51 protein-coding genes and 2 pseudogenes (1 of these 53 cut by a window edge) are annotated in these 56,239 nt (G+C 71.8%); 29 read left to right on the forward strand and 24 right to left on the reverse strand.

Annotated features, from left to right (window positions below; genetic code table 11):
• Positions 1–237: 237 nt before the first annotated feature.
• The 3 genes from ABVB68_RS31940 to ABVB68_RS31950 are packed head-to-tail and all read right to left on the reverse strand — an operon-like array spanning position 238 to position 3,840.
• Positions 238–2,520, reverse strand: coding sequence for an ABC transporter permease (locus ABVB68_RS31940; RefSeq protein ID WP_353604673.1), 2,283 nt, complete (start codon positions 2,518–2,520; stop codon positions 238–240).
• A gap of 55 nt (positions 2,521–2,575) precedes the next feature.
• The gene (locus tag ABVB68_RS31945; protein WP_353604674.1) at positions 2,576–3,328 is read right to left on the reverse strand and encodes an ABC transporter ATP-binding protein; all 753 of its coding nucleotides are present in this window, start codon (positions 3,326–3,328) and stop codon (positions 2,576–2,578) included.
• Positions 3,325–3,840 carry a PadR family transcriptional regulator gene (locus ABVB68_RS31950; RefSeq protein WP_353604675.1) on the reverse strand — a complete coding sequence of 172 codons (516 nt, stop codon included), beginning with the start codon at positions 3,838–3,840 and terminating at the stop codon, positions 3,325–3,327. The genes ABVB68_RS31945 and ABVB68_RS31950 overlap by 4 nt, the downstream gene beginning before the upstream one ends.
• Before the next feature lie 123 nt (positions 3,841–3,963).
• On the opposite strand from ABVB68_RS31950, the gene ABVB68_RS31955 reads away from it, so the two are divergent.
• From ABVB68_RS31955 to ABVB68_RS31975, 5 genes are all read left to right on the forward strand, one after another.
• Positions 3,964–5,235, forward strand: coding sequence for an ABC transporter substrate-binding protein (locus ABVB68_RS31955; protein ID WP_353604676.1), 1,272 nt, complete (start codon positions 3,964–3,966; stop codon positions 5,233–5,235).
• A gap of 211 nt (positions 5,236–5,446) precedes the next feature.
• Positions 5,447–7,108 (forward strand): glycoside hydrolase family 13 protein, encoded by a 1,662-nt coding sequence (locus ABVB68_RS31960; protein WP_353604677.1) that lies wholly within the window; start codon positions 5,447–5,449, stop codon positions 7,106–7,108.
• Positions 7,109–7,147: 39 nt separating this feature from the next.
• A complete protein-coding gene (locus tag ABVB68_RS31965; protein ID WP_353604678.1) occupies positions 7,148–8,473 on the forward strand; it encodes an ABC transporter substrate-binding protein in 1,326 nt (441 codons plus the stop codon).
• A gap of 11 nt (positions 8,474–8,484) precedes the next feature.
• Positions 8,485–9,834 carry an ABC transporter permease gene (locus ABVB68_RS31970; protein ID WP_353604679.1) on the forward strand — a complete coding sequence of 450 codons (1,350 nt, stop codon included), beginning with the start codon at positions 8,485–8,487 and terminating at the stop codon, positions 9,832–9,834.
• 22 nt (positions 9,835–9,856) lie between these two features.
• Entirely contained in the window at positions 9,857–10,696 is an 840-nt protein-coding gene (locus ABVB68_RS31975) for a carbohydrate ABC transporter permease (RefSeq protein ID WP_353604680.1), read from the forward strand.
• 18 nt (positions 10,697–10,714) lie between these two features.
• Here the strand turns inward: ABVB68_RS31975 and ABVB68_RS31980 are convergent, their stop codons facing one another.
• From ABVB68_RS31980 to tkt, 6 genes are all read right to left on the reverse strand, one after another.
• Positions 10,715–11,209 (reverse strand): lamin tail domain-containing protein, encoded by a 495-nt coding sequence (locus tag ABVB68_RS31980; protein ID WP_353604681.1) that lies wholly within the window; start codon positions 11,207–11,209, stop codon positions 10,715–10,717.
• A gap of 198 nt (positions 11,210–11,407) precedes the next feature.
• The gene (gene pgl / locus ABVB68_RS31985; RefSeq protein WP_353604682.1) at positions 11,408–12,190 is read right to left on the reverse strand and encodes a 6-phosphogluconolactonase; all 783 of its coding nucleotides are present in this window, start codon (positions 12,188–12,190) and stop codon (positions 11,408–11,410) included.
• Positions 12,187–13,299 carry a glucose-6-phosphate dehydrogenase assembly protein OpcA gene (gene opcA, locus ABVB68_RS31990; protein WP_353604683.1) on the reverse strand — a complete coding sequence of 371 codons (1,113 nt, stop codon included), beginning with the start codon at positions 13,297–13,299 and terminating at the stop codon, positions 12,187–12,189. Before opcA ends, pgl begins: the two co-directional genes overlap by 4 nt.
• Positions 13,296–14,834: a glucose-6-phosphate dehydrogenase gene (gene zwf / locus ABVB68_RS31995; RefSeq protein ID WP_353604684.1), complete on the reverse strand. Its 1,539-nt coding sequence runs from the start codon at positions 14,832–14,834 to the stop codon at positions 13,296–13,298. Before zwf ends, opcA begins: the two co-directional genes overlap by 4 nt.
• A gap of 1 nt (position 14,835) precedes the next feature.
• Positions 14,836–15,954, reverse strand: a complete 1,119-nt coding sequence (gene tal, locus ABVB68_RS32000; RefSeq protein ID WP_353604685.1) for a transaldolase — start codon at positions 15,952–15,954, stop codon at positions 14,836–14,838.
• 33 nt (positions 15,955–15,987) lie between these two features.
• Entirely contained in the window at positions 15,988–18,075 is a 2,088-nt protein-coding gene (gene tkt, locus ABVB68_RS32005; RefSeq protein ID WP_353604686.1) for a transketolase, read from the reverse strand.
• Between the two features lie 377 nt (positions 18,076–18,452).
• On the opposite strand from tkt, the gene ABVB68_RS32010 reads away from it, so the two are divergent.
• The 3 genes from ABVB68_RS32010 (at position 18,453) to ABVB68_RS32020 (ending at position 21,165) form a co-directional block, all read left to right on the forward strand.
• On the forward strand, positions 18,453–19,442 hold the full coding sequence (locus tag ABVB68_RS32010) for a heme o synthase (protein WP_503006418.1): 990 nt from the start codon (positions 18,453–18,455) through the stop codon (positions 19,440–19,442).
• Positions 19,443–19,557: 115 nt separating this feature from the next.
• A complete protein-coding gene (locus ABVB68_RS32015; protein ID WP_353604688.1) occupies positions 19,558–19,890 on the forward strand; it encodes a hypothetical protein in 333 nt (110 codons plus the stop codon).
• 135 nt (positions 19,891–20,025) lie between these two features.
• Complete coding sequence (locus tag ABVB68_RS32020) at positions 20,026–21,165, forward strand: amidohydrolase family protein (RefSeq protein ID WP_353604689.1); 1,140 nt, start codon at positions 20,026–20,028, stop codon at positions 21,163–21,165.
• 1 nt (position 21,166) lies between these two features.
• Here the strand turns inward: ABVB68_RS32020 and ABVB68_RS32025 are convergent, their stop codons facing one another.
• From ABVB68_RS32025 to ABVB68_RS32040, 4 genes are all read right to left on the reverse strand, one after another.
• Entirely contained in the window at positions 21,167–22,177 is a 1,011-nt protein-coding gene (locus ABVB68_RS32025; protein ID WP_353604690.1) for a COX15/CtaA family protein, read from the reverse strand.
• 185 nt (positions 22,178–22,362) lie between these two features.
• Positions 22,363–23,136, reverse strand: a complete 774-nt coding sequence (locus ABVB68_RS32030) for an ABC transporter permease (protein ID WP_353604691.1) — start codon at positions 23,134–23,136, stop codon at positions 22,363–22,365.
• Complete coding sequence (locus tag ABVB68_RS32035) at positions 23,133–24,110, reverse strand: ABC transporter ATP-binding protein (RefSeq protein ID WP_353604692.1); 978 nt, start codon at positions 24,108–24,110, stop codon at positions 23,133–23,135. Before ABVB68_RS32035 ends, ABVB68_RS32030 begins: the two co-directional genes overlap by 4 nt.
• A gap of 31 nt (positions 24,111–24,141) precedes the next feature.
• A complete protein-coding gene (locus ABVB68_RS32040; protein ID WP_353604693.1) occupies positions 24,142–24,957 on the reverse strand; it encodes an AAC(3) family N-acetyltransferase in 816 nt (271 codons plus the stop codon).
• A gap of 183 nt (positions 24,958–25,140) precedes the next feature.
• On the opposite strand from ABVB68_RS32040, the gene ABVB68_RS32045 reads away from it, so the two are divergent.
• The 8 genes from ABVB68_RS32045 to ABVB68_RS32080 are packed head-to-tail and all read left to right on the forward strand — an operon-like array spanning position 25,141 to position 31,736.
• A complete protein-coding gene (locus ABVB68_RS32045; RefSeq protein ID WP_353604694.1) occupies positions 25,141–25,884 on the forward strand; it encodes a helix-turn-helix transcriptional regulator in 744 nt (247 codons plus the stop codon).
• Positions 25,881–27,302 carry a Fe-S cluster assembly protein SufB gene (gene sufB / locus ABVB68_RS32050; protein ID WP_353604695.1) on the forward strand — a complete coding sequence of 474 codons (1,422 nt, stop codon included), beginning with the start codon at positions 25,881–25,883 and terminating at the stop codon, positions 27,300–27,302. The genes ABVB68_RS32045 and sufB overlap by 4 nt, the downstream gene beginning before the upstream one ends.
• A 59-nt stretch (positions 27,303–27,361) precedes the next feature.
• On the forward strand, positions 27,362–28,582 hold the full coding sequence (gene sufD, locus ABVB68_RS32055) for a Fe-S cluster assembly protein SufD (RefSeq protein WP_503006413.1): 1,221 nt from the start codon (positions 27,362–27,364) through the stop codon (positions 28,580–28,582).
• A complete protein-coding gene (locus ABVB68_RS32060) occupies positions 28,579–28,896 on the forward strand; it encodes a non-heme iron oxygenase ferredoxin subunit (protein WP_353604697.1) in 318 nt (105 codons plus the stop codon). Before sufD ends, ABVB68_RS32060 begins: the two co-directional genes overlap by 4 nt.
• Before the next feature lie 7 nt (positions 28,897–28,903).
• On the forward strand, positions 28,904–29,668 hold the full coding sequence (sufC, locus tag ABVB68_RS32065) for a Fe-S cluster assembly ATPase SufC (protein ID WP_353604698.1): 765 nt from the start codon (positions 28,904–28,906) through the stop codon (positions 29,666–29,668).
• Complete coding sequence (locus tag ABVB68_RS32070; protein ID WP_353604699.1) at positions 29,665–30,921, forward strand: cysteine desulfurase; 1,257 nt, start codon at positions 29,665–29,667, stop codon at positions 30,919–30,921. The genes sufC and ABVB68_RS32070 overlap by 4 nt, the downstream gene beginning before the upstream one ends.
• Positions 30,922–30,939: 18 nt before the next feature.
• Positions 30,940–31,407, forward strand: a complete 468-nt coding sequence (gene sufU / locus ABVB68_RS32075) for a Fe-S cluster assembly sulfur transfer protein SufU (protein ID WP_353604700.1) — start codon at positions 30,940–30,942, stop codon at positions 31,405–31,407.
• Positions 31,404–31,736, forward strand: a complete 333-nt coding sequence (locus ABVB68_RS32080; protein ID WP_353604701.1) for a metal-sulfur cluster assembly factor — start codon at positions 31,404–31,406, stop codon at positions 31,734–31,736. The genes sufU and ABVB68_RS32080 overlap by 4 nt, the downstream gene beginning before the upstream one ends.
• A 109-nt stretch (positions 31,737–31,845) precedes the next feature.
• Here ABVB68_RS32080 and ABVB68_RS32085 read toward each other — a convergent pair whose 3' ends face one another.
• Positions 31,846–32,604: an AbfB domain-containing protein gene (locus tag ABVB68_RS32085; RefSeq protein WP_353604702.1), complete on the reverse strand. Its 759-nt coding sequence runs from the start codon at positions 32,602–32,604 to the stop codon at positions 31,846–31,848.
• A gap of 200 nt (positions 32,605–32,804) precedes the next feature.
• Between ABVB68_RS32085 and ABVB68_RS32090 the strand changes: the two genes are divergently transcribed.
• The 3 genes from ABVB68_RS32090 to dapD all read left to right on the forward strand — a co-directional run bounded on the left by ABVB68_RS32090 (position 32,805) and on the right by dapD (position 34,725).
• Positions 32,805–33,128, forward strand: coding sequence for a DMT family transporter (locus ABVB68_RS32090; RefSeq protein WP_353604703.1), 324 nt, complete (start codon positions 32,805–32,807; stop codon positions 33,126–33,128).
• The gene (locus tag ABVB68_RS32095; protein ID WP_353604704.1) at positions 33,128–33,664 is read left to right on the forward strand and encodes a TetR/AcrR family transcriptional regulator; all 537 of its coding nucleotides are present in this window, start codon (positions 33,128–33,130) and stop codon (positions 33,662–33,664) included. The genes ABVB68_RS32090 and ABVB68_RS32095 overlap by 1 nt, the downstream gene beginning before the upstream one ends.
• Before the next feature lie 74 nt (positions 33,665–33,738).
• Positions 33,739–34,725, forward strand: coding sequence for a 2,3,4,5-tetrahydropyridine-2,6-dicarboxylate N-succinyltransferase (dapD, locus tag ABVB68_RS32100; protein ID WP_353604705.1), 987 nt, complete (start codon positions 33,739–33,741; stop codon positions 34,723–34,725).
• 247 nt (positions 34,726–34,972) lie between these two features.
• Here dapD and ABVB68_RS32105 read toward each other — a convergent pair whose 3' ends face one another.
• On the reverse strand, positions 34,973–35,266 hold the full coding sequence (locus ABVB68_RS32105; RefSeq protein WP_353604706.1) for a hypothetical protein: 294 nt from the start codon (positions 35,264–35,266) through the stop codon (positions 34,973–34,975).
• A gap of 166 nt (positions 35,267–35,432) precedes the next feature.
• Positions 35,433–36,350, reverse strand: a complete 918-nt coding sequence (gene dapA / locus ABVB68_RS32110) for a 4-hydroxy-tetrahydrodipicolinate synthase (RefSeq protein ID WP_353604707.1) — start codon at positions 36,348–36,350, stop codon at positions 35,433–35,435.
• 769 nt (positions 36,351–37,119) lie between these two features.
• Here dapA and ABVB68_RS32115 point away from each other — a divergent pair.
• Positions 37,120–37,680, forward strand: coding sequence for a DUF3618 domain-containing protein (locus ABVB68_RS32115; RefSeq protein WP_353604708.1), 561 nt, complete (start codon positions 37,120–37,122; stop codon positions 37,678–37,680).
• A 186-nt stretch (positions 37,681–37,866) separates the two neighbouring features.
• Positions 37,867–38,013, forward strand: a pseudogene (locus ABVB68_RS32120) (SRPBCC family protein); the annotation flags it as partial.
• A 103-nt stretch (positions 38,014–38,116) separates the two neighbouring features.
• Here the strand turns inward: ABVB68_RS32120 and ABVB68_RS32125 are convergent.
• Positions 38,117–39,943, reverse strand: coding sequence for a DUF8508 domain-containing protein (locus tag ABVB68_RS32125; RefSeq protein WP_353604709.1), 1,827 nt, complete (start codon positions 39,941–39,943; stop codon positions 38,117–38,119).
• 265 nt (positions 39,944–40,208) lie between these two features.
• On the opposite strand from ABVB68_RS32125, the gene ABVB68_RS32130 reads away from it, so the two are divergent.
• The 7 genes and pseudogenes from ABVB68_RS32130 to ABVB68_RS32160 all read left to right on the forward strand — a co-directional run bounded on the left by ABVB68_RS32130 (position 40,209) and on the right by ABVB68_RS32160 (position 48,066).
• Positions 40,209–41,633 carry a hypothetical protein gene (locus tag ABVB68_RS32130; protein ID WP_353604710.1) on the forward strand — a complete coding sequence of 475 codons (1,425 nt, stop codon included), beginning with the start codon at positions 40,209–40,211 and terminating at the stop codon, positions 41,631–41,633.
• 179 nt (positions 41,634–41,812) lie between these two features.
• Positions 41,813–43,264, forward strand: a complete 1,452-nt coding sequence (locus ABVB68_RS32135) for an alkaline phosphatase PhoX (RefSeq protein WP_353604711.1) — start codon at positions 41,813–41,815, stop codon at positions 43,262–43,264.
• Between the two features lie 158 nt (positions 43,265–43,422).
• Positions 43,423–44,157, forward strand: coding sequence for a Crp/Fnr family transcriptional regulator (locus ABVB68_RS32140; RefSeq protein ID WP_353604712.1), 735 nt, complete (start codon positions 43,423–43,425; stop codon positions 44,155–44,157).
• 147 nt (positions 44,158–44,304) lie between these two features.
• Complete coding sequence (locus ABVB68_RS32145; RefSeq protein WP_353604713.1) at positions 44,305–45,555, forward strand: hypothetical protein; 1,251 nt, start codon at positions 44,305–44,307, stop codon at positions 45,553–45,555.
• A 271-nt stretch (positions 45,556–45,826) separates the two neighbouring features.
• Positions 45,827–47,101: a hypothetical protein gene (locus ABVB68_RS32150; RefSeq protein ID WP_353604714.1), complete on the forward strand. Its 1,275-nt coding sequence runs from the start codon at positions 45,827–45,829 to the stop codon at positions 47,099–47,101.
• A 76-nt stretch (positions 47,102–47,177) separates the two neighbouring features.
• Positions 47,178–47,399 (forward strand): annotated as a pseudogene (locus tag ABVB68_RS32155) (TROVE domain-containing protein); the annotation flags it as partial.
• A 100-nt stretch (positions 47,400–47,499) separates the two neighbouring features.
• Positions 47,500–48,066, forward strand: coding sequence for a TetR/AcrR family transcriptional regulator (locus tag ABVB68_RS32160; RefSeq protein ID WP_353604715.1), 567 nt, complete (start codon positions 47,500–47,502; stop codon positions 48,064–48,066).
• 196 nt (positions 48,067–48,262) lie between these two features.
• On the opposite strand, the gene ABVB68_RS32165 is transcribed toward ABVB68_RS32160, so the two are convergent.
• From ABVB68_RS32165 to ABVB68_RS32195, 7 genes are all read right to left on the reverse strand, one after another.
• Positions 48,263–49,459, reverse strand: coding sequence for a TerD family protein (locus ABVB68_RS32165; protein WP_353604716.1), 1,197 nt, complete (start codon positions 49,457–49,459; stop codon positions 48,263–48,265).
• A gap of 60 nt (positions 49,460–49,519) precedes the next feature.
• Entirely contained in the window at positions 49,520–50,509 is a 990-nt protein-coding gene (locus tag ABVB68_RS32170; RefSeq protein WP_353604717.1) for a zinc-dependent alcohol dehydrogenase family protein, read from the reverse strand.
• Positions 50,506–51,330, reverse strand: coding sequence for a carbohydrate ABC transporter permease (locus tag ABVB68_RS32175; RefSeq protein ID WP_353604718.1), 825 nt, complete (start codon positions 51,328–51,330; stop codon positions 50,506–50,508). The genes ABVB68_RS32170 and ABVB68_RS32175 overlap by 4 nt, the downstream gene beginning before the upstream one ends.
• Positions 51,327–52,262: a carbohydrate ABC transporter permease gene (locus ABVB68_RS32180; RefSeq protein WP_353604719.1), complete on the reverse strand. Its 936-nt coding sequence runs from the start codon at positions 52,260–52,262 to the stop codon at positions 51,327–51,329. Before ABVB68_RS32180 ends, ABVB68_RS32175 begins: the two co-directional genes overlap by 4 nt.
• Entirely contained in the window at positions 52,259–53,629 is a 1,371-nt protein-coding gene (locus ABVB68_RS32185) for an ABC transporter substrate-binding protein (RefSeq protein WP_353604720.1), read from the reverse strand. The genes ABVB68_RS32180 and ABVB68_RS32185 overlap by 4 nt, the downstream gene beginning before the upstream one ends.
• A gap of 75 nt (positions 53,630–53,704) precedes the next feature.
• Positions 53,705–54,475 (reverse strand): DeoR/GlpR family DNA-binding transcription regulator, encoded by a 771-nt coding sequence (locus ABVB68_RS32190; protein WP_353604724.1) that lies wholly within the window; start codon positions 54,473–54,475, stop codon positions 53,705–53,707.
• A 438-nt stretch (positions 54,476–54,913) separates the two neighbouring features.
• On the reverse strand, positions 54,914–55,723 hold the full coding sequence (locus tag ABVB68_RS32195) for an NAD-dependent epimerase/dehydratase family protein (protein ID WP_353604721.1): 810 nt from the start codon (positions 55,721–55,723) through the stop codon (positions 54,914–54,916).
• 223 nt (positions 55,724–55,946) lie between these two features.
• Between ABVB68_RS32195 and ABVB68_RS32200 the strand changes: the two genes are divergently transcribed.
• Positions 55,947–56,239: the 5' portion of a 5-dehydro-4-deoxyglucarate dehydratase gene (locus ABVB68_RS32200; RefSeq protein WP_353604722.1), read on the forward strand. It continues 649 nt past the right edge of the window; 293 of the gene's 942 nt are visible here — the first part of the coding sequence; its start codon is at positions 55,947–55,949; its stop codon lies off the right edge, out of view.

A 56,239-nucleotide genomic window follows, 5' to 3' on the forward strand; every position in this document is an offset into this window, starting at 1 on the left:
ACTCGGCAAGGTCCTCGCCAAGCGCGTCGAACCGGCCCTCACCGAGGGCACCGACGTACCCGGCCTCGACCCGTCGACCAAGGCCCTCGTCGCCGAGTACCGGAAGCTGCGCGGCCGGGACTGACCGCCGGCACGCCCACGGCTGCGGCAACGGCCACGGCTGCGGCATCGGCCACCGCCGCGGCCGCAGCCGTGGGGCGCGAGCCGGGGGCTGTGGACCGGGGGTCGGCGGCCGGCTCAGGCCACCGCGCTCAGCGTGTCCGCGAGGCGCTTGCGGGCCGCGCGGGCCGCGGGCAGCGCGGCCAGTCCCGCCGCCCCCAGCACGGCGGCCGCACCCACCAGGAGCAGCAGCCCGGGGGAGGGGGACCGGGCGATCCCGGCCCCGATGCCGCTCGAGCTGCCCTCCGCGTCGATCAGCCGGTGGGCCAGCGGCAGGCCCAGCGCCGTACCGGCGACGGCGGCGCACAGGGCCGTGCAGCTCATCGCCGTGACGGTGATCGCGGTGATCTGCCGCGGGGACATGCCGATCGCCCGCAGCGCCAGCACGTCCCGCTCGCCCTCGCGCACGGTGCCGCCGATGGCGGTGAGCAGCTCGACCAGCCCGATGAGGGCCAGCACGGCGATCAGCCCGGCGACGACCGCGCGCAGCGGAGACAGCCCGTCGGCCGGGTTCGTGACGGGATGCACGTCCAGGTGACCCCGGCCGGCCGCGGTGAGCGCGCCGGCCACGCGGGAGGGGTCGGCACCGGGTCGCAGACGCAGTTCGTAGAAGGCCGGGGCCAGCCCGGGGTCGTTCTCGCGCAGGGTGTCCAGGGAGGTCGTCACCACCCGGCCGGCGTTCCGCGGTTCGAGACTGCGGCCGACGATGTGCAGGATCTGCGGCCGGTCGCCGACCGTCATCCGCACCCAGTCGCCGACCCGCACCCCCAGCAGGTCGAGCAGGCCCTGGCCGGCCACCGCCTCGTCCGGCCCGCGTGCGGCGCGGCCGTCGGCGAGCGCACAGGGGTAGGGCTCGCCGCGGGTGCCGACGCCGCGCAGTGCGATGGTGCCGGTCTGGCCGGGCACCAGCGCGGCCAGCTCGACACCGGGGTAGGCGGCGGCGACCCGGGAGTCACGGGTCAGCAGGCCGCGTACCCCGGCCGGGTCCGCGGAGCCGTCCGCGCGGACCGTGAGCGCGGCGGGCAGGCCCACCCGTTCGGGACTGCCGTGGAACCGGTCGATCGTGGTCCAGGCGCTCAGCGCCACCACGATCAGCAGCAGCGGCAGCGCCAGCCGGGCCACGGTCGCCAGTGACCGGCCGCGTCCGGTGAACGCCCGGTGGCAGCCGAGGACGAGCGCGGCCGGCAACCGCACGCCCAGAGCCCGCCGGGCCAGGCCGGTCAGCCGTCCGCCTGCGGGAGCGGACGGGCGCGGGACCGGAACCGGTGGCACCCGGCCCGCCCGCCAGGCCGCGAGTCCCGTGGTCAGGCCGATGAGCAGCACCGCGCCGACGGGCACCAGGCACAGCGCCAGGCTGTGTCCGGGCAGGCCCTGCCACACACCCACGGCGTCCCCGAGCCGCCCCGGTATCCGGCGGCCCAGGGCCTCGGTGAGCGCCGCGGCGGACACGGAGCCGAGCACGGCGTACGCGAGGTGCTGGAGCAGGAAGACCCGCACCACCTGGCCCGGCGTGAAACCGATCGCCTTGAGCACCGACAGGTCCCGCAGATGGCCGCGGATACGGGTGGCGATCGCGCCGTGCACCGCGAACCCGGCGGCGATCAGGGCGCCGAGACCGAACAGCCCCAGCACCTGCCCGAGCAGCCGGTTGTCGCCCTGGGCCGCGGAACGCGCCTGCTGCCAGGTGGAGACGTCGTCGACGGCGCCCGCGCCCAGTACGGTGACGGCGCGCTGCACGGCGTAGTCGGTGTCGGCCGGGTCGCTCAGCCGCAGCCCGGTCACCTGGCCGCCGGGGGCCCGTACGGCGGACGGCAGGGCCCACACCAGGCCCGGCCGCTCACCCGGGCCGTAGCGGGGCTCGGCACTGTCGGCGATGCCCTCGACCGTGAGGGTGCGGGCGGTGCCGGGCAGGGTGAGGGTGTCCCCGGGCTCGGCCAGCAGGGCGCGGGCCAAGCCGCTCTCCAGCACCACACCGTCCGGCTCGGCCGGGTCCAGCCAGTGTCCGGCGGTGAGCAGCGGGCGGCCCACGGAGGGCGGCCGCGCAAGTCCGCGCAGTTCCACGGAGGCGCGGACGCCACGCGAGGAGACCGTGGCGGCCTCGGTGCGGTAGGGACCGGCGACGGAGTCGACGCCGGGCAGCCGGGCGAGCCGGCGGGCGTCGGCGGACGCGGCGGTGTGGATCCACACGTGCGCCCCCCGGGCCTGGGTGAAGACGCGCTGCCAGGGGTTCGTGGCGTAGCCGAACAGGGCGGTGGCCAGCAGCAGCGAGGCCACGATGCCGGCGGTGGCCAGCACGAGGAAGAGCGCCTCGCCGCGATGCGTGCGCAGGTCGGAGTGCGCCCAGCGCAGGGTGGCCCGCACGCGCCTCAGCCCCTCGCCCCGCGCGGCACCGTCACGCGCGTCGCCGGCCGCTCCATCAGTCCCTCAGCTCCAGCACACCGGAGATGCCGCCGCGGCGCGGCGGCCCGCCGTCCAGGGCGGCGTCGTCGGCTATCCGGCCGTCGAAGAAGCTGATCACGCGGTCGGCGGCGCTCGCCAGCCGGGCGTCGTGGGTGACGAGGACGATGCTCTGCCCGCGCCCGTGGAAGCGGGACAGCAGCCGCATCACCTCGCGGGTGCCCTTGCTGTCGAGGCTGCCGGCGGGCTCGTCGGCCAGGAGCAGCGGCGGATGGTTGACCAGGGCACGGGCGAGCGCGACCCGCTGCTGCTCGCCACCGGACAGCTCGCCGGGCATGCTGCGCTCCTTGCCCTGCAGGCCCAGCTCGGCGAGCAGGCCCTCGCGCTCGGCGCGGGCCTTTCTCGGCGGGACGCCGGCCAGCAGGGCGGGCAGCTCGACGTTGTCGGCGACCGACAGGTTGGACACCAGGTTGAAGAACTGGAAGACGATGCCGATGGCCCTGCGGCGCTCCACCGCCCAGCGCCCCTCGCCGAAGGAGTCCGTGCACCGGCCGTCGAGCCAGATGCTGCCCTCGTCCGGCCGCTGCAGGCCGCCCAGCAGGTGCAGCAGCGTCGACTTGCCCGCACCGGACGGGCCGGTGATCGCCACGAACTCGCCGCGCGCCACGGCGAGGTCGACCCCGCGCACGGCGCGTACGGGCGCGCCCTCGCCGTGGTGGGTCTTCACCAGCCCGGCGGCACGCAGCAGGGGACCGGCAGAGCCGTCGCTCATTCCAGCTCCTCCAGTTCCTCCTGGCACCGCTCCAGCCAGTCGAGGTCGGCCTGCAGATGCAGCATCGCGCCCTCGATGAGCAGATGGGAGATGCGGTTGTCCCGGTTCTCGGCCGCGGCCAGCTTCGACAGATTGCGCATGGTGTTGAGGTACTGGCGCCGTTGTCTGTTGATGAGGGCGATCTGGTCGGCGAGACCGGTCTGCGGGGCGAGGGCGAGCTTCATGAAGAACTCGTCCCGTACCCGAGGCTCGTCCTCGGTCTCCTCGAACCAGGCGTGCAGCGCCTCGCGCCCGGCGTCGGTGAGGTGGTAGACCTTCTTGTTGGGCCGGCTGGACTGCTCGATGTCCTCGCCCTCGATCAGTCCCGACTTCTCGAGGCGGCCGAGGGTGACGTAGATCTGGCCGACGTTCGGCTGAGGGTACGCGGCGCCCAGCAGTTGCTCAAGGTCCTGCTTCAGCTCATAGCCGTGGGCCGGGCCGCGGGCGAGGAGTGCCAGGAGGGGCAGGCGCACTCGTGCTGTCCTCCTGTCTGCTCAATGTGCTCCAGGCCCTAGTATCGCTCATACCTAACAGGTATACATGGCCTCTGATCCCGGGCGAGGACGCCCGCGATGCCGGTGTACAGGGAGGAACCTATGCGGTGGATCCACGCCGCCGGTAGGGGCCTTCTCGTTCTCGTCGTGATCATGGCAGGGTACGCGGCTTCCGGTGCCCGTGCCGACGAGGGCGGCGCCCGGGGCCGCGGGCCGCTCACCCTGGCCACCGCCGGCGACCTCACCGGCTATCTCGGCCCGCTCCTGCGGGGCTGGAACCGCGCGCATCCCGGCGAGAAGGTCACGCTCGTCGAGCTGCCGGACTCCGCCGACGAGACCCACGCGCAGATGACCACCGACCTGCGCGGCGGCGACCGCGGCCGCTTCGACGTCCTGAACATCGACGTCGACTGGACCTCGGAGTTCGCGGCGGCCGGCTGGATCCGCCCGCTGCCCCGCGCCCGCTTCCCGCTGCGGACCTTCCTGCCCCCGGTCGTGGACACGGCCACCTACGACGGACGCCTGTACGCCGTGCCGTACGTCACCAACGCCGGGCTGCTGCTGTACCGCAAGGACGTCCTCGCCGAGGAGGGCGTGAGCCCGCCGCGCACCTGGGCCGAGCTGGAGCACGACGCGAAGACGATCGCGCCGAGGCACGGACTGGGGGGCTACGCGGGCCAGTTCCTGCCCTACGAGGGCCTCACCGTCAACGCGGCCGAGGCCGTCTACTCGGCGGGCGGCACGATCCTCGGCGCCGAGGGCACCCGCGTCACCGTCGACTCGGCCGCCGCCCGCGAGGGCATCGGCTTCCTCGCGCGGGGCGTCCGGGAGGGCTGGATCCCGAAACAGGCGCTGACGTACAAGGAGGAGGAGTCCAAACAGGCCTTCCAGGACGGCCACCTGCTCTTCCTGCGCAACTGGCCCTACGCCTACGCCGTCGCCTCCGCCAAGGGATCCAGGGTCGCCGGGAGGATCGGCGCCGTACCGCTGCCCGGGCCCGACGGGCCGGGGACGAGCGTCCTCGGCGGTTCCAACCTCGCGGTCAACGCGCACACCCGCCACCCCGACTCCGCCGCGCGGCTGATCGCCTATCTCACCAGCGCGCCCGTCCAGCGCCAGGTGCTCACCCGCGGCGCGCTGCCCCCGGTGCGCGCCGCGCTGTACGAGGATCCCGCGCTGGTGCGCCGGTTCCCCTACCTGCCGACCCTGCGCACCGCCGTCCTCACCGCCGCCCCGCGCCCCAAGAGCGCGCACTACGACCAGGTCAGCCTGGCGGTGCAGGCGGTCGTCCAGGACGCGCTCACCGGGCGCCAGACGCCGGGGCAGGCCGTGCGCAGGCTGGCGCGCGAACTCGACGCCATCGCGCGGCGCTAGCCGTCCATCGCGCGCGCCGCAAGGCACCCCTCGCGCGCCGCTGGCCGCCTGTCGCCGGTCACCCGCCATCCGACCGCTAGTTACCTGTTAAGTAACGCTGTCATCACAACTGTGGTCACTTTGCTGTGAAATGCCCTGTTTTTTAAGGCGTTCCAGACAACGGGTTCCGTTCATTTCATTGACACCTGTGCGCGACGCCTACCTAACATGCATGCACTACGGCCCCCCTTCCAGAGACAGGTCCACAGGGTTGAACAGGCAACAGTGGTGGCGCGACGCGGTGATCTACCAGGTGTACGTCCGCAGCTTCCTGGACAGCACCGGCGACGGCATCGGCGACCTGGCCGGCGTCCGGGCCGGCCTGCCGTACCTGAAGAAGCTCGGCGTCGACGGCATCTGGCTGAGCCCGTTCTACCCCTCGCCGCAGCACGACCACGGCTACGACGTGGCCGACTACCGCGGCGTCGACCCGGTCTTCGGCGATCTCGACGAGTTCGACCTGCTCATGGCCGCCGCCCGGCGGCTCGGCATCAAGGTGCTCCTCGACATCGTCCCCAACCACTGCTCCAGCGAACACCCGTGGTTCCGCGAGGCCCTGGCCGACGCGCCCGGCGGCCCGGCCCGCGCCCGCTTCCACTTCGCCGACGGCCGCGGCCCCGGCGGCGCGGAGCCGCCCAACAACTGGCACGCCATGTTCGGCGGCCCGGCCTGGACCCGTATCACGGAGCCCGACGGCCGCCCGGGCCAGTGGTACCTGCACATGTTCACGCCCCAGCAGCCCGACTGGAACTGGCGGGAACCGGGGATACCCGCGGAGTTCGACCGCGTCCTGCGGTTCTGGCTCGACCGGGGCGTGGACGGCTTCCGGATCGATGTGGCGGCCGGGCTGTACAAGCACCCCCTGCTGCCCGACTCCGACGACCCCGAGGCCGACGCCCGCACCCGCGACTCGGTCAACCCGCTCGCCTGGAACCGGCCCGAGGTGCACGACGTGTGGCGGCAGTGGCGTGCCACCTGCGAGGAGTACACCGCGCGGGACGGCCGGGAACGCCTCCTCGTCGGCGAGGTCTCCGTCCCCACCGCCCGCGAGCACGCCCGCTACGTCCGCCCCGACGAACTCCACCAGGCCTTCTTCTTCGACCTGCTCGGCGCACCCTGGGACGCCGAGGCCTTCCGCAAGGTCATCTCCGAGGCCATGCAGGACATCGCCGGCACCGGCTCGACCGTCACCTGGGTCCTCAACAACCACGACCAGGTCCGCACCGTCACCCGGTACGGCGAACCCGCCGTCGAGGGCAGCGGCCTCGGCCCCGCCCGTGCCCGGGCCGCCGCCCTGCTGATGCTGGCGCTGCCCGGCGCCGCGTACATCTACCAGGGCGAGGAACTGGGGCTGCCCGAGGTCGTCGACCTGCCCGACGACGTGCTCACCGACCCGATCTTCCACCGCACCGGCAGCCGCGCCCGTATCCGCGACGGCTGCCGGGTGCCGCTGCCCTGGTCCGGGCAGGCCTCCCCGTTCGGCTTCACCTCCGGCGCCGAGGGCGCCAGGCCGTGGCTGCCGCAGCCCGAGTACTTCGCCGAGTACGCCACCGACCGCGCCCTCGCCGACACCCGCTCCTTCTGGCACCTGTACCGCGACGGACTCCAGCTGCGGCACTCCCTGCCCCAGCTGGGCGAGGGCACGCTGCGCTGGCTGGACACCCAGCCCGGCGTCCTCGGCTTCGTCCGCGGCGACGGCCTCGTCTGCGCCGTCAACTTCGGCACCGCCCCGACCCCCGCGCCGGTCCCCGGCACCCCCCTGCTCTCCAGCGGCCCCTGCCCGCCCGGCGTCCTGCCCGGCTCCACGGCCGCCTGGTGGCTGAACGACCTCTGATCCGCGCCCAACACCCCATCTCCGAAAAGGACATCGACGATGATGCGACGACGTACGACCTGGCTCACCGGCTGCACCGCGCTCACCCTGACCCTCTGTGCCACCGCCTGCGGCGGCGGTTCGGTCTCCGCGGGCGGCGGTGACAAGGCGCTCAGCGGCCAGACCGTCACCGTGGCCGGCGTCTGGACCGGCAGCGAGCTGAAGAACTTCCAGAAAGTGCTGGACGCGTTCACCGAGAAGACCGGCGCCCGGACCCGGTTCGTCTCCACCGGCGACAACGTCTCCACGGTCGTCGGCAGCAAGATCGAGGGCGGCAACGCCCCCGACGTCGTGATGGTCCCGCAGGTCGGCGTGTTGCAGCAGTTCGCGAAGAAGGGCTGGCTGAAGCCGCTGTCCACCGCCACCGAGAAGGCCGTGGACGCCGGGTACGCGCCCGTCTGGAAGAAGTACGGCAGCGTCGGCGGCACCCTCTACGGCCTCTACTTCAAGGCCGCCCACAAGTCCACCGTCTGGTACAGCCCCGCCGCGCTCGCCCAGGCCGGGGTCCAGCCGCCGAAGACCTACGACGAGCTGATCAAGGCCGGGCACACCGTCTCCGACTCCGGCCTCGCCGCCTTCTCGGTGGCCGGAGAGGACGGCTGGACCCTCACCGACTGGTTCGAGAACGTCTACCTCTCCCAGGCCGGCCCCGGGAAGTACGACGCCCTCGCCGCGCACAAGCTGCCGTGGACCGACCCCAGCGTGGTGAAGGCGCTCACCACCCTCGGCAAGCTCTTCAAGGACAAGCAGCTCGTCGCAGGCGGCCCGAAGGGCGCCCTGAACACCGACTTCCCGGGCTCGGTGGAGAAGGTCTTCGGCCCCCAGCCCAAGGCCGGCATGGTCTACGAGGGCGACTTCGTCGCCGGCGTCGCCCACGACCAGTACGGCAAGTCGATCGGCAAGGACGCGAACTTCTTCCCCTTCCCCGCGGTCGACGGCGGCAGCGCACCGGTCGTCAGCGGCGGTGACGCGGCGGTCGTCCTGAAGGACGCCAAGAACGCCAAGGCAGGCATGAAGCTCCTGGAGTACCTGGCCACCCCGGAGGCGGCCGGCGTCTGGGCGAAGGCGGGCGGCTTCCTCTCCCCGAACAAGAAGCTCGGCCTCGACCAGTACGGCGACGACGTCACCCGCGCCACCGCCAAGTCCCTCGTCGGAGCCGGTGACTCGGTCCGCTTCGACATGTCCGACCAGGCGCCCGCGGCCTTCGGCGGCACCAAGGGCGCCGGCGAGTGGAAGCTGCTGCAGGACTTCCTGCGCGACCCGTCGGACCCGAAGGGGACCGCGGCGAAGCTCGAAGCCGCGGCGGCCAAGTCCTACCAGAACTGAGCGACAGCACCATGACCGCCACACTCGCGAAACAGCGGACGGGCCCGCAGGCCGCCGGTACGGCGCGCGGGCCCCGCCGCCGGCGGCGCACCCGGCTCGGCGCCCTGCTCTTCGTCTTCCCCGCGCTGCTCCTGCTCGGCGCCCTCGTCGTCTACCCGGTGCTGTTCTCCGTCGGCCGCAGCTTCTTCGACGCCTCCGGCACCCGGTTCGTCGGCGGCGGCAACTACGCCGAGATGTTCCGGGACCCGGCCACGCTGAAGGCCATCCGCAACACCACCGTCTGGGTGGTCGTGGCACCGGCCCTGCTCACCGGCCTCGGCCTGATCCTGGCCGTCCTGGTGGAGAAGGTGCGCTGGGCCACGGCGTTCAAGCTGCTCCTCTTCATGCCGATGGCGGTGTCCTTCCTCGCCGCCGGCATCATCTTCCGCCTCGCCTACGACCAGGACCCGGACAAGGGCGTACTGAACGCGGCCGCCGTCTCCGTCCACGACGCCTTCACGGGCACGCCGGCGTACCCGACGGCCCGCGGACGCCAGGGCCTGATGACCCAGGACCGGGACGGCTCCTACCGCACGACCGCCGCGACGGGCCGCCCGGTGACGCTTCCCATGGTCGGCGTCCTGCCCGGGGACCTCCCCCGGGACGCGTCGCCCGCGTACCCGGCGGCCGGCGCGAAGGCCGCCCCGGACGAGCTGCGCGGTGTCGTCTACCTGGACTTCACGCCCGGCGGCGGAGGCAGGCAGGGCAAGGTCGACCGGCGGGAGAGCGGGCTGCCCGGGATGAAGGTCGAGGCGGTGCGGGACGGCAGGACGGTCGCGAGCACGACGACCGCGGCCGACGGCTCCTTCCGCCTCTCCGGGCTCGACCGGGGCTCCTACGCGGTGAAGCTGCCCGCCGCCGACTTCGCCGCGCCCTACCAGGGGGTCTCCTGGCTCGGACCGGCCCTCGTCACCCCGGCGATCATCGGCGCGTACCTGTGGATCTGGACGGGATTCGCGATGGTGCTGATCGGCGCCGGCCTCTCCACGCTGCCCCGGGACACGCTGGAGGCGGCCCGGATGGACGGCGCCAACGAGTGGCAGGTCTTCCGCCGCATCACGGTCCCGCTCCTCGCGCCCGTGCTCACGGTGGTCTTCGTGACCCTCGTGATCAACGTGATGAAGGTCTTCGACCTCGTCTACATCATCGCGCCCGGCCCGGTGCAGGAGGACGCCACCGTCCTCGCCACCCAGATGTGGCTCGTGTCCTTCGGCGGCGGCAACAACCAGGGACTCGGCAGCGCCCTCGGCGTGCTCCTGTTGCTCCTGGTGATCCCCGCGATGGTCTTCAACGTCCGCCGTTTCCGACAGAGTCAGCGATGAGGTCAGCGATGAGGAGTCAGCGATGAACGCGGTGCGGCGAGGCCTGGGCAACGCCCTGGTGCAGGCCTTCCTGGTGGTGATCGGCCTGGTCTGGCTGACCCCGCTGGCCGGACTGTTCCTGTCCTCCCTGCGGTCGGCGCAGGACACCGCGAAGGGCGGCTGGTGGACCTCCCTGGCCGCGCCGGGGCAGCTGTCCTTCGCCAACTACTCGGCGCTGCTGAAGAACTCGGGCATCACCCAGGCCTTCTGGAACACCGTGCTGATCTCGGTGCCGGCCACCACCCTGGTCGTCGTGATCGCGGCCCTGGCCGGATACGCCTTCGCCTGGCTGGACTTCCCCCTGCGGGAACCCCTGTTCCTGCTCGTGGTGGCCCTGCTGGTGGTGCCGGTGCAGATCGGTCTGCTGCCGGTGGCCAAACTGTTCGGCCAGCTCGGCCTGTTCGGCACCATACCCGGCGTCGTGCTGTTCCACGTGGCCTACGGGCTGCCGTTCGCGGTGTTCCTGCTGCGCAACTACTTCGCGGAGATGCCGAAGGAGATGCTGGAGGCGGCGCGGATGGACGGCGGCAGCGAGTGGCGCATCTTCACCCGGCTCGTGCTGCCGGTCGGCCGCCCGGCCATCGCCTCCCTCGCCATCTTCCAGTTCCTGTGGGTCTGGAACGACATGCTGGTCGCGCTGCTCTTCGCCGACAGCTCCTCGCAGCCGCTGACCGTGGAACTCCAGTCCCAGATCCGCCAGTTCGGCAGCAACATCGACGTCCTGGCGCCCGGCGCCTTCCTGTCCCTGATCGTCCCGGTGGTGGTGTTCTTCGCCTTCCAGCGGCACTTCGTCCAGGGCGTGATGGCGGGCTCGGTCAAGTGACCGAGCCCGGCCGCGGCGTCAGCCGTGATAGCCGATGTAGCCGTTGCCGTCCCGGTCGTCGCGGGACTTGGTGTAGGCGTGGGTGTCGGCGTGCGCGCCGGACGGCTTGTACAGGTACGCGGTGTCCTTGTCGTTGTTCCAGAGGAAGTTGCAGTTCTGGCGGTAGACGACGTTCTTGGCGTCCGAGTCCGTGCCGTGGCCCCCGCGCAGCTGGACGTAGTCGCCGGGCTGGAGGTAGTGGTCGGCGGGGAACGTGAACCTGTTGCCGGTGGCGTCCTTGACGACGTAGCCCTTGAGATTGACCGTCGCGGTGCGCGAGTAGTTCTTGACCGTCAGGTACTCGCTCTTGCTGTTGCCCGTACGGCAGTTGTTGGAGTCCCGGCCCGGCGCGTCGTACTGGATGCCCTTGATCTTCAGGGACGACGAGTACTCGGTGGCCTGGGCCGGGGTCGCGACGACGACGGCGAGCGTTGCGGCGGTGACGGCGCCGGCCAGGACGAAGCGTATGTGCATGAGGTCCCCCCTCAATGGTGCGGATGGAGCGCCAGGAGCCTACCCAAAAGATGGACGGCGCGTGGCCGTCCGGTGAGGAAAGCGTGAACTGCCTGCCGGGGAGGGGGATCTGCCTGCCGGGGAGGGGGAACTGCGGAGAGTTCGCGGGAACGACGAAGCGGCGGGGAGCGACTCCCCGCCGCCCGCGTCATCTGTTCCTCAGGGCGAAGCCGGCGGATACAGCGAGCGCGGCAGCTGCGAGGCCGCCGCCGCGTCCAGCAGCCACAGGGTGCGCTGCCGGCCGTACGCGCCCGCCGCCGGGGCCTGGATCTCGCCCGCCCCGGACAGGGCGATGGCCACCGCCTCGGCCTTGTCCTCACCGGCCGCGAGCAGCCACACCTCGCGGGCCGCGCGGATCGCCGGCAGGGTGAGGGTGATACGGGTGGGCGGCGGCTTCGGCGCGCCGTGGACGCCGACCACCGTGCGCTCGGTCTCCCGCACGGCCGGCATCTCCGGGAAGAGCGAGGCCACATGGGTGTCCGGCCCGACGCCCAGCATCAGGACGTCGAACGTCGGGACCGAGCCGTGGTTCTCCGGCCCGGAGGCCTTCGCCAGTTCCGCCGCGTAGGCTTCCGCGGCGGCCTCGACGTCCGAGCCGTACGGGCCGTCGGAGGCGGGCATGGCGTGCACGCGCTCCGGGTCCAGCGGCACGTGGTCCAGCAGGATCTCGCGGGCCTGCGTGACATTGCGCTCGGGGTCGCCCTCGGGCAGGAAACGCTCGTCGCCCCACCACACGTCGAGGCGGCCCCAGTCGATGGCGTCCCGGGCGGGGGCCGCCGCCAGCGCGGACAGCAGGCCGTTGCCGTTGCGGCCGCCCGTGAGGACCACGGACGCGGTGCCCCGGGAGGCCTGCGCGTCCACGATCTTCGTGATCAGGCGGGCCGCGGCGGCCTGCGCCATCAGCTCCTTGTCGCGGTGGACGACCAACTGGGGAGTGCTCACTTCGCCGCCGCCTTCCTCGCCGGTGCCTTCTTCGCGGTCTTGGCCGCGGCCTTCTTCGCGGGTGCCTTCGCGGCCTCCTCGACCGGCTCGGGCTCGGCGACGGGCTCCGCCTCGGCGACCGGATCAGCGGCCTCGCCCCCCGGGACCGGCTCGGCCCCGGCGCCCCCGGACTGCTGTTCGGGGACGGTGTGCAGCCGTTCCACGCCGTAACGCAGCACCGACGCGTAGATGTCGTCCGGGTCGAGCCGGCGCAGTTCCTCCGCGATCAGCTCGGCGGTGTCCCGCCGGTTGAGCGCCACCGCGCGCGGCGGCTGCCCCTCGATGGACAGCGTCGCCAGCGATCCGTCCGCACGGTCCAGGGCGACCGGGCCGCAGGTGGTGTCCATCCGGACGGCCGTGAGACCCGGTCCGGACGACAGCGACCGCCGCACCGGCACGTCCAGCCGGTCCGCCAGCCACATCGCCAGCAGCTCGCAGCTCGGGTTGAACTCCTCGCCCTCCACCTCGACGGCCTTCACCTCGCAGGTGATCTGGTCCAGGGCCGCCGCGAGCATCGAACGCCACGGCGTGATCCGGGTCCAGGACAGGTCGGTGTCGCCGGGCGTGTAGGCCTCGGCGCGGGCGGACAGCTCGCGCACCGGCTGCTCGGCGGTGTAGGTGTCGGTGACCCGGCGCTGGGCGAGCGCGCCCAGCGGGTCCTTCGCCGGGTCCTGCGGAGAGTTCACCGGCCACCACACGACCACCGGGGCGTCCGGCAGCAGCAGCGGCAGGACGACCGAGTCGGCGTGCTCGACGACCTCGCCGTACAGCCGGAGGACGACCGTCTCGCCCGTGCCCGCGTCCGCGCCCACCCGCACCTCGGCGTCGAGACGCGAGGACGTACGGTCGCGCGGGCCGCGGGAGACCCGCTTGATGACCACGAGCGTGCGCGAGGGGTGCTCGCGCGAGGCGTCGTTGGCGGCCTTCAGGGAGTCGTAGGCGTTCTCCTCGTCGGTGACGATGACGAGGGTCAGGACCATGCCGACGGCGGGTGTGCCGATGGCCCGGCGGCCCTTGACGAGCGCCTTGTTGATCTCGCCGGCGGTGGTGTCGGTCAGGTCTATCTTCATGGCCGGCGCCAGCTCCGTCCGTCTCGTGCGAGCATCTCGTCCGCCTCGGCGGGACCCCAGGTGCCCGACTTGTACTGGGCCGGCCTGCCGTGCTTGTCCCAGTACTCCTCGATCGGGTCGAGGATCTTCCAGGACAGCTCGACCTCCTCCGTGCGCGGGAAGAGGTTGGCGTCGCCCAGCAGCACGTCCAGGATCAGGCGCTCGTAGGCCTCCGGGCTGGACTCCGTGAACGACTCGCCGTAGGCGAAGTCCATGGAGACGTCCCGGATCTCCATCGAGGTGCCCGGCACCTTGGAGCCGAAGCGGACCGTGATGCCCTCGTCCGGCTGGACGCGGATGACGATCGCGTTCTGCCCGAGCTCCTCGGTCGCCGTCTGGTCGAAGGGGGAGTGCGGGGCCCGCTGGAAGACGACCGCGATCTCGGTCACGCGCCGGCCGAGCCGCTTGCCGGTGCGCAGATAGAAGGGGACGCCCGCCCAGCGGCGGTTGTCGATCTCGACCTTGACCGCGGCGTAGGTGTCGGTCTTCGAGTTGGGGTCGATGCCCTCCTCCTCGAGGTAGCCGACGACCTTCTGGCCGCCCTGCCAGCCGGCCGCGTACTGGCCGCGCACGCTGTGCCGGCCGAGGTCGTCGGGCAGCCGCACCGCGCCGAGCACCTTCTCCTTCTCGGCGGCCAGCGCGTCCGCGGAGAACGAGGCGGGCTCCTCCATGGCGGTGAGGGCCATGAGCTGCAGCAGGTGGTTCTGGATGACGTCACGGGCGGCGCCGATGCCGTCGTAGTAGCCGGCCCGGCCGCCGATGCCGATGTCCTCGGCCATGGTGATCTGCACGTGGTCCACGAAGGACCGGTTCCAGATCGGCTCGAACATCGTGTTCGCGAAGCGCAGGGCCAGTATGTTCTGGACGGTCTCCTTGCCGAGGTAGTGGTCGATCCGGAAGACCTGCTCCGGCTCGAACACCTCGTGCACGACCTTGTTCAGCTCCTCGGCCGACTTCAGGTCGTGGCCGAACGGCTTCTCGATGACCGCGCGGCGCCAGGAACCGCCCGACTGGTCGGCCAGGCCGTGCTTCTTCAGCTGCTGGATGACCACCGGGAAGGAGCGCGGGGGCACCGACAGGTAGAAGGCGAAGTTGCCGCCCGTGCCCTGTGCCTTGTCCAGCTCCTCGATGGTGGCGCGCAGCCGCTCGAAGGCGTCGTCGTCGTCGAAGGTGCCCTGGACGAAGCGCATCCCCTGGATGAGCTGCTGCCAGACCTCCTCGCGGAACGGCGTGCGCGAGTGCTCCTTGACGGCGTCGTGCACCACTTGGGCGAAGTCCTCGTGCTCCCAGTCGCGGCGGGCGAAGCCCACCAGCGAGAAGCCCGGCGGCAGGAGGCCGCGGTTGGCGAGGTCGTACACCGCGGGCATCAGCTTCTTGCGGGACAGATCGCCCGTGACGCCGAAGATGACCAGACCCGACGGCCCCGCGATGCGCGGGAGCCGTCGGTCGGCCGGGTCACGAAGCGGGTTCGCTCCGGGGCCGGAAACGGGTGACAAATCAGCCCTCCGAGGGGGCGAGGCGCTCGAGCTCCGCCTGGGTCGACTTCAGCAGGTCGTTCCAGGAGGCCTCGAACTTCTCGACGCCCTCCTCCTCCAGCACCCGGACCACGTCGTCGTACGAGATCCCGAGCTTCTCCAGCGCGTCGAGGACGGCGCGGGACTGCTCGTACGTACCGGCGATCGTGTTGCCGGTGATCTCGCCGTGGTCCTCGACGGCCTGCAGCGTGGCCTCGGGCATGGTGTTGACCGTGTTCGGCGCGACCAGCTCGGTGACGTACATGGTGTCCGGGTACGCCGGGTCCTTCACGCCGGTCGACGCCCACAGCGGACGCTGCTTGTTGGCGCCCTCCTTCTCCAGCGCGTTCCAGCGGTCGGAGGAGAAGACCTCCTCGAACGCCTGGTAGGCGAGGCGGGCGTTGGCCACGGCGGCCTTGCCGCGCAGCGCCTTGGCCTCCTCGGTGCCGATCTCGTCCAGGCGCTTGTCGACCTCGCTGTCCACACGGGACACGAAGAAGGACGCCACCGAATGGATCTTCGACAGGTCCAGGCCGCGCTCCTTGGCCTTCTCCAGGCCGGAGAGGTAGGCGTCCATGACGGCCCGGTACCGCTGCAGCGAGAAGATCAGCGTGACGTTGACGCTGATGCCGAGACCGATCGTCGAGGTGATCGCCGGCAGACCCGCCATGGTGGCCGGGATCTTGATGAGGGTGTTCGGGCGGTCGACGAGCCAGGCCAGCTGCTTGGCCTCGGCGACGGTCGCCTTCTCGTTGTGCGCGAGGCGCGGGTCGACCTCGATGGAGACCCGCCCGTCCTTGCCGCCGGTGGCGTCGAAGACGGGGTGCAGGATGTCGGCGGCGTCGCGGACGTCCGCCGTGGTGATCATGCGGATGGCCTCTTCGACGGTGACCTTGCGGGCGGCGAGGTCGGACAGCTGCTCGTCGTAGCCGTCGCCCTGCGAGATCGCCTTCTGGAAGATCGTGGGGTTGGTGGTGACGCCCACGACGTGCTGCTGGTCGATCAGCTCGGCGAGGTTGCCGGACGTGATCCGCTTGCGCGACAGGTCGTCCAGCCAGATCGCGACGCCTTCTTCGGAGAGGCGCTTGAGTGCGTCTGTCATGGAATTACATCTCCTACGTGTCGTATGTGAGCGTCAGCGCTGGGCGGCGGCGATGGATTCCCGGGCCTTGGCGGCCACGTTCTCGGCGGTGAAGCCGAACTCGCGGAAGAGCACCTTGGCGTCGGCGGAAGCACCGAAGTGCTCCAGGGAAACGATGCGGCCGGCGTCCCCCACGTACTTGTGCCAGGTCAGCCCGACGCCCGCCTCCACGGCGACACGGGCCCTCAGGGACGGCGGCAGCACGGAGTCCCGGTACCCCTGGTCCTGCTGCTCGAACCACTCCACGCACGGCATCGACACAACCCGGGTGGGCACGCCGTCGGCCTGGAGCTGCTCACGGGCCTCGACGGCCACATGGACCTCGGAACCGGTGGCGATCAGCACGACCTGCGCCTCGCCGCCCTCGGCCTCGAAGAGGACGTAGCCACCGCGGGCGGCGTCCTCGTTCGGCTCGTAGGTGGGCACGCCCTGCCGGGTCAGGGCGAAGCCGTGCGGCTGGCCCTTGCCGAACTCCTTGGTGTACCGCTTGAGGGTCTCCCGCCAGGCGATCGCGGTCTCGTTGGCGTCCGCCGGGCGGACGATGTTCAGACCGGGGATGGCGCGCAGCGAGGCCAGGTGCTCGACCGGCTGGTGGGTGGGGCCGTCCTCGCCGAGACCGATGGAGTCGTGCGTCCACACGAACGTCACCGGCAGGTGCATCAGGGCCGACAGGCGCACCGCGTTGCGCATGTAGTCGGAGAAGACGAGGAACGTGCCGCCGTACACCCGGGTGTTGCCGTGCAGCGTGATGCCGTTCAGCTCCGCGCCCATGGAGTGCTCGCGGATACCGAAGTGGATCGTGCGGCCGTACGGGTCGGCCTCCGGCAGCGGGTTGCCCTCGGGGAGGAAGGAGCTGTCCTTGTCGATCGTGGTGTTGTTCGACCCGGCGAGGTCGGCGGAGCCGCCCCACAGCTCGGGGATGACCGCGCCGAGCGCCTGCAGCACCTTGCCGGAGGCGGCCCGCGTGGCGACCGCCTTGCCCGGCTCGAAGACCGGGAGCTTCTCCTCCCAGCCGGTGGGCAGCTCGCCCTTGCTGATGCGGTCGTACTCGGCGGCGCGCTCGGGGTTGGCGTCCCGCCACTTCTGGAAGGGCTTCTCCCACTCGGCCTTGGCCGCGCGGCCCCGGTCGAGCGCCCGGCGGGTGTGGGCGATCACCTCGTCGTCGACCTGGAAGGACTTCTCGGGGTCGAAGCCGAGGATTCGCTTGGTGGCCGCGACCTCCTCCTCGCCCAGCGCGGAGCCGTGCGCGGCCTCGGTGTTCTGGGCGTTCGGGGCCGGCCAGGCGATGATCGAGCGCATCGCGATGAAGGACGGCCGGTCGGTGACCCGCTTGGCCTCCTGGATCGCGGCGAAGATCGCCTCCGGGTCCAGGTCGCCGTCCGACCTCGGCGCCACGCGCTGGACGTGCCAGCCGTAGGCCTCGTACCGCTTGACGGTGTCCTCGGAGACGGCCGTCTCGGTGTCGCCCTCGATCGAGATGTGGTTGTCGTCCCACAGCAGGACCAGGTTGCCCAGCTTCTGGTGGCCGGCCAGCGAGGACGCCTCGGCGGAGATGCCCTCCTGCAGACAGCCGTCGCCGGCGATGCAGTAGATGAAGTGGTCGAAGGGGGACTCGCCCTGCGGGGCCTCCGGGTCGAACAGACCGCGCTCGTAGCGGGCGGCCATCGCCATGCCCACCGCGTTGGCCACACCCTGGCCCAGCGGGCCGGTGGTGGTCTCGACACCCCGGGTGTGCCCGTACTCCGGGTGGCCCGGGGTCTTCGAGCCCCAGGTCCGGAAGGACTCCAGGTCCTCCAGCTCCAGGCCGAACCCGGCCAGGTAGAGCTGCGTGTAGAGGGTCAGGGACGAGTGACCGGCGGACAGCACGAAGCGGTCGCGGCCCACCCACTCCGGGTCGGCCGGATCGTGCCGCATCACCTTCTGGAAGAGGGTGTAGGCGGCGGGTGCCAGGCTCATCGCCGTACCGGGATGGCCGTTGCCGACCTTCTGTACGGCGTCGGCGGCCAGGACGCGGGCGGTGTCCACGGCCCGCTGGTCCAGGTCGGTCCACTCAAGGTCTGTGGTGGTCGGCTTGGTGCTCACCCTGGGTCAGGGCTCCTCTCCACATGTCGGTCGCCGGTCTGCGGGGCATGCGCCCACCCGGCCGCCGGCGTGCTTCTGCCCGCCGGCCGCTGTCGAGCCTACCCCCGTAAGGACGTGCGTTTTTTCGACTGTTTCCAGACTGCCGGGACTCCATGCGATCCGCCTCCCGACTGGCCGACAAGGCATTTGGCACATGAATACGGAGCCGCTCATCTGACTGCTCAATCGAGCTTTGTGACCCCTCTTCTGTGCCGCCCGTCAACACGAGCCCACCCCCGCGAAGGGCGGGGTATGGGCAACGTCTAAAGTGGCGTGGTACGCGCGAGCCTTTACCGGGACTTCACACGGGGAGGCTTGCTGGGATGTCTCTGTCAGGGGTGTGCGTGACGGCCGTCGAATCCCGTCCTGGGGGCACCTCCCAGGCCTTCAAGGCCCTGGGGGAGGGTGCGCCCGGCGATGCGAGCCAGGGCCCGGCTCATCGGCCGTTCGGGGCCCGTGCCAAGGCGTTCGTGGCGCTGACCAAGCCGCGGATCATCGAGCTGCTGCTCATCACCACCGTTCCGGTGATGTTCCTGGCGCAGCAGGGTGTGCCCGACCTGAAGCTGGTCCTGCTCACCTGCATCGGCGGCTATCTCTCCGCGGGCGGCGCCAACGCCCTGAACATGTACATCGACCGGGACATCGACGCCCTCATGGACCGCACCTCGCAGCGGCCGCTGGTCACCGGCATGGTCAGCCCGCGCGAGTGCCTGGCCTTCGGCGTCACCCTCGCCGTCGTCTCGACGCTGCTGTTCGGCCTCACCGTCAACTGGCTGAGCGCCTGGCTGTCACTCGGGGCGCTCCTCTTCTACGTCGTCGTCTACACGATGCTCCTCAAGCGGCGTACCTCGCAGAACATCGTCTGGGGCGGCATCGCCGGCTGCCTGCCGGTGCTGATCGGCTGGTCCTCGGTCACGAACTCGATGTCCTGGGCGCCGGTCGTGCTCTTCCTCGTCATGTTCTTCTGGACCCCGCCGCACTACTGGCCGCTGTCCATGAAGGTCAGGGAGGACTACGCGCGCGTGGGCGTGCCGATGCTGCCGGTCATCGCCTCCAACAAGGTGGTCGCCAAGCAGATCGTGATCTACAGCTGGGTGATGGTCGCCGTCTCCCTGCTGCTGACCCCGCTCGGCTACACCGGCTGGTTCTACACCGTGGTCGCCCTCGCGGCCGGCGGCTTCTGGCTCTGGGAGGCGCACGGGCTGCAGAACCGCGCGAAGGCCGAGGCGACCGGGGTCAAGCTGAAGGAGATGCGGCTCTTCCACTGGTCGATCACCTACGTGTCGATCCTCTTCGTCGCCGTCGCGGTGGACCCCTTCCTGCGCTAGTTCCCGCGCCGGCGGGCTCCGGCGGCACGCTTCCGCACCGACGGGAGGGGTGCGTGGCCAAGGCCACGCACCCCTCCCGTCGCCGTTCGATCTACTCGTCGGTAGCATCCTGGCCATGGCAGACACGCAGCAGGTTGACCCGAAGGCCGACGCCAGGTCCGAGCGCGAGGTGGCGAGGCTCGTCCGGCGGATCGGCGCCTTCTCCAAGGCCCACGGCGGCGCCGAGGGCCACGTGGCACACATCGGCGAACGCGGTGCCCGGATCGTGCTCGTCGGCGAGGACGGCGGCTGGGGCGACCAGGTGGCCCGCAGCACGGCGATCGCCCACGAGGCGGTGAACCGGGCCGGCATCACCGTCCACGAGTCCTTCGACGGCGAGTTCGCGGCGAAGATGAAGACGGGCCCGTACGAGTGGAAGCGGATGGCGGGCATGCAGATCGGCGGCTGACCCGCTCGCCCGGTCCCGCGCACCCTTCAGGGCGCGGTTTCCCGCGCCCCGTGCGCCCCGGCAGCCGCCACCTGAACCCCGATTCACCCGTTAGGACGGGTAAGGCAGCTCAGCTCGTCCTCACGGGGAGCCGGAATGATCGAAACGCCGTCCCTCGTGGACCAGTACTGCCACGGAGTCCTGCGCACCGAGCTGGGCCTCGGCACCTTCGAGGCCCAACTGGCCCGCACCGAGGGACCGCCGGCCCCGGGCACCACCCTCTTCGACACCCAGACCGGCTTCGCGGTACGGCGCTGGTGCCCGCCCCTGCTCGGCCTGGAACCGCACTGCGCGCCCGCCCGCTATCTGGCCCGGCGCCGGGAACTGGGCGTCCTGGAGGCGGGCCGCCGGCTGCTGCGGGGCAGCGGCATCACCACCTACCTCGTCGACACGGGCCTGCCCGGCGACCTCACCGGTCCCGCCGAGATGGCCTGCGACGGCGGCGCCGAAGCGCGCGAGGTGGTCCGTCTCGAACTGCTGGCCGAGCAGGTCGCCGACACCTCCGGCACCGTCGGGTCCTTCCTCGCCAACCTCGCCGAGTCCGTGCACGGCGCCGCCGCGAACGCGGTCGCCTTCACCTCGGTGGCCGGTCTCCGGCACGGCCCGGCCCTCGCCCCCGAGCCACCGGGACCGGGAGACGTGCGGGGCGCGGCGGGCCGCTGGCTGGCCGGCCGCCGGGTCGGCGGCCCGCTGACCGATCCGGTGCTGCTCGGGCATCTGCTGTGGATCGCGGTCGCCTCCGGGCTGCCGCTGCAACTGCACGCGGGACTGGGCGAGGCCGGCGCCCGTGCCGACCGCGCGCATCCGGCGCCGCTCACCGACTTCGTGCGGGCCACGGCCGGCCTCGGCACCGACCTGATCCTGCTGCACGGCTTCCCGTACCACCGCCACGCCGCCCACCTGGCCGGTGTGTTCCCGCACGTCTACGCCGACGCGGGTGCCGCGCTCGTCCGCACCGGCGCCCGCGCGGCCACGGTGCTCGCGGAGATCCTGGAGCTGGCGCCTTTCGGCAAGATCCTCTTCTCCACCGGCGCCCACGGCCTGCCCGAACTGCACGTCGTCGGCGCCCGCCTGTTCCGCGAGGCCCTGGGCCGCGTCCTGGGCGGCTGGGTCGCCGAGGGCGCCTGGTCCCCGGAGGACGCCCAGCGGGTCGCCCGGATGCTCGCGGCGGACAACGCGTGCCGGGTGTACGGGCTGGACCGGCAGGTCCCCTCGCCGGTCACCCCGTACGGGTGACTCAGGCGCGCGTGCCGACCGTCACCTCGGTGGCGGGCCCGGGCACGTCCAGGGCGAGGGCCGGGCGCTCGCGCAGCGACAGCAGGACCCGCAGGACGCCGATCCAGATCAGACACGAGCCGAGCATGTGGAGGCCGACCAGGAGCTCCGGCAGATGCGTGAAGTACTGCACGTAGCCGATCACGCCCTGGGCGAGCAGGATCACGAACAGCTCCCGGGTCCGTGCCGGCGGTGTCCTGGGCGAGTCCACCGCCTTCAGCACGAACCACAGCGCGAAGGTCAGGGTCACGACGATCCAGGCGAGCACCGCGTGCAGCTTGGCCACCGTCTCCCAGTCGATGTTGATGCGGTCCACCTCGCTGGAGTCACCCGCGTGCGGTCCGGCACCGGTCACCACCGTGCCCACCGCGATGAGCAGCGCGGTCGCGGTCACCAGGGACCACACCAGCTGCTGCACCGCCTTGCCGACCAGCGGACGCGGCGGGGCGTCGCCCTCGCGGGTGCGCTGCCACATCACCGTCGCGACGGTGATCAGGGCCGTGGAGAGCAGGAAGTGCGCGGCGACCGTGTACGGGTTGAGGCCGACCAGCACCACGATGCCGCCGAGCACCGCGTTGCCCATGACCACCCAGAACTGGGCCCAGCCCAGCCGGGTCAGGCCGCGCCGCCACGGCTTCTCGGAGCGGGCCGCGACGATGGCCCAGCCGACGGCCGCGCACAGCACGTACGTCAGCATGCGGTTGCCGAACTCGATGACCCCGTGGAAGCCCATCTCCCGGGTGGTGGTCAGCGAGTCCTCGGTGCAGGTGGGCCAGGTCGGGCAGCCGAGGCCGGAGCCGGTCAGGCGCACGGCGCCGCCGGTGACGACGATGACCACCGACATGACGAGCGCGGCGAGCGCCGCCCGCCGGACGGTCCGCGGGTCCGGGGTCCAGCGGTCGGCGATGAAGGCGAGCGGGTTGCGCAGGGCCGCCAGGGCGTCGGCGAGGGTCAGCTTTGGCACGCCCACCATCGTAGGCCGCCGCTTGTGCACGCGTTCACGAGGGTCACCCCCGGCGCGGCCGCGAAGCCCCGCCCACCGGGGTCGCGAAGACAGCCGCCGGCGCGTCCACGAGGGCCGCCGCCGGCACGGCCACGGAGGTCACGAGGGTCGCCGCGGGGCCCTGACGGGCGTCGCTCCCGGCGCGTGGGGGACCGTCACTCCCAGCGGAAGAACCTCCCCGCGGCCGCCAGCCCGAGCACCGCCCACACCGCGAGGACGGCCAGGTCGCCCCACGGCGTGCCGGCGCCGTGCTGCAGCACGTCGCGCAGGCCGTCCGAGAGCGCCGAGATCGGCAGCAGCCCGAGGACGTGCTGTCCGGCCGGACCGAACTTCTCCAGCGGGACGATCACCCCGCCGCCCACGAGCAGCAGCAGGAACACCAGGTTGGCGGCGGCCAGCGTGGCCTCGGCCTTCAGGGTGCCCGCCATCAGCAGGCCGAGCCCGGAGAAGGCGGCCGTGCCGAGGACCAGCAGAAGCAGCACGGTGGCGGGGTCGCCGTGCGGGGACCAGCCCAGCGCGAACGCGATCGCCGTCAGCAGGATCACCTGGAGGACCTCGGTGACCAGTACGGACGCCGTCTTCGCGGCCATCAGGGCCCAGCGGGGCAGCGGGGAGGACGCGAGCCGCTTCAGGACACCGTAGCGGCGCTCGAAGCCGGTCGCGATGGCCTGCCCGGTGAACGCCGTCGACATCACGGCCAGGGCCAGGATGCCCGGCGTGAGGAAGTCCACGGCCTTGCCCTTGCCGGTGTCGACGACGTCCACGGAACTGAACAGCACCAGCAGCAGGGCCGGGATGACGACCGTCAGCAGCAGCTGCTCGCCGTTGCGCAGCAGCATCCTCGTCTCCAGCGCGGCCTGCGCCCTGATCATGCGGGGCAGGGGCGCGGCGCCCGGCTTCGGGGAGTAGGTGCCCGAGGCGGTGGTCATGAGCGCAGCTCCTTGCCGGTCAGTTCGAGGAAGACGTCCTCGAGGGTGTGCCGCTCCACCGAGATCCGGTCCGGCATCACACCGTGCTGGGCACACCACGAGGTCACCGTGGCGAGCAGTTGCGGGTCGACCTTGCCGGTCACGCGGTAGGCGCCCGGGGTCAGCTCGGCGGCCGTGCAGTCGGCCGGGAGCGCCTTGAGCAGGGAGTGCACGTCGAGGCCGGGGCGGCCGGTGAAGCGCAGGGTGTTCTCGGCGCCGCCCTTGCACAGCCGCTCGGGGGAGCCCTGGGCGATGACCCGGCCGCCGTCGATGATCGCCACGTCGTCGGCCAGCTGCTCGGCCTCGTCCATGTGGTGCGTGGTGAGGATCACCGAGACGCCGTCGGCGCGCAGGTCCCGCACCAGGTCCCAGGTGGCCCGGCGGGCCTGCGGGTCGAGGCCGGCGGTCGGCTCGTCCAGGAACACCAGCTCCGGGCGGCCCACGACGGCCATGGCGAGCGCCAGCCGCTGCTGCTGGCCGCCGGACAGCCGCCGGTAGCCGGTCCGGCCGCAGGAGCCGAGGCCGAGCCGTTCGATCAGCGTGTCCACGTCCAGCGGGTGCGCGTGCAGCCGGGCGACGTGGTGCAGCATCTCGTCCGCCCTGGCGCCCGAGTACACGCCGCCGGACTGGAGCATCACGCCGATGCGGGGCCGCAGCTCGGCGGAGTGCCGCACCGGGTCGAGCCCCAGGACGCGCACCGTGCCGGAGTCCGGCCGGAGGTACCCCTCGCAGGTCTCGACCGTGGTCGTCTTCCCCGCCCCGTTGGGGCCGAGGACGGCGGTCACTCCGGCCTGGGCCACCAGGTCGAGGCCGTCCACCGCGGTCTTCGTGCCGTACCGCTTCACCAGGGCCCGGATCTCGACGACCGGGTGTGGCGCGAAGCGTCCCCCTGGGGGGTGGTGGTCGGCAGACGGGTGGGCGGGCTCACTTCGCATGGGTCCAGAGTCTAGGGAGACCGCTTGCCGTTCAGGCGCGGGGGTGGCGGAACTCCTGCGCACGGGGCCGGTGCAGCGGCAGCCACCGTTCGGCGTAGGCCACCGCGTCCGCCACCGGGAACAGCCGTGCCGCGGCCGCGCCCACCTTCCCGCGCAGCACGGGCCGGTCCCGTTCGAAGTCGTGTCCCAGCTCGTCGAAGCGGTCGGAGGTGATGGAGACCTCGACGACCGTCTCCCAGCCGCCGCCGGGAGCGGGCCGGCCGACCTCGACGCGGGGCGCCGGTATCCGGTACTCGGCGAGGTGGAAGCTGGTGCAGGCGTCGTAGCCCGCGCCGAGGAGCAGCACCCGGGCGCCGCGTTCCTCCAGCCGGGCCAGCGGGCTGCGCTCGCCGAGCCGGCAGTCGGGCGCGTGGCCCTCGGTGATCTCCAGCGCCTGCGGGCCGACGGCGGCGAAGGAGGTCTGCGGATGGGCGCTGCGCAGCGCGCCGGGCCAGGTCCGCAGCGTCTCGGGGACGACCCCCACCCCGCGGGTGGGGGTGATCAGCGGGTCGTACGGCGGCATGGTGGCCCGGATGTGCCCCCACCACTCCTCGGGCACCGGCGGGTTCGCCCATACGGCCGGGTCGGACTGGTCACCGGTCTGGGTGGGGACCACGAGCGTGCCGCGGGGCCCGAGCGCGTCCAGGACGCCCTGGACGACGGCGACGGCGCCGCCGTTGACCCAGCCGAGGGAACTGAGCGAGGAATGTGCGAGGAGGATCTCCCCGCTCTCCACACCGAGCAGCCGCAGCTGTGCCGCGACGGTGTCCCGGGTGACAAGAGGGCCGGTCGCAGGGGGTGTGGGCATGGTTCGGGAGTCTTCCCCACGGATCCTCGCCGCGCCAGTGGATTCCCCTCGCGGACCTGCGGGAAGAAGCGATCGGTGATCGTTTCCGCAGGTCGCATTAGGTGTGCCTAAGTGACGCAGGGCACCGGTCGATGATCCGGACGCCGCTTGTCAGGCTCCGAGGAATTACGCAACAATGGCGTTGTGAAAAACGTCGGCGAGGCTCGGGAGACCCCGGTGGGGACCCCGCAGGAGGAGCTCGCGGCCGGATCGCGCTCGGACCACTCGACGCGCAACCGGGTCGCGCGGTCCATCCTGGACCACGGCCCGTCGACCGTCGCCGACCTCGCGGGCCGGCTCGGGCTCACCCAGGCGGCCGTACGGCGTCATCTGGACGCGCTGGTCGCCGACGACGTCGTGCAGGCCCGCGAGCAGCGGGTGTACGGCACGCGCACCCGAGGCCGCCCCGCGAAGGTGTTCGCGCTCACCGACTGCGGCCGCGACGCCTTCGACCAGTCGTACGACAAGCTGGCCGCGGACGCCCTGCGCTGGATCGCCGAACGCGAGGGCGGGCCGGAGGCGGTCGCCGCCTTCGCCCGTGCCCGGATCGCCGCCCAGGCGGGCGCGTACCGCGAGGCGATCGAGAGCGTGAGTCCCGACAAACGCGCCGAAGCGCTGGCCAGGGCCCTGACCGCCGACGGGTACGCTGCTACGGCGCGGAGCGCACCGGTCGGCGAGCAGCTGTGCCAGCACCACTGCCCGGTCGCCCACGTCGCGGAACAGTTCCCGCAGCTGTGCGAGGCGGAGACCGAGATCTTCGCCGAGCTGCTGGGTACCCACGTCCAGAGACTGGCGACCATCGCGCACGGCGACGGCGTCTGCACGACGTTCATCCCCAAGATTTCCACTGACGCACCTGCAAGTACGGCCGGGAGGAACCCCGCATGACTCTCCCCACGGAGACTGCTCACCCCGAACTCGAGGGCCTGGGCAAGTACGAATACGGCTGGGCCGACTCCGATGTGGCCGGTGCGTCCGCGCGCCGCGGCCTGAACGAGGACGTCGTCCGCGACATCTCGCTCAAGAAGTCCGAGCCGGAGTGGATGACGAAGCTCCGCCTGAAGGGCCTGCGGCTCTTCGACAAGAAGCCCATGCCGAACTGGGGCTCGGACCTCTCGGGCATCGACTTCGACAACATCAAGTACTTCGTGCGCTCCACGGAGAAGCAGGCGGAGTCCTGGGAGGACCTGCCCGAGGACATCAAGAACACCTACGACAAGCTGGGCATCCCGGAGGCCGAGAAGCAGCGCCTGGTCGCCGGTGTCGCCGCCCAGTACGAGTCGGAGGTCGTCTACCACCAGATCCGCGAGGACCTGGAGGAGCAGGGCGTCATCTTCCTGGACACCGACACCGCCCTGAAGGAGCACCCGGAGCTCTTCAAGGAGTACTTCGGGACCGTCATCCCGGTCGGTGACAACAAGTTCGCGTCGCTGAACACGGCCGTGTGGTCCGGCGGCTCCTTCATCTACGTCCCGAAGGGCGTGCACGTCGAGATCCCGCTCCAGGCCTACTTCCGTATCAACACGGAGAACATGGGCCAGTTCGAGCGGACCCTGATCATCGTCGACGAGGGTGCCTACGTGCACTACGTCGAGGGCTGCACCGCCCCGATCTACAAGTCGGACTCGCTGCACTCCGCGGTCGTCGAGATCATCGTCAAGAAGAACGCCCGCTGCCGCTACACGACCATCCAGAACTGGTCGAACAACGTCTACAACCTGGTCACCAAGCGCGCCGTGGCGTACGAGGGCGCGACCATGGAGTGGATCGACGGCAACATCGGCTCCAAGGTGACGATGAAGTACCCGGCCGTCTACCTGATGGGCGAGCACGCCAAGGGCGAGACCCTCTCCATCGCCTTCGCGGGCGAGGGCCAGCACCAGGACGCCGGCTCCAAGATGGTCCACATGGCGCCGAACACCTCCTCCAACATCGTCTCCAAGTCGGTGGCGCGCGGTGGTGGCCGTACCTCCTACCGCGGCCTGGTCGAGATCGGCGAGGGCGCGGCCGGATCGAAGTCGAACGTGCTGTGCGACGCGCTGCTCGTCGACACCATCTCCCGCTCCGACACGTACCCCTACGTGGACGTCCGCGAGGACGACGTGTCCATGGGCCACGAGGCGACCGTCTCCAAGGTCTCCGAGGACCAGCTCTTCTACCTGATGAGCCGCGGTCTGAGCGAGTTCGAGGCGATGGCGATGATCGTGCGCGGCTTTGTCGAGCCCATCGCCAAGGAGCTGCCCATGGAGTACGCCCTCGAACTCAACCGGCTGATCGAGCTGCAGATGGAAGGCGCGGTCGGCTGAGGCCCGCCCCCGACAGCAGCCAGCAATTTCTCACGCAGGAAGAGAGCAGACCGACAGCCATGGCTGAGGCTCAGAACTCCCCCACTCTCGACTCCGCTCGAGCGGGGGGACCCCCACCGATGGGATCCACCACCGCCGGCCAGATCGCGGTGGCCGCCGAGTCGACCGTCGCCACGCGCATGAGCGCGCCCCCGTCCTTCGACGTGGCGGACTTCCCCGTCCCCCACGGCCGCGAGGAGGAGTGGCGGTTCACGCCGCTGGAGCGGCTGCGCGGGCTGCACGACGGCACCGCGGTCGCCACCGGCGACGGCGTGAAGGTGGACGTCCAGGCGCCCGAGGGCGTGACCGTCGAGACCGTCGGCCGCGACGACGCCCGCATCGGCAGGGCCGGCACCCCCGTGGACCGCGTCGCCGCCCAGGCGTACTCGGCCTTCGAGAAGGCCGGCGTGGTCACCGTCCCCAAGGAGACGGTGCTCACCGAGCCGATCCGCATCGCCGTGCACGGCGAGGGCGGGGTCGCCTACGGCCACCAGGTCGTGGAGCTGGAGGCCTTCGCCGAGGCCGTCGTCGTCATCGACCACACCGGTGACGCCGTGCTCGCCGCCAACGTCGACTACATCCTGGGCGACGGAGCCAAGCTGACCGTCATCTCCGTCCAGGACTGGGACGACAAGGCCGTCCACGTGGGCCAGCACAACGCGCTGGTCGGCCGGGACGCCACCTTCAAGTCGTTCGTGGTCACCTTCGGCGGCGACCTGGTGCGCCTGCACCCGCGCGTCGCCTACGCCGGCACCGGTGGCGAGGCCGAGCTGTTCGGTCTGTACTTCACCGACTCCGGCCAGCACCAGGAGCACCGCCTCCTCGTCGACCACAACACCCCGCACTGCAAGTCGAACGTCGCCTACAAGGGCGCGCTGCAGGGCGAGAGCGCACACGCGGTGTGGATCGGCGACGTGCTGATCGAGGCGAAGGCCGAGGGCACCGACACCTACGAGATGAACCGCAACCTCGTCCTCACGGACGGCGCGCGCGTCGACTCGGTGCCGAACCTGGAGATCGAGACCGGTGAGATCGTCGGCGCCGGCCACGCCTCCGCCACCGGCCGCTTCGACGACGAGCAGCTCTTCTACCTGATGGCCCGCGGCATCCCGGAGCACGAGGCGCGCCGCCTGGTGGTCCGCGGCTTCTTCGCCGAGCTGGTCCAGCAGATCGGTGTCGCCGACATCGAGGAGCGCCTGCTCGCCAAGATCGCGGAGGAGCTGGAGGCTTCGGTCGCATGACCTTCGTACGCGCCTGCGGGCTGAGTGAGCTGGAGGAGAACACCCCGAAGCGGGTGGAACTCGACGGCACGCCGGTCTCCGTCGTGCGGACCGAGGGCGGGGTGTTCGCGATCAACGACATCTGCTCGCACGCGAACGTCTCGCTCTCCGAGGGCGAGGTGGAGGACTGCCAGATCGAGTGCTGGCTGCACGGTTCCTCCTTCGACCTGCGCACCGGAAAGCCCTCCGGCCTCCCCGCGACGCGCCCCGTCCCCGTATACCCCGTAAAGATCGAAGGGGACGACGTTCTCGTCTCCCTCTCCCAGGAGTCCTGAGGCACCCATGGCAACGCTTGAAATCCGAGACCTGCACGTCACCGTCGAGGCCGACAACGCCACGAAGGAGATCCTCAAGGGCGTCGACCTCACCGTGAAGCAGGGCGAGACGCACGCCATCATGGGCCCCAACGGCTCGGGCAAGTCGACCCTCGCCTACTCCCTCGCGGGTCACCCGAAGTACACGATCACCGGCGGCACCGTCACCCTCGACGGCGAGGACGTCCTGGCGATGTCCGTCGACGAGCGTGCCCGCGCGGGCCTGTTCCTGGCGATGCAGTACCCGGTCGAGGTCCCCGGCGTCTCCGTCTCCAACTTCCTGCGCACGTCCGCCACCGCGATCCGCGGCGAGGCCCCCAAGCTGCGCACCTGGGTGAAGGAGGTCAAGGAGACCATGGAGCGGCTCTCCATGGACCCGTCCTTCGCCGAGCGCAACGTGAACGAGGGCTTCTCCGGCGGTGAGAAGAAGCGGCACGAGATCCTCCAGTTCGAGCTGCTCAAGCCGAAGATCGCGATCCTCGACGAGACCGACTCCGGCCTGGACGTCGACGCGCTCCGCATCGTCTCCGAGGGCGTCAACCGCGTCCGCGAGACCGGCGAGGTCGGCACCCTGCTGATCACGCACTACACGCGCATCCTGCGCTACATCAAGCCCGACTTCGTCCACGTCTTCTCCGGCGGCCGCATCGTCGAGTCCGGCGGCGCCGAGCTGGCCGACAAGCTGGAGGACGAGGGCTACGAGGCATACACGAAGGGTGGCGTATCCGCGTGACGCAGCTGCCGGGCCTCCTCGACACCGAGGCGATCCGCAAGGACTTTCCGATCCTGGACCGGCTGGTCCACGACGACCGGAAGCTCGTGTACCTGGACAACGCGGCGACCTCGCAGAAGCCGCGCCAGGTGCTGGACGCCCTGAACGAGTACTACGAGCGCTACAACGCCAACGTCCACCGCGGTGTGCATGTGCTCGCCGAGGAGGCCACGGCGCTGTACGAGGGCGCGCGCGACAAGGTCGCCGCGTTCGTCAACGCGCCCAGCCGCGACGAGGTGATCTTCACCAAGAACGCCTCCGAGTCGCTGAACCTCGTGGCGAACATGCTGGGCTGGGCCGACGAGCCCTACCGCGTGGACCACGAGACCGAGATCGTCATCACGGAGATGGAGCACCACTCCAACATCGTGCCGTGGCAGCTGCTGGCGCAGCGCACGGGCGCGAAGCTGAAGTGGTTCGGCCTCACCGACGACGGCCGGCTCGACCTGTCCAACATCGACGAGATCATCACGGAGAAGACGAAGATCGTCTCCTTCGTGCTGGTGTCGAACATCCTGGGCACGGTCAACCCGGTCGAGGCGATAATCCGCCGTGCGCAGGAGGTCGGCGCGCTCGTCTGCATCGACGCCTCCCAGGCCGCCCCGCACATGCCGCTGGACGTGCAGGCGCTGCAGGCCGACTTCGTGGCCTTCACCGGCCACAAGATGTGCGGCCCGACCGGCATCGGCGTCCTGTGGGGCCGCCAGGAGCTGCTCGAGGACCTGCCCCCGTTCCTGGGCGGCGGCGAGATGATCGAGACCGTCTCGATGCACTCCTCGACCTACGCCCCGGCACCGCACAAGTTCGAGGCGGGCACCCCGCCGGTCGCCCAGGCGGTCGGTCTCGGCGCGGCGATCGACTACCTCGACTCGATCGGCATGGACAAGATCCTCGCCCACGAGCACGCGCTGACGGAGTACGCCGTCCAGCGGCTGGCCCAGGTCCCGGACCTCAGGATCATCGGCCCCACCACGGCCGAGGACCGCGGGGCCGCGATCTCCTTCACGCTCGGCGACATCCACCCGCACGACGTGGGCCAGGTCCTCGACGAGCAGGGCATCGCGGTCCGCGTCGGCCACCACTGCGCGCGCCCCGTCTGCCTGCGCTACGGAATTCCCGCGACCACGCGAGCGTCGTTCTATCTGTACTCCACGCCCTCCGAGATCGACGCACTGGTCGAGGGGCTGGAGCACGTACGGAACTTCTTCGGCTGAGGGACGTGAGCTGAGACAGTGAAGCTGGACTCCATGTACCAGGAAGTCATCCTGGACCACTACAAGCACCCGCACGGGCGGGGCTTGCGGGATGGCGACGCCGAGGTGCACCACGTGAACCCGACGTGCGGCGACGAGATCACCCTTCGCGTGAAGTACGACGGCACGAGGATCGAGGACGTCTCGTACGAGGGCCAGGGCTGCTCGATCAGCCAGGCCTCCGCCTCCGTGCTCAACGAGCTCCTCGTCGGCAGGGAGCTGGCCGACGCGCAGAAGATCCAGGAGACCTTCCTGGAGCTGATGCAGTCCAAGGGCCGGATCGAGCCGGACGACGCTATGGAGGACATCCTGGAGGACGCGGTCGCGTTCGCGGGTGTCTCCAAATACCCCGCGCGGGTCAAGTGCGCCCTCCTGAGCTGGATGGCGTGGAAGGACGCGACGGCCCAGGCGCTGGACGGCGCCGACGCCGAAAGGAAGACCGTATGAGCGACACCGTGGAGACGAAGCCGGCCTCGGAGGAGGAACTCCGCGAGGCCCTGATGGACGTCGTCGACCCCGAGCTGGGGATCGACGTCGTCAACCTCGGCCTGATCTACGGCATCCACGTCGACGAGGCCAACATCGCCACCATCGACATGACCCTGACGTCGGCGGCCTGCCCGCTGACGGACGTCATCGAGGACCAGGCCAAGTCCGCCACCGACGGCCTCGTCAACGAGCTGCGCATCAACTGGGTCTGGATGCCGCCGTGGGGCCCGGACAAGATCACGGACGACGGCCGCGAGCAGCTTCGGGCGCTCGGCTTCAACGTCTGAGCGCTTCGGGCGCTCGGCTTCGACGTCTGAGCACTCCCCGCGCGTCTATCTGAGCTTCCCCGCGCGTGAGAGCGGCGGCACCCGGACGGGTGCCGCCGCTTTCGTACGCTCAGCTCAGCCCGTCCACCAGCAGGAACGCCGAGTCCGCCCGGTACAGCTCGGTGTTCTGCGCGGCGGCGAGCCGGAGCCGGTGATCCTGCCGGCGCAGGAAGCGGCCCGGACGGTCGGCCGACTCCAGCAGGGTCGCCCCGGCGAAGGTGGAGCGGCGCGGGCAGAAGGTGGCATTCCGCTCGAAGTCGCGGGAGCCGTCGTCGCGATCGGCGCGCAGTCGGTCGTCCCGGTGCCGCAGGAAGCCGCCGCCCGCCGTGGCGAAGGAGTAGCACCGGCCATCGGCGAGGCCCTTGACCAGGGTGAAGGTGGCGGCACGGCGGGCGGCCGACGAGGTGGCGGGGTCGAGCGTCACCTGGTCGCCGCTGACCTGCCAGTAGCGGTCGGGGTGGCTGAGGGAGCGGACGGACCGCTGTCTCCCCGGGTGCCGGGCGGAACCGCCCTGGTCGGTGGTGGACCCGCCCGGTGAGGCGGGCGTGGCGGGCTCGGCGGACGTGCGGGAGGGAGCCGGGGACTTTCCGCCGGGCGCGCCGGTGGGGAGCGGCCCGGTGCCCTTCCCGTCCGGCGCCCCGCCCGCGGCCGAGGGCCCCGGACGCTCCGGGGCCCGGTCGTTCAGGGCCGTCACGGTCACGCAGGCGGCGACGGCCGCCAGGAGGAGTGCGCCGACGGGCCAGAGCCTGCGGGCGCGGAGGATCCGGGAGGCGCTCGGCCGTTCCTCCCGGGGTGCCGGCCGCAGGGGACGGCTGGTGTCTTCGGACATGTGTGCATCTCCGCCGCCGCCCGGGGACCAGCCGGGGGCGTGAGGGTGAGGTGAGTGAGATGTGGCGAAAGTGTGGTGTCGAGGCTGGACGGTAGTGATCCCGCCGCCGTTCCGGGGCCGTTTCGCCGAGCACCTTCCCCGAAAGTGTGACGTTCGGGTTTGTGTACGTCCGTACGCAACTGCTGTGTACGCTCGTACACATGGGATACCTGTCGCTCGCCGGTGCCATAGCCGCCGAGGTCGCCGCCACCACGGCGATGAAGTACACCGAGGGGTTCAGCAGGCTCTGGCCCTCCCTCGTCACGGCCCTGGGCTACGTCGTGTCGTTCGCGCTGCTCGCCCAGACGCTGAAGACCGTGCAGATCGGCACGGCGTACGCGATCTGGTCCGGGGTGGGCACCGCGGCCATCGCCGTCCTCGGGCTGCTGCTGTTCGGCGAGGGGCTGAGCGTGACCAAGGTCGCCGGGATCCTGCTGATCATCGGCGGAGTGGTGGTCCTGAACCTGGGCGGGGCGACGCACTGATGCCCCGCCGCTACGACCCCGACCGGCGCCAGCGGATCATCGACGCGGCGATCCGCGTGGCCGGCCGGGAAGGCATCGCCGGACTCAGCCACCGGTCCGTCGCCGCCGAGGCCGACGTGCCGCTCGGCTCCACGACGTACCACTTCGCCACCCTGGACGACCTGCTGGTGGCCGCCCTCTGCCAGGCGAACGAGGGCTTCGCCCGGGCGCTCGCCGCCAGCGGGGTGCTGGAGGACACCGGCGGCGACCTCGCCGCCGGTCTCGCCCGGGTCCTCGGCCAGTGGCTGGACGGCGACCGGCCGGGCGCCGAGCTGGAGTACGAGCTGTATCTCGCGGCCCTCCGCCGTCCCGCCCTGCGGCCCGTCGCCGCCCGGTGGGCACAGGAGACGGCCGAGCGGCTGACCGCGCGGGTGGACCCGGTGACGGCCCGGGTGCTGCCGGCGCTGATGGACGGCATCTGCCTTCAGGTGCTGCTGACGGGCGGTTCGTACGACGAGGAGTACGCGCGCGAGGCACTGGCTCGGCTGATCCCCTGAAACCGCGCCCGGCACCTGAGACGCCCCCGGCGGTGGTTGGCCTCCGCGACCCCGCCCACGTTAGGTTTTCCCCCATGACCGACTCTGCTTCCCGCACCATCGGCGCCGTGGCCGCCGGCCTCGCCACGATCGCCTCCGACGGCACCGTCCTCGACACCTGGTTCCCGGCGCCCGAGCTGGTCGCCGAGCCGGGCCCCGCCGGCACCGAGCGGCTGACCGCCGAGCAGGCGGCGGAGCTGCTGGGCGGCGGCGCGACCGCGGCGACCGGCCCGGACAGCCGCCGGGGTGTCGAGGTGGTCGCGGTCCGCACGGTCATCGCCTCCCTGGACGAGAAGCCGATCGACGCGCACGACGTCTACCTGCGCCTGCACCTGCTCTCGCACCGCCTGGTCAAGCCGCACGGCCAGAGCCTGGACGGCATCTTCGGGCACCTCGCGAACGTCGCCTGGACCTCGCTCGGCCCGGTCGCCGTGGACGACATCGAGAAGGTGCGGCTGAACGCCCGCGCCGAGGGCCTGCACCTGCAGGTGACCTCGATCGACAAGTTCCCGCGCATGACGGACTACGTCGCCCCGAAGGGCGTCCGCATCGCCGACGCCGACCGGGTCCGCCTCGGCGCGCACCTGGCCGAGGGCACCACGGTCATGCACGAGGGCTTCGTCAACTTCAACGCCGGCACCCTCGGCACCTCCATGGTCGAGGGCCGGATCTCCGCCGGCGTGGTGGTCGGCAACGGCTCCGACATCGGCGGCGGCGCCTCCACCATGGGCACCCTGTCCGGCGGCGGCAACGTGATCATCTCCATCGGCGAGCGCTGCCTGATCGGCGCCGAGGCGGGCGTCGGCATCGCGCTCGGCGACGAGTGCGTGGTCGAGGCCGGCCTGTACATCACCGCGGGCACCCTGGTCACCATGCCCGACGGCCAGATCGTCAAGGCCCGCGAGCTGAACGGCGCCTCCAACATCCTCTTCCGCCGCAACTCGGTCACCGGCAAGGTCGAGGCCCGCCCGAACAACGCGGTCTGGGGCGGCCTGAACGACATCCTGCACAGCCACAACTGATCACCGGCGGCCGTGACCTGCGGCCGCCTTGCCGATCAACGCCCCGACCCGCTGCGAGCGGTCGGCGCCGGTCATCACTGAGCGCCCTTCCGCGGCCCCTGGACGGCCCGGGAGGGCGCTCGCGCGACCATCCGCGGTGCGCCCGCGAACACCGCGGCGCACGCGGTCTCGGTCGCCGCTGACAGGGCCACCCGCCGGGAAGGGCGCTTCCCCCTCGGCCGGCGGGCCGCGGACGGCATGCCTCCGGTCAGCCGATGAAGACGCTGTGCGTCCCGGGCACCTGTTCCGCCAGGCCGGGATTGATGATGTGGACGAACCCGCCCGCGCAGCCCGGGACGTTGTGGACGAGGGCGGGCACGTCCGTGAGGTTGAAGACGGTCGACAGGGCGGGGATCTCGAAACAGCCTTTCGGGGCGGGGTGGGGGACGCCGTTGATCATGAGCGACCCGTTCGCGCCGAAGGCCGAGCCGATGACGGCGAGCGTGAGCGCCCCGGCGGTGGCGAGGGTGACGAGCGTCGAGCTGATGCTGATGCGGGGCATGACGGACCTCCCGACTGCGGGGCCGGGCACCTCCCGGCCCCGCAACCGACCGTACGGAACCGGGCACGCACCGCATCCCGGCGTCCCCAAGTGGGCTAGCGCGCCCGCGAGGCCGGACAGCGCGAGGGGGGCCGGACAGCGGGCGCGGCGGGGCAGGGACCGGCCGTCAGGGCGTGAGGGCGGCCCGGGTCGAGAGGCGGGCGTGCAGTGCCAGCAAGGCGTCGGACGTCTCCCGGTCCGCGGCCAGCAGCGGGGCGCGCACCGGGCCGGCGGGCAGACCGAGGCGCGACAGCAGGGCCTTCGTGGTGACCGTGCCCGGCAGATCCGCACCCGTCAGCGCCTCGATCAACGGCGTCGCCTCCAGCTGCAGTCGCCCGGCCCGGCCGGTGTCGCCCGCGTCGAAGGCGTCCAGGACGGCGGCGACGTGGGCCGGTGCCACGTTGCCGAGGGTGCTCACACAGCCCGCGCCGCCGACCGCGTACAGCGCGAGCAGGTGCTCGTCGCAGCCGGCGTAGTATGCCAACTCGGTTTGGGCGAGCACCTTCTGGACGCCCAGGAAATCGTAGGAACAGTCCTTGACGGCCACGATCCGGGGATGGTCCGCGAGCCGGATCATCGTGTCCGGTTCGATCCGGGTGCCGGTGCGGCCCGGGATGTCGTAGAGCATGACCGGCAGCTCGCTCGCGTCGGCGACCCGCAGGAAATGGGCGGCCACGGCCTCCTGCTGCGGCCTGCTGTAGTACGGGGTGACCACCAGGACGCCGTCGGCGCCCGCCTGCCGCGCCGCCAGGGCCAGTTCGGCCGTGTGCCGGGTGTCGGACGTGCCCACGCCCGCGACCAGCGTGGCCCGGTCACCGACCGCGTCCCGGACGGCCGGGATCAGCTCCGCCTTCTCCGTGTCCGTGGTGGTCGGCGACTCACCCGTCGTGCCGTTGAGGACCAGCCCGTCGCAGCCCTCCCGCACCAGCCGTGCGGCCAGGCGCCCGGCTCCGTCCAGATCGAGCGCGCCCCCCTCCGTGAACGGCGTGATCATCGCGCAGAGTGTGCGGCCGAAGGGCGGGGCGGGCTTGCGGGTGCTCGTCATGGGGATAGTCTCGGCATCCCCTTGATGTAGCTCCACTTAAATTTTCTGCACAATATTGATAAGCATCTCTAATCTCTGCCGGTGACGTCCGGGGCTCGTGTGTCGCTTCGTCCCATCTTGGGTCACTATGGCCGAAAGGTCGCCGATGCCAGGTTGTGGGAGGCGTCATGAAGCTGGGCAGGGCACCGGCCACCGGAGTCGCCGGGGAGGGGCCGCCCGTCCGGGAAGCGCAACCTCGGCCGCCGGAGGGCGGCGTCCGCGCCGAACCGGCCCGCGGCGAGGTGCCCGCGGCCCGATGAGGCCGCGCCTCCGGGCGGCACGCCGGACGGAGCTGTCCGCCGAGTTGACGCCCGGAGGCGCTCTGGGCGGGCGTGAAGTCACGGCAGAGGAAGCGCTGTTGCGGGTGCGGCTCGACCCGTTCCAGGCACAACTCGTCCCCCCTCCGGGGGAACGCGGTGCCGAGGGGCGGACCACGGCCGAGAGGGCGTGGGTCGCGGCTATGGGGTCGCACGCCGGGTACCCGGAGGTTCTGTGCGGAGCGGGCCGGATGCTCCGCACGAGGAAGAGGCGGAGAGGAGGCGGGCACGGTGAACGCGATCCCGCACGCACGGCCCACGGCGGAGGGGCGCCCGTCCCCGGGCGAACTCGTCGGCCGGGCCGCCGGATCGCTCTCTCCGGCCCCGCCGCGCCGTCCCGCCCCGCCCGTATCCGGGGAGACGCTCGTCGGCGTCGGGGCGGACGTCGATGCGATCAGGGAAAGGGCACACCGATGAGGCACAGGATTACGCACGGCTCGGGCGCCAAGGGCCCCGACGAACTGCGGCAGCAGATCGAGCAGACCAGGAGTCAACTCGGCGAGACGGTCGCCCAGCTGGTCGGGAAGGCCGACGTGAAGGGCCGGGCCCGCGCCCGGGCCGCCGACCTGCGGGACAAGGCCGGCGCCATGACCGTCCAGCTGCGCGAGAGCGCCACGCACGCGGGGCACGCCGTGCAGGGCACGGCGGCCAGGACCGGGCACGCGATGCAGCACCGGGCGGCCAGGACCGGGCATGTGGTGCAGGACCGGGCGTCAAGGACCGGACATGTGATGCAGGACCGGGCCGCCCACGCCGGGCACGCCGTGCAGGACCGGGCCGGACGGGCCGGTCACGCCGCCCAGCACAGGGCGGGCCGTGCCGGCCACACCCTGGAGGGCGCCGTCCCGCAGCCGCTGCGCGGCACGGTGCGCAGGGGACTGCGCCACCCGGGCCCGATCCTCGCCGTGGGCGTCCTGGGCGCGGCCGCGGTGACGGCCGGCATCGTCTGGAGCCGTCGCCGCCGCGGGCACTGACCGCAGGGCCGGGCGACACCGCGGCTCCCCGCACCGTGACACCCTCCCGCCGAAAACCACGTCCGTCGGGACGAGAAAAGTTTTCGTGGGAGGGTGGACGCGTGCTGGACGTGACCGTGATCGAGGACCCCGAAGCGGCGGCCGTCTCACTCGACCCCGTCAGGGCCAGGCTGCCCGCCGAGCCCCGACGACGCCCTCATCCGCGTCTTCGGACGTGGGCACTGGGGCGCCCCGCTCGGCATCAGCGTGCACGACTTCGCGCCGGACGCCGACGCCCGGGCGAACGAGACCGCCTGGCAGGACTGGCTGAACGGCGTGTTCAGCCAGTCCTGACCCGCCGGGAACCGGCCGACCACGGCGACCGCCGACCACGGCGACCGCCGGGCGACGGCGACCGCCTGGCCACGGGGACCGCCGCGCTAGGGGGACCGCGGGACTACGGGCGGAAGCGGAGCACCTGCGGGTCGTGGTCGCTGATCTGGTCGTTGAACTCCGAGTTGATGTGCACGCTGTCGTACTCGAAGTCGCAGCCCCGCCGGATCGCCGGGCTGACCAGGATCTGGTCCAGGACCTGCTGGTTGCCCTGGTAGTCGTAGGTGTAACGCTCGTTCTTCGGCAGCGACTTGATCGCCGACCACAGTTCGCCGTCCCCCTCCAGGATCTGCGTGGTGCCGGAGAACTCGAAGTCGTTCATGTCGCCCAGCGCGATGACGTTCGCGTTCCTCTGGACCTGCAGGAGGTCCTTGACGAACGCGTTCACCAGGGTCGCCTGCGCGTGGCGCTGCACCTCGGAGCGGCGCACCGGCGGCTGGTACTGCGCGGTCAGGCCCTGGTCGCCGCCCTTGGAGTTGAGGTGGTTGGCGATCACGAAGACCGTCTCGCCCCGGAAGACGAACTCGCCGGCCAGCGGCTTGCGGCTGTTCGCCCAGGCCGTGTCCGCGGGGGCGATGCGGCCCGGGGAGACCGTCAGACGGGCCTTGCCGTGCACCTTGGTGACGCCGACGGCGGTGGTCGAGTCGCCGCCCGCGCGGTCCACGAAGGACACGCGCTCCGGGTTGAACAGGAAGACCTGGCGGATGTTGCCGCCCGGCTCGCCGCCGTCCTGGTCGTTGACCGGGTCGATCGAGCGCCAGTCGTACCTCGGGCCGCCCGCCGCGACGATCGCGTCGATCAGCTTGTTCACGGTCGCGCTCGCGCCGACCGTGCCGTCGTCCTTGGCGCCGTTGTCGTCCTGGATCTCCTCCAGGGACACGATGTCCGGCGACTGCAGGTTGTTCACGATCGCGGCGGCGTGCTCGTCGAAGGTGGCGTCGGACGGGTCGAGGTTCTGGACGTTGTAGGTCGCCACCGCCAGCTCGTGGCGCGACTGCTTCCGGGTCGTCTCGCGCTGCAGGCCGGCGCTCTCCAGCGTGCCGAGCCGGCTCGCGACGAGGGTGTAGCCGCCGAACTGGTTGAAGTCCATCGGGCCGGTGGTGGCGCCGGTGAGCGTGTCGCCGACGTTCGCCTTCGGGAAGTCGGCGGGCGCGCCCAGGGACTGGATCTGGATCCGGCCGGTGTTCTGGGACTCGTAGGAGCCGTAGACCGTGCCGCCGCGCCGGCTGCGGTGCTCCCACGGCTTCACCGTGACCCACAGCTCGGTGTACGGGTCGGTCGCGGTGACCACCCGGGCGTTCTCGACCTGGACGTTCATGCCCTCCAGGGACTCGTAGTAGTCCGTGGCGTACTTCGACGGCTCCAGGGGGAGGCCGTTGACGGAGCCGTTCGCGGCCGGGTCGCCCGCCGGGGTGTACCGGCTGGGCACCGAGCCGGCGTCGATCACGGTGGGCGCCGGGACCGCGTTGCCCGTGGAGACGGTGGTGACCACCGGCTTGGTGATCTCCGTCAGCGACTGGTTGCCGGAGGAGGTGCCCCCCGGCACGTACTCGGAGACCGTGCCGGTGACCGTGACCGAGTCGCCGACCGCGACCTTCGGCGCGGAGCCGGTGAAGACGAACACGCCTTCGCTGGTGGCCGGATCGTCGTCCGGGGTCGGGTCCTGCAGCCAGAAACCTCTGGAGGAGCCGTAGGCGCGCGTGGCCGTGACGACGCCGGGCACGTCGGCCACCTTCTGGCCGGCCAGCGGTGATATGCGGGTCGTGCCCTGGATGTCGTGGACGCGCACCGAGTCGGCGTGCGCGGGCGACGTGAGGACGACGGCGGACGTCGCGCTGCAGACGGCGGCGACGGTGAGCGCGGCGAGGCGCGCGGAAGACCTGCTCGGCAAGGGTTCCCTCCGGGGACGTGTGTGAGCGCCGGGACGAGGGTGGAACGGGAGCGTGCGGGGCTCGTCGCCCTCTGTGACACGCATAGAGCCGAGTGAACAGTTGTCCCCCCAACTTCTACGCGCGTCAATCTCCTGTGTAGCGGCGGGAGTTGTCAAGGTTTCGGCCATGGACGGGGGCCGTCGGGGAGATGAACCGGGCGGCATGGGTGGAAATCCGTCTAGGCTGAGCGGCTGAGCCTGTTCACGGTCCGAGGAGAACCAGCCGATGTCCGACTCCCCCCTGCCGCCCGTACGGCTGCACCCCGAACCGGAGCTGGCGCGCGCCGCGCTGTCGACGCCGTTGCTCTCCCGCGCCGCCCGCCTCGCCCGCTGGGCCGGCCCGGGCACGCGGGTGGACGCCGGGGGCGGGCTCGTCGAGGAGCAGCTGCCGGCCGCCGCCGAGCTGCTCGGGCTGAGCGGTGACGACGCCGCCGCCTACGCGAGCGAGGCCTGGCGGGTCGCCCTGGACGCCGGTCTGGTCGAGATCGTGGACGAGGAGGCCGGCACCGTGGCGGCCGGCGCCGACCTCGCGCTGCTCACCGGCGGCTCCCCGCACGACGTGCTCGCCGTGTGGCTCGCCGCCCTGGAGACCGTCATCGCGGACGCGGGCGTTCCGGACCTGGACGGCCTGGCCGAGGCGCTGGACGAGAGCGGCGAGATCGATTTCTCGTCACTCGACTGGGACCCGGAGGCGGAGGTGGAGTTCCTCGACGGTGTCCTCGGCAACCTCTACCTGCTGACCGTGAGTGAGGACGGGCCCGGCGAGGGCGCCGTCCCGCTGCCCGCCCTCGCCGCGTCGATGCTCGTGCCCGACGACATGGGGGAGCCCACCAACGACGTCCTGGAGCAGGTCTCCGACGCCATGATGCGGCTCGACGACCAGTTCCGGCTGCTGGAGCCGATCGGCCTGGTGGAGTACCGGCCGGTGGACGAGGCGCTGATGGCCGACGCCGAGGAGGAGCCCGCCGCGCCGGTCGACGACACCGACGTCTCCCGCTACGGCATGGTCCGGCTCACCCCGCTCGGCGCCTACGGGCTGCGGACGCGGCTGCTGGAGGCCGGGATCGAGGCGCCGGCCGTGGGCGAACTCGCCGACAAGGGCGCGGACGCGCTGCTCGACGGCACGGCGCACTTCGGGCAGACCGCCGCGCGTGCCGAGACCGAGCACTGGCTCGCCCGTCGTGAATCCCTCGCCGCGGCACGGGAACTGCTCGCGGCGGCACGCGGCGCGGACGCGGGGGCGCCCCTGCGCAGGCTGCGCTGCCAGCAGGCGCTGTCGCTGGTCGGCGCGGAGGCCGAGCCCGCGCTGCGCGACGTCCTGGACGATCCCGAGCTGGGCGGGCTCGCCCGGGTGTGGCTGAGCGAGCGGGGCGCCGCCGAGGTGCCGCCGCCCTCGCAGGAGCTGGTGTTCTGGCTGACCATCGACACCGTGGCCGCGCAGCTGCAGGCCGAGGGCAACTCCGAGGAACTCCAGGCCCTCGTGGAGGGGCTCGCCGAGCAGCACGGCGGATTCTTCGCGGCGGCCTGGCGGGTGGAACACCCCGCGACGGCCGACGTGCTGGAGGCGATGGGGCGGCTGCACCCGGACAAGAAGGTGGCGAAGGAGGCCCGCAAGGCCGCGTTCAAGGCCCGCTCCCAGCAAGCGGGGTGACGCGGCGCGACGGCGGGGCCGGTGGGTTTCGCCGCTCATGGTGTGGTGCGTACGGATTCTCGGACAAGGGGCTCTGAGGTAGCCCGCCGTTCAACTCCCGTTCAGCGGCGGCCGGAAACCTGTGCGCCGAACCGCAGCCCGCCACCCTCCACGGCACACCCACCGTCACAGGAGACACCATGTCGCTCACCCGCAGGGACTTCGCCAGAACATCCGCGGTCACCGGTGTCGGGGTCGCGCTGGCGGGCGGCGTCGGCGCGCTCGCCACCGCGCCGAACGCCCTCGCGTCCACGGAGACCGACATCGCGGCCGCGGACGGCGCGTCGGCGCACGGCCACCACGGCGTCGGCTACGGACCGCTGATCCCCGACCCGAACGGCATCCTGGCCCTGCCCGCGGGCTTCACGTACAAGATCATCACCTACAGCGGCCGGACCAGGCTCGAGTCCGGCGAGTTCACCCCGTCCAACCACGACGGCACCGCCACCTTCGAAGGCCCGCGCGGCACCACCCTCCTCGTCAACAACCACGAGCTGGCCGGTGCCCGTGCCGACTGGCCGCACCCGGTGCCGCTCGCCGAGGGCCTCGTCTACGACCCGATGGCGGCCGGCGGCTGCACCGTCGTCGAGGTCCGCCGCGGTGGCGAGGTGGCCGAGTGGGTGGGCATCGCCGGCACCGCCACCAACTGCGCGGGCGGCAGCACCCCGTGGGGCACCTGGCTGACCTGCGAGGAGACCGAGGACAAGGCCGGCAAGAACGGCTTCACCAAGGACCACGGCTACGTCTTCGAGGTCGACCCGCAGGACCGCCGGGCCAACCGCGCCCCCAAGCCGGTCAAGGCCCTCGGCCGCTACGCCCACGAGGCCGTCGTCGTCGACCCCAAGCGCGGCCACCTCTACCTCACCGAGGACGCCTCCGGCCCCAACGGCCTGCTGTACCGCTGGACCCCGCCGCAGGGCTTCCACCACGGCCGCGGCAGGCTGCGCACCCTCGCCGACGACGCGGGCGTGCTCCAGGCCTTCAAGTGCTTCGACTCCGGCGGCAGGTTCGTCGACGACCTCTCCCGCGCCCCGCGGATCGGCACCGTCTACGGCGTCGACTGGGTGGACGTCCAGGACCGCGACGCCAGGACGGTGTCCGTCCGCAAGCAGTTCACCGAGGGCGAGGTCACCCGCGCCCGCAAGCTGGAGGGCATGTGGTGGGCCGACGGCGGCGCCTACGTCGTCTCCTCCTACGCCCGTGCCGAGAGTCCGGTCCGGCACGACGGCCAGGTCTGGTTCTACGACCCCAAGCGGCGCACCCTGACCCTGAAGGTCCTGCTCGGTGTGAACCCCGACCCGGCCGAGGACGGCCACTTCGACGGCCCGGACAACATCACCGTCTCCCCGTACGGCGGCCTGGTCATCGCGGAGGACGGCGAGGGCGTCCAGCACCTGTTCGGCGCCACCGACAGCGGCCGCACCTACCCGATCGCCCGCAACGAGCTGAACGCCGGCACCGCCGAGAAGCCCGAGTACAGCGAGTTCACCGGCGTCACCTTCTCGCCCGACGGCCGGACGCTGTTCGCCAACATCCAGACCCCGGGCATCATGCTCGCCATCACCGGCCCCTGGAAGCGGCAGAAGCGGTAGACGACGGCGACCCCACCACCCCCGACGGGCCGACGAGCGGAGACGCACGTCGGCCCGTCCGCGTACCGTACATACGCTTTGTGCCGGAATCACCGCCTCCGTGTCGAGCCGCGCAGCATAATGTCCGCACCACGACGGCCATCGGTGACGGAGGCGCTGTGCAGCGGATCGAGGGGGAGGACCTGCCGGAGCTCGTGCGCCGCCACCGCGGTGCCTGGGGCCAGGGCACGTTCCTGCGTCGCCTGCGCCAGTCCGAGCTGTCCGCACTCACGGCGGCCGGGACGGTGGTCGCCTTCGGCCCGGGTGAGCCGATCGTCACCGAGGGCGAGGCCGGCACGGACGTGTTCCTGCTGCTGTCCTCGACGGTGAAGGTCACCTCGCGGGCCGGCGAGGGACGCAGGAGGCTGCTCGCCGTGCGCGCCGGCGGTGACGTCATCGGGGAACTCGCCGCGCTGGAGGGCCAGCCGCGCGCGGCCACCGTGGAGGTGCGGGGCCGGGAACCGGCGTACGCCGTGCGGCTCGACGGGCCCCGGTTCCTGCAGTTGATGCGCGAGCTGCCCGACGCCCTCCTCGTGCTGGCCGCCTCCGTGGCCCGCAAACTCGGGGCGGCCACCCGCCGACGCTCCGGATCCGGGTGCTCGGCGGCGGTCCGGCTCGCGGGGGCGGTGGCCGACATGGCGGAGGACTACGGGAGGCGGACGAGTCCGCGCCGCACGGACGTGGCGATCGGCGTGGATCTCACCCAAGCCGAGTGGGGGGCGTTGATCGGAGTGAGCGAGAGCACCGCCTACCGCGCCCTGCAGGTCCTCAAGAGCCACCGTCTGGTCTCCGTCGAGTACCGCAGGACGGTGGTGCGCCACCTGCCGGAACTGCGCGCGTTCGCGCAGGCGTAGCCACCGGCCCGCTCTCGATGACGTCATTTGACGGCGACTTCTGGGCGGGAGCGGAAGGATGGTCATACTGCTGTTCCCGCGCCGCCCTTCTGTCTCGGTGTGCCGCGCAACCCGCCACTCGTCACTCCTGACAGGGGGTAACGGCAGATGTCCCTGGAACCGATCGAAGACTCCGGCCTGTACGTGCACACCTTCGGCGACCTGAAGGCGTACAGCGACAACGTGATGCACGCGCAGGAAGACCTGCTCCAGACCGCGCGGGGTGCGCGCGGCCGGGCCGCACTCACCGCACGCCTGGGCGGGCCGGCGGACTTCGTCCAGAACCATGGCGACGGTGAACTGGTTCGCTGGCCAGCCGCCGTCCGTGGGCTCGACATCCTGGACCGGTACCTGAGCGCGCTCGCCGTCGAGTTCCGCCGCGTCAACGAACGCCGCGCGGATCACGCCAAGGCGCGGCTGCGCGTCGCGGTGGTCGAGGGCTACTCCAGGCGCGTCGGTGACAACCTGGTCGGTCAGGCGCCCGTGACGGCCCGGCGCTTCCTCGACTGCTGGCAGGCCCGCCTGGCCCTCGACCTCTTTCCCGACCACCCCGTGGTCGCGGTCATCGACAGCGGGCTGTACGACCTTGCCCGGCAGCGCCTCGGCAGCCTCGAACCCGACCGGTTCCTCCCCATCCGCATCGGCCTTCCCGAGAAGGGCTTCGCGGATCAGGCCTGGCTGACGGTGCCGGGCTGCGACGCCTCGGAACTCGAACGGCTCCGCAAGGAAATCACCGCCCGGGACGTGGAGGCGGGCCCCGCACCGCCGCCGGAAACCCCGCGCCGCGCCGCCACGGCACGCACGCCGGGCGCCGGCACGGGCACCGCGGGCGACACCGACGCCGTCGCCCGGGGCGGTGCCGCACGTGACACCGGCGCCGCGGGCGAGGCCGACGCAGTGGGTGACGCCGGCGCCGCGGGTGACGCCGGCCGGGGTGGGAGGCGCCCGCGCTGGTGGACGGACCAGGCGGCCGCGACGATCGTCGCGGCGGTGATCGCCGCGGTGGCCGCGGTGGCCGCGGCCGTGGTGCCCGCACTTCCGTGGAACGACGACAAGCCCGGCACCACCGCACCGCGGCTCAGCGTCGATGGCACCTGCACCGCCCCCGGAGACCATCTCACCGTCTCCTCCGGCGGTTTCACCCCGGACGGCCCCTACACGGTCACCGTGACGGATCCCGACGGGCGGCCCTACCCGCTGTCCAACGGCAGCCGGGGCAGGGCCACCGGCCAGGGCGCCCTGAACACCGACTGGACGTGCGAGGCGAAGGACGCGGCGGGGGAGTACACGATGACCGTCACGGACGAGACCTCCCACAGGTCCGCGCGGGACACCTTCCAGGTGGACAAGGTCGGCTGAGCCCCGCACCTGCCCCGGGAACTACAAGCCGGCACAGCGCCCAGCGCTCAGCCCGGCACGGCGCTCAGCCCGGCACGGCGCCCAGCCCCGCACAGCGCTCACCCCGGGAGAGCGCCGAACCGGAGCAGCCGAACCGGCGCAGCACCGAACCGGAGCAGCCGAACCGGCGCAACAGCGAAGCCGAACAGCACCGAACCCGGCCGCCGACGTGGCGGCCGGGCCCTCTCGACAGCCCGCAACCTTCTGCATTCCCCCCTGAAGGGAGACACCCATGCGCCGGAACCGACGGCTGGCGGTGATCGCCGCCGGCGTGACCCTCCTCGGGTCCGCCACCTGGCTGGCGTCCGCCGTACCCGGAACCACTGCCGGACGCACCGATGTCCACACGTCCGCCGACGCCACGAAAAGCGCTTCCGGGGCCCTCGGAACGCCGTACGTGCACACCCGTCCGAAGGACGACGCGATGCCCGGCGCCGACGGCACGGTGACGCTCCGCAGCTGCCCGCTGGGCGGCGCCGACAAACCGCTGGGCCAGAACCCCTGGAGCCTCGACTGCATCGCGCTGGAACGGCTGGGCAACGGCACCACCGTGGCCATGCGGTGCTGGGCGAGCACCACACCGCCGCCCGACGAGGCGTCGGCGAAGTGGTTCAAGGTCGAGGTCACGAGCGGGCCGCAGAGCGGGAAGACGGGCTGGGTCTGGTCGGACCTGGTCCGCGACCAGACGCCCGGAACCGCCCAGTGCGACCACATCGGCCACGAGAAGGACCCGGCCGCCCCCGCCCCGGAGCCGCTCCACTTCGAGGTGACCGGCTCCTGCACGACCGAAGGAGGCGAACTGGCCTCGCGCAGCGGCCGGTTCACCCCAGGCGGTCCCTACTCCGTCGACGCGACCCGGCCGGACGGATCGGCCTACCCCCTCGCGCACGACTCCGGAACCGTGCGGGCCGACGGATCGGTCGTCTGGAAGTGGCCGTGCAAGGGCGACCCCGTCGGCACCTACACCACCCACCTCGTCGACCTGTCGACCGGACGCGAGGCCGAGGACACGTTCACCGTCGGACAGGCGCCCGCCCCGTCGGGCGGCGACTCCCCGGGCGGGGACACCTCCTCCGGTGGCGGCACGTCCCCGGGAAGCGGTTCCGACGAGTCCGGCGACGCCCGACCCGGGACCCCGGCGAGCCGGACCGTCACCGTCTCCAACAAGGTGACCAACGGCCCGAGCGAGATGCGCGAGGACGACAGCGCGGCCTACCTGTCCTCGGTCACGAAGAACCACTGCGCCGACGACCACTGCGCCGACGACCACTGCGCCCTCGCCGGCACGGAGTTGCACACCGGGGACACCGTCGCCGCCACCTGTCGCACCGAGGGGGACCGCACCACCAACGGTGAGGACCGCAACGCCCGCGACGACGGCAACCCCGGGCTCGCCGAGTCCACCCTCTGGTACGGCGTCCGCTGGACCGACGGCCGGTTCGGCTATCTCTCCGTCGTCTGGATCCGGCCGGACCAGCGTGGAGGGCTCGGTCTGCCCTCCTGCTGAACACCTGCGGACAACCCGGTGACGGCGTGATGCGCCGTCGATTCGCTCGCTGCCCTCGCGGCCCGTTCCCGAGAGCGTCACCGACGAGCAGTACGCGCCCGGCCGGCACGGTGACCGCCCCGCGCGGATCCCGGCGCGGATCCCGGTCTGCACCTGGCACCTGGAGGGCTGTCGGGCGGGCCGCGGCCCCTCCGGCACGGGCAACCGGCGCACCTTCGGAGGCCTTTCGGACGCGGTCTTCCGGCTGGTGCCACTGCGGGAAGCGGCCGGCGGCACCCGCCGGCCCTGGCAGCACTGACCCGGGCCGCCCAGCCTCGTCGCGTCTGCCGCCGAAGTCCGGCCCGGGGCCGGGGCGGATAGCATGCGGAGACAGTCGCCGGTTCGCGAGGAGTTGCTGGATGGCACCGGTCAGGCCCATGCGCGCGGACGCTCGGCGCAACTACGAGCGATTGCTGCGGGTGGCGGCGCAGGCCTTCGCCGAGCACGGGGAGAACGCGTCGCTCGACCGGATCGCCAAGCGGGCGGGCGTCGGCTCAGGCACCCTCTACCGGCACTTTCCGACCCGCCGGGCGCTGCTGGAGGCGGCGTACGTGGACCGGATCGAGGCGCTGGGCCGGCGTGCCGACGAACTGGCCGGGGAGCTGCCGCCGGGTGAGGCGCTGATGGAGTGGCTGCACGAGTGGTGTGTCGCCACGATCCAACTGCGCGGCATGAAGGTGCTGCTGGGGGCGGCGGTCACCGACGGCAGCCCGGCGGCGCGCACGGTGTGCGGTACGGCGGTGCAGGGGGCGGCGAGCCGGCTGGTGGGAGCGGCACAGGCCGAGGGGACCCTGCGGGCGGACCTGGAGCCGATCGAGGTGCTGCGGCTGGCGCACGGGATCGCCACTGCGTCGGAGCTCGGGAACGGGCACGTCGGGGAGATCCGCCGCTATCTGACCCTGCTGACGGAGGGACTGCGGCCGTAGCCCCCGGTGCCCGCTCCCCGGATCGGCCGGGAGGCAGGGCCCGATTCCCCACCCGGACGGGTGGCCATTGCCCGGCCCGGGCGCAGTCCCAGCGACCCGGCCACGCCCGATCGGCCCCCCGGGCGCGGCAGACCGATCGGGTGCGGCCGGGGCGGCGGCCGGAGCTCGCGGCGGCCGCCCCCGCCGTGCCTGGTCGCTACAGGGCCCCGGCCCCCGGCTTCACCATGTTCCGCACCGTGCGGGCCTTGACGAAGTCGCCGATGGCCGTCATGTCCCACTCACCGGAGAACTGGCGGACGAGCTTGGCCATCATCACGCCGGTCTGCGGCTCCGCGCCGGTGAGGTCGAAGCGGACGAGCTCCTCGCCGGTCGCCGTGTCCACGAGGCGGCAGTACGCCTTGGCGACCTCCGTGAACTTCTGGCCGGTGAAGGAGTTGACCGTGAAGACCAGACCCGTGACCTCCTGGGGGATGCGGCCGAGGTCGACCACGATGACCTCGTCGTCACCCGCGCCCTCACCGGTGAGGTTGTCGCCGGAGTGCTTGACCGCGCCGTTCAGGATGGTCAGCTTGCCGAAGTAGCAGCTGTCGATGTGGTTGCGCTGCGGACCGTAGGCGATGACCGAGGCGTCCAGGTCGATGTCCCTGCCGTGGAAGGCGGGCTCCCAGCCGAGGCCCATCTGCACCCGGGAGAGCAGCGGCCGGCCGCCCTTGACCAGGGAGACGGTCTGGTTCTTCTGGAGGCTGACCCGGCCCTTGTCCAGGTTGATCTTCCCGGCACCGGGCGCCGGAGGGGCGGGCGGTGCCGCAGCAGCCGGGGGAGCCGACGGGACCGGGGGTGCGGACACCGCCGGGGCCGGCGCGGCGGCCGGCTGCGGCGGGGCGGCGGGGGTGGCGGCCGGTTCCTCCACCGTCACGCCGAAGTCCGTCGCGATACCGGCCAGCCCGTTCGCATACCCCTGGCCGACGGCGCGGGCCTTCCACTGGCCGTTGCGCCGGTAGATCTCCACGATGACCAGCGCCGTCTCCGCGCCGAGCCGCGGCGGGGTGAACGTCGCCAGTGCGGCGCCGCCGTCCGCGTCGCGGATCGTGGCCGTCGGCTCGATGCCCTGGAAGGTCTGGCCGGGCGCGTCCGGGCTGGCCGTGACCACGATCTTGTCGATGTCCGGCGGCACGGCGGCGGTGTCCACCGTGATCGCGTCCGGCGCGGCACCGCCGCCGGACCGGTACGTCACGCCCGGTCCGGTGGGCTGGTTGTAGAAGATGAAGTCGGCGTCGGAACGCACCTTGCCGTCGCCCGTGAGCAGCAGGCCCGACACGTCGAGCCGCACCGGAGCGGCGACGTCCACCGTCACGCGCGCGGCGGTAAGAGGGATGTTCGAGCCAGGGGTCATAGCTGTCATGCCGGGTGAACGAGCGGCACCGCTTTACCGTTCCCTTACCCGCCGAACGGGCTACGGCACCACGACGATCTTGCGTCCCACGCCCGCGGCGAACTGCTCCAGCGCCTGCGGGTACCGCTCCAGCGGGATCCGGTCGCTGATGAACACGTCCGGGTCCAGCACCCCGCCCGCGAACAGCTCGGCCGCCCGCTCGAAGCTGTGCAGCACGGCCATGGAACCGGTGACGGTGATCTCCTGGTTGTAGATCCGGTACGGGTCGATCGTCACCCGGGTCGCGTAGTCGGCCACCCCGAACTGCAGGAACGTGCCCGCCTTCGCCACCCGGTCCAGACCGTCCTGGATGGCCGCCGCGTTGCCGGTGGCGTCCACCACCACGTCCCAGCCCTGCGGCCGGTCCAGTTCGTCGGCGCCGGCCGCCGCACCCGTGACGCCCAGCCGGCGGGCCGTCTCCAGTCGGGCCGGGTTCACGTCGACGACGTCCACGCTCGCGGCGCCCGTGCGCTTGGCCAGCTCCAGCATCATCAGCCCCATGGTGCCCGAGCCGTAGATCAGGACGTGGGCGCCCAGCCTCGACCTCAGCACGTCGTAACCGCGCACCGCGCAGGACAGCGGCTCCACCAGGGCCGCGTCCTCGGTGCGCACGTGCTCGGGCAGCTTCACGCAGTTCGCCACGGGCGCCACCGCGTAGCGGGCCGCGCCGCCCGCCGTCGTCACACCGATCGCCGCCCACCGCTCGCACAGGTTGTTGTGACCGTCACGGCAGTAGCGGCACTCGTAACAGTAGAGGGACGGGTCCACGGCCACCCGGTCGCCGACCGCGACCTCGGTGACCTGGGTGCCGACGCCGACGATCTCGCCCGCGAACTCGTGCCCGGGGACGATCGGCAGCTTGGGCGCGAACTCCCCCTGGAGGATGTGCAGGTCGGTACCGCACAGGCCGCACGCGGCGACCTCGACGACGACCTCGCGTGGACCCGGCGTCGGATCGGGCACCTCGGTGACGACGGCGCGGCCCACGGACTCGATGACGGCGGCCTTCATTTCACGGCTCCCAACGACAGGCCCTGGACGAGTTTGTCCTGGGCGGCGAACCCCGCGGCGAGCACCGGCAGGGAGACGACGAGCGACGCGGCGCACACCTTGGCCAGGAAGAGGCCCTGGCTGGTGATGAAGCCGGTCAGGAAGACGGGGGCGGTCTCGGCGACCACGCCCGTCAGGACCCGGGCGAACAGCAGCTCGTTCCAGCTGAAGATGAAGCAGATCAGGGCGGTGGCGGCGATGCCGGGCAGGGCGATCGGGGCCACCACGCGCGCGAGGATGACGGGCAGGCGGGCGCCGTCCACCCGGGCCGCCTCGATGACGGCGACCGGTACCTCGGCGAGGAAGGACTGCATCATCCACACCGCGATCGGCAGGTTCATGGAGGTGTAGAGGATGACGAGGAGCCAGATGTTGTCCAGCATCCCCGCGTTCTTGGCGAAGAGGTAGATCGGCAGCAGGCCCGCGACGGCGGGCAGCATCTTGGTGGACAGGAAGAAGAACAGCACGTCCGTCCACTTCCGCACCGGCCGGATCGACAGCGCGTAGGCCGCCGGCAGGGCCAGCAGCAGGACGCAGAGCGTCGAGGCGACCGAGGCCACCGTGGAGTTGACCAGCGCGGGCCAGGGGCTCGCGCCGCCACCGCTGCCGAAGAACTCGCGGTAGCCGTCCAGGGTGAGCGAGGCGGCGAAGGACGGCGGGTTGGCCGCCGCGTCCGACTCGGAGTGGAAGGACGTCAGCGCCATCCACGCGATCGGCAGGAAGAACAGGATTCCGGTCAGCCAGGCCAGCAGACCGAGACCACCTCTGCGTACGGCGTTCATGCGCGGGACGCCTCCTCGCGGAACAGGGACGACACCACGCGCAGGGCGAAGGTCGCGATGACGATCGAGCCGATGACCACCAGGACGCCCGCGGCGGAGGCGAGCCCGTTCTCGTGGGCCTGGTAGAAGCTCTGGTAGACGGTGTAGGGCAGGTTGGCGGTGCCGAGCCCGCCGGAGGTGATCGTGAAGACCGCGTCGAAGTTCTGCACGATGTAGATCGACCCGAGCAGGGCGCCCAGCTCCAGGTAGCGGCGCAGATGGGGCAGGGTCAGATGGCGGAAGACCTGCCAGTCGCTCGCGCCGTCGACCCGGGCCGCCTCGATCTGCTGCTGGTCCCGGCTCTGCAGTCCGGCCAGCAGGATCAGCATCATGAACGGCGTCCACTGCCAGACCAGGGAGGCCTCCACCGCGAGCAGCGGGGTGCGGGAGATCCAGTCGGGCTGTGGGCCGCCCACATAGTGCAACAACCCATTGAACAGGCCGTATTCGGGGTTGTAGAGCACATGTTTCCAGAGCAGCGCCGCGGCCACGGGCACCACCAGGAAGGGGGCGATGAGCAGGGTGCGGACGATGCCGCGGCCGCGGAACCGCCGGTCCAGCAGCAGGGCCAGTGCCAGTCCCAGCACCAGGCTGGCCAGCACCACGGCCACCGTGAGCAGCACGGTCGTCCACACCGAGTGGCGCAGATCGGCGTCGGTCAGCACCTGGTGGTAGTTGTCCAGGCCGGTGAAGTGACGGGCCTTGGGGTAGAGCGCGTTCCAGTCGAAGAAGGAGATCACCAGCGTGGCCACGAAGGGCAGCTGGGTCACCACGATCATGAAGACCAGGGCCGGCAGCAGCGGGGCGCGGGTGGCCCAGGCGCGCAGCCGGGCCGGGGGCTGCCGCACCGTCCGGGCGGGGGTGGCCGTGAGCGGGGCCGTCGTCGCTGTCATCGTCCCTCGTACTCCTTGGCGATCTTCTCGGCGAGTTGCTGGGACTTCCGCAGGGCCGAGTCGACGGACGTGCGCCCGGCGATGGCCGCGCTGATCTCCTGGGAGACCTTGGTGCCCAGGTCGGTGAACTCGGGGATGCCGACGAACTGGATGCCGGGCGCGGGGCGCGGCTGCACGCCGGGGTCGTTCGGACGGGCGCTCTCGATGGCCTGCCTGGTCATGTCCTGGAAGGCGGCGGCCTCCTTGCGGTAGGCGGCGTTCGTGTAGGTCGACGCCCGCTTGCCGGCGGGGGCGTTCGACCAGCCGCTGGTGTCGCCGACCAGTTGCTCGTAGCCCTTGCCGGAGGCCCAGGAGATGAACTTCCAGGCCTTGTCGGGGTTGCGGGAGGCCTTCTGTATGCCCCACGCCCAGGTGTAGAGCCAGCCCGAGGAGCGGGTCTTCTCCACCGGGGCGGGGGCGTAGCCGAGCTTGCCCTTGACCGGGGACCCCGCCGCCTCCAGCAGGCCCGCCGCGGAGGTGGCGTCGTACCACATGGCGACCTTGCCCTGGGTCATGTTGTTCAGGCACTCGGCGAAGCCGGACTGGGCGGCGCCGGACTCGCCGTGCCTGCGGACCAGGTCGACATAGAACTTCGTCGCCTTTTCGAAGGCCGGCGAGTCGAGCCGTGCCTTCCAGTCCTTGTCGAACCAGGTGCCGCCGAACGTGTTCACGACCGTCGTGAGCGGCGCCATCAGCTCGCCCCAGCCGGGCAGTCCGCGCAGACAGACGCCCCTCATGCCGGGCCGCGCGCCGTCCACCTCGGCGGCGAGGGCGGCGACCTGCTGCCAGGTCGGGTGGGCGGGCATCGTCAGGCCCTTCGCCGCGAACACGTCCTTGCGGTACATGAGGAACGACGACTCGCCGTAGAAGGGCTGCCCGTAGAGCTTGCCGTCGTCGCCGGTGAGGGACTGGCGCATCGGCTTCAGCACGTCCTGCTCGTCGTACGACGGGTCCTTCGCGACGTAGCCGTTCATCTCGTGCAGCCAGCCGTTGCGGGCGTATATCGGTATCTCGTAGTTGGACAGGGTGGCCACGTCGTACTGGCCGGACTGGTTGGCGAAGTCCTGGCTGATCTTGTCGCGCACGTCGTTCTCGGGCAGGACCGTGAAGTTGACCTTGATGCCGGTGTCCTTGGTGAAGTGCGCGGCGGTCAGCTTCTGCAACTCGGTCATCTGGGGGTTGTTGACCATCAGGACGTTGATGGAGTCGCCGCCGGAACCGCTCCCGCCCGCGCCGACCCAGCAGCCGGAGAGCAGCGGGGCGAGCAGCGTCCCTGCGGCGGCCAGGGCGAGCGTGGCTCGCGGCCTCCGTCGGCTCGGGGTACGCATGGATCGCTCCTGGAGATATGGGGACGTAAGGGGCGCCCGGAGGTGTGGGACGCCCCAAGGGGGTGAGGGGAGACTTCAGACCCTGATGACCTGCGGGCCCAGCAGGGAGTATCGGTGGGCCTCCGAGGCCGGCAACTGGGTGCTCGTCACGATCGCCTCCAGCGTGCCGACCTCGGCGAACCGGCAGAAGCTGACCGCCCCGAACTTGGTGTGCACGCCCGCGAACACCGTCCGCCGCGCGGCCCGGACCGCCTGCGCCTTGACCTCGCTGACCGCCGGGTCGGGGGTGGTCAGGCCGTGCTCGCGGGAGATGCCGTTGGCGCCGATGTAGGCGAGGTCGACGACGAAGCCGGCCAGCATCTTCGTCGTCCAGTGGTCGACGGTGGCCAGCGTGCCCGGGCGGACCCGGCCGCCGAGCAGCAGCACCGAGACGTGCTCGGCCTCCGCGAGGGCGCCCGCGACCGGCAGGGACGCGGTGACGACGGTCAGCGGCCGGTTCCTCGGCAGCGCCTCGGCGATGAGCTGCGGGGTGAAGCCCTCGTCGACGAACACGGTCTCGGCGTCCCCGAGCAGTTCGGCCGCGGCGGCCGCGATCCGGCGCTTCTCGGGCACGTGGCTGGTGGCGCGGAAGGCGAGCGTCGTCTCGAAGCCGGCGCTCTCCACCGGACTGGCGCCCCCGTGGGTGCGGCGGACCAGGCCGTGACCCTCCAGAACGCGCAGATCACGCCGGATGGTCTCCCTGGCCACGCCCAGCTCGGCGGCGAGCGCGGTGACGTCCACCGAGCCGGTGGAGCGCGCGGCCCGCACGATCTCGCGCCGGCGTTCCTCCGCCGTCCTGGTGCCCATGTCGTCACCCACTTCCCCATCGAGCTGCCCGTTCGGGCCCATGGGGGAAGTTCTACAGTCGGAGCGCGGCACTGACCAGGCCTGTTGCAGGCCCGATAGTGCCCGGGTGTGCCCGTTCGCCGCGCGGTGTGCCCGCCGCGGACCTGCGGGGCCGGGGGAGACGGGGTGGGAGCGGGCACCCCGGATGCCCGAACACGGCGGCGGGCGGGCCCGTTCGGTGCCCGCCCGCGCGCGTGGGGCGATCGTTTCACGCCGTCCGAGGCCTTCCGGAGGCCCGCTACGGCGGGTTCGGCCAGGTCGCCGTGCGGCTCGGTGAGACCGGGTGGCCGGTTGGGTGGGGGTCGTGCGGCTCGGTGGGGCCGGGTGGCCGGTTCGGTGAAGTGGTCGAGCGGCTCGGTGGGGCCGAAGCCGGCCGGTTGGGTGAGTCGGTCGCGCGGCTCAGTAGGGCCAGATGGGCGGGTCGTTGACGAAGTGGCCGCCCAGGTGGCTCTGGGCCGGGTTCCGCGGGTCCAGTTCGCCCTGCTCGGCGATCAGCTTCTCCGCGTACGGCTCCGAATCGTCCCGGGGCTCGTAGCCGAGCGCCCGTGCGCTCGAGAGGTCCCACCACAGACGTGTGTTGGCGGAGGAGCCGTAGACCACCGTGTGGCCGACGCTCTCGGCGGTGAGCGCCGCGTGGAAGAGGCGGGCGCCGTCGGCCGGGCTCATCCACACCGAGAGCATGCGCACGCTGTTCGGCTCCGGGAAGCAGGAGCCGATGCGGACCGAGACGGTCTCCAGGCCGTGCTTGTCCCAGTAGAGCTGGGCCAGGTCCTCGCCGAAGGACTTCGACAGACCGTAGAAGGTGTCCGGGCGGCGCGGGGTGTCGACCGGGATGAGCGGATCGCCCTCCCCCGGGGCCGGGGTGAAGCCGACGGCGTGGTTGGAGGAGGCGAAGACGATCCGGGGCACGCCTTCGAGGCGGGCGGCCTCGTACAGGTTGTAGGTGCCCTCGATGTTCGACCGCAGGATCTTCTCGAAGGGCGCCTCCAGGGAGATCCCCGCGAGATGCACGATCGCGTCGACACCCCGGACCGCCTCGCGCAGGGCGTCCTTGTCGGAGAGGTCCGCGGTGATCGCGCCGGGCTCGTCCTCGACGGGGCGCATGTCGAACAGGCGCAGTGCGTAGCCGTACTCCGGCAGCAGGGACCGCATCAGGGTGCCGAGCCCGCCGGCGGCGCCGGTGAGCAGAACGGTGCGGGGAGCGGGCATCCTCGGTCTCCTTGACGTCAACGGCCGTATCTGTAGACCAGATTCACATGCGTGGACACGCTAGGGAGGGGTGGCGTGTCGCGTCAAGTGTGCCGTGACGTGACGGAATTCCGCCGCTGTCTTGGGTGTTCGTGCGCTTGACCCGCTCCGAGGGGGGCCCGTAGCGTGAGATCGTTCAGAGATATGGACGATGGTCAGAAGCATGCACCGATAGGGAGCGCTCGTGACGCCTGCCCCGCTCGCCGCCCGGCTCCGCGATCCGAGCGGGCCGCTCTTCTTCCCCGTCACCGCCTACGGCCCGGACGGCTCACTCGACCTCGACGTCTACCGCACCCACGTGCGCCGCGGCGTCGCGGCCGGTGCCGCCGCCGTGTTCGCCTGCTGCGGCACCGGGGAGTTCCACGCGCTGCTGCCGGAGGAGTTCGAGGCCTGTGTCCGGGTGGCCGTGGAGGCGGCCGAGGGGCGGGTCCCGGTGGTGGCGGGCGCCGGCTACGGCACCGCGCTCGCCGTGCGCTA

This window comes from Streptomyces sp. NPDC096012 (genome assembly GCF_040426375.1).
Classification (GTDB): domain Bacteria; phylum Actinomycetota; class Actinomycetes; order Streptomycetales; family Streptomycetaceae; genus Streptomyces.

Excerpts from the sequence above, each read along its gene's own strand:
- ABVB68_RS32025 (WP_353604690.1), bottom strand. The coding sequence starts at position 22,177 with ATGGTGGGCGTGCCAAAGCTGACCCTCGCCGACGCCCTGGCGGCCCTG.
- sufC (WP_353604698.1), top strand. The coding sequence starts at position 28,904 with ATGGCAACGCTTGAAATCCGAGACCTGCACGTCACCGTCGAGGCCGAC.
- ABVB68_RS31975 (WP_353604680.1), top strand. The coding sequence starts at position 9,857 with ATGAACGCGGTGCGGCGAGGCCTGGGCAACGCCCTGGTGCAGGCCTTC.
- ABVB68_RS32170 (WP_353604717.1), bottom strand. The coding sequence starts at position 50,509 with ATGAAGGCCGCCGTCATCGAGTCCGTGGGCCGCGCCGTCGTCACCGAG.
- ABVB68_RS32135 (WP_353604711.1), top strand. The coding sequence starts at position 41,813 with ATGTCGCTCACCCGCAGGGACTTCGCCAGAACATCCGCGGTCACCGGT.
- tal (WP_353604685.1), bottom strand. The coding sequence starts at position 15,954 with ATGACAGACGCACTCAAGCGCCTCTCCGAAGAAGGCGTCGCGATCTGG.
- ABVB68_RS32180 (WP_353604719.1), bottom strand. The coding sequence starts at position 52,262 with ATGACAGCGACGACGGCCCCGCTCACGGCCACCCCCGCCCGGACGGTG.
- ABVB68_RS32090 (WP_353604703.1), top strand. The coding sequence starts at position 32,805 with ATGGGATACCTGTCGCTCGCCGGTGCCATAGCCGCCGAGGTCGCCGCC.
- ABVB68_RS32165 (WP_353604716.1), bottom strand. The coding sequence starts at position 49,459 with ATGACCCCTGGCTCGAACATCCCTCTTACCGCCGCGCGCGTGACGGTG.
- ABVB68_RS31965 (WP_353604678.1), top strand. The coding sequence starts at position 7,148 with ATGATGCGACGACGTACGACCTGGCTCACCGGCTGCACCGCGCTCACC.
- ABVB68_RS32080 (WP_353604701.1), top strand. The coding sequence starts at position 31,404 with ATGAGCGACACCGTGGAGACGAAGCCGGCCTCGGAGGAGGAACTCCGC.
- ABVB68_RS32185 (WP_353604720.1), bottom strand. The coding sequence starts at position 53,629 with ATGCGTACCCCGAGCCGACGGAGGCCGCGAGCCACGCTCGCCCTGGCC.
- ABVB68_RS32020 (WP_353604689.1), top strand. The coding sequence starts at position 20,026 with ATGATCGAAACGCCGTCCCTCGTGGACCAGTACTGCCACGGAGTCCTG.
- sufB (WP_353604695.1), top strand. The coding sequence starts at position 25,881 with ATGACTCTCCCCACGGAGACTGCTCACCCCGAACTCGAGGGCCTGGGC.
- ABVB68_RS32195 (WP_353604721.1), bottom strand. The coding sequence starts at position 55,723 with ATGCCCGCTCCCCGCACCGTTCTGCTCACCGGCGCCGCCGGCGGGCTC.
- ABVB68_RS31945 (WP_353604674.1), bottom strand. The coding sequence starts at position 3,328 with ATGAGCGACGGCTCTGCCGGTCCCCTGCTGCGTGCCGCCGGGCTGGTG.
- ABVB68_RS32130 (WP_353604710.1), top strand. The coding sequence starts at position 40,209 with ATGTCCGACTCCCCCCTGCCGCCCGTACGGCTGCACCCCGAACCGGAG.
- ABVB68_RS32115 (WP_353604708.1), top strand. The coding sequence starts at position 37,120 with ATGAGGCACAGGATTACGCACGGCTCGGGCGCCAAGGGCCCCGACGAA.
- ABVB68_RS31980 (WP_353604681.1), bottom strand. The coding sequence starts at position 11,209 with ATGCACATACGCTTCGTCCTGGCCGGCGCCGTCACCGCCGCAACGCTC.
- ABVB68_RS32150 (WP_353604714.1), top strand. The coding sequence starts at position 45,827 with ATGCGCCGGAACCGACGGCTGGCGGTGATCGCCGCCGGCGTGACCCTC.
- ABVB68_RS32015 (WP_353604688.1), top strand. The coding sequence starts at position 19,558 with ATGGCAGACACGCAGCAGGTTGACCCGAAGGCCGACGCCAGGTCCGAG.
- opcA (WP_353604683.1), bottom strand. The coding sequence starts at position 13,299 with ATGAAGATAGACCTGACCGACACCACCGCCGGCGAGATCAACAAGGCG.
- ABVB68_RS32030 (WP_353604691.1), bottom strand. The coding sequence starts at position 23,136 with ATGACCACCGCCTCGGGCACCTACTCCCCGAAGCCGGGCGCCGCGCCC.
- dapA (WP_353604707.1), bottom strand. The coding sequence starts at position 36,350 with ATGACGAGCACCCGCAAGCCCGCCCCGCCCTTCGGCCGCACACTCTGC.
- ABVB68_RS32095 (WP_353604704.1), top strand. The coding sequence starts at position 33,128 with ATGCCCCGCCGCTACGACCCCGACCGGCGCCAGCGGATCATCGACGCG.
- dapD (WP_353604705.1), top strand. The coding sequence starts at position 33,739 with ATGACCGACTCTGCTTCCCGCACCATCGGCGCCGTGGCCGCCGGCCTC.
- ABVB68_RS31970 (WP_353604679.1), top strand. The coding sequence starts at position 8,485 with ATGACCGCCACACTCGCGAAACAGCGGACGGGCCCGCAGGCCGCCGGT.
- ABVB68_RS32160 (WP_353604715.1), top strand. The coding sequence starts at position 47,500 with ATGGCACCGGTCAGGCCCATGCGCGCGGACGCTCGGCGCAACTACGAG.
- ABVB68_RS32145 (WP_353604713.1), top strand. The coding sequence starts at position 44,305 with ATGTCCCTGGAACCGATCGAAGACTCCGGCCTGTACGTGCACACCTTC.
- sufD (WP_503006413.1), top strand. The coding sequence starts at position 27,362 with ATGGCTGAGGCTCAGAACTCCCCCACTCTCGACTCCGCTCGAGCGGGG.
- ABVB68_RS32105 (WP_353604706.1), bottom strand. The coding sequence starts at position 35,266 with ATGCCCCGCATCAGCATCAGCTCGACGCTCGTCACCCTCGCCACCGCC.
- ABVB68_RS32060 (WP_353604697.1), top strand. The coding sequence starts at position 28,579 with ATGACCTTCGTACGCGCCTGCGGGCTGAGTGAGCTGGAGGAGAACACC.
- ABVB68_RS32035 (WP_353604692.1), bottom strand. The coding sequence starts at position 24,110 with ATGCGAAGTGAGCCCGCCCACCCGTCTGCCGACCACCACCCCCCAGGG.
- ABVB68_RS31955 (WP_353604676.1), top strand. The coding sequence starts at position 3,964 with ATGCGGTGGATCCACGCCGCCGGTAGGGGCCTTCTCGTTCTCGTCGTG.
- ABVB68_RS32175 (WP_353604718.1), bottom strand. The coding sequence starts at position 51,330 with ATGAACGCCGTACGCAGAGGTGGTCTCGGTCTGCTGGCCTGGCTGACC.
- ABVB68_RS31960 (WP_353604677.1), top strand. The coding sequence starts at position 5,447 with ATGCACTACGGCCCCCCTTCCAGAGACAGGTCCACAGGGTTGAACAGG.
- ABVB68_RS32040 (WP_353604693.1), bottom strand. The coding sequence starts at position 24,957 with ATGCCCACACCCCCTGCGACCGGCCCTCTTGTCACCCGGGACACCGTC.
- ABVB68_RS32190 (WP_353604724.1), bottom strand. The coding sequence starts at position 54,475 with ATGGGCACCAGGACGGCGGAGGAACGCCGGCGCGAGATCGTGCGGGCC.
- ABVB68_RS32085 (WP_353604702.1), bottom strand. The coding sequence starts at position 32,604 with ATGTCCGAAGACACCAGCCGTCCCCTGCGGCCGGCACCCCGGGAGGAA.